This is a genomic window from Maricaulis sp. (genome assembly GCF_039978735.1).
Taxonomy (GTDB): Bacteria; Pseudomonadota; Alphaproteobacteria; order Caulobacterales; family Maricaulaceae; genus Maricaulis.
The window spans coordinates 1-56143 of the sequence record NZ_JBDWAS010000026.1 but is presented as its reverse complement, the minus strand read 5'-3'; the positions used below and the strand labels follow the sequence as shown (position 1 = coordinate 56143).

The following is a 56143-nucleotide window of genomic DNA, read 5'->3' as shown; positions in this document are numbered from 1 at the left end:
GATTTCCGGGTCCCGGCCCAGATTGCCCACCAGGATTACCTTGTTGACGCTTCCCGCCATCGCCCTTGCTCCGTCTTGTCGCGGCCGCCCTTTACGGACAGCCCATTTGTTCACATTATGTTCCGCGGGTCAACGCCACCCACGAGTCGCGCCGATTTGAAAGGAGGGGCTGGCGAGAGTCCAGAGAGGTCGGAAGCAAAGACGCAGCCGATCGTGAAGCCGGCCACCACGAATGACCGAAAAAAAGGTTTTGAAGGCGAAAGCAGCAGTGCCGGGCCAGCGGCGCACCCGGGGAGGATTGGCCACCCCGGCCGAGGCGACGGCCTCGCTTTCAAACTGGAGACGATGGTATGGGATTTTTTCCGCTTATCATCGCCCTGGACATGAAAAAGACCCGGACCACCTGGCAATTGCGGATCCGGGTCCTGTTCATAGTCTAAGGACAGGGGGTGGGCCGAGAGGCTCATCCCCGCTCCAGAAATATAACACGCTTTCGGTGGATCGCAACGAGGCTACGAGACCGAACCCGAAGGCAAGCATCCACCCCTTGCCAGACCGCCCCTCCTGCCTACGTACTGTCAGGAGGCTGCCGCGCCGAACTGGACGCCGCCTCGCGCGTTCTCTAATTGTTCAACGCTTCTGACTTCTCCGGGGACTTCGCTGAATGGCGCTCGACAAAATCCGCGTGCAGGGCGCACGCGAGCACAATCTGAAGAATGTTTCCGTCGAGCTGCCGCGTGACAGCCTGATCGTGTTCACGGGCCTGTCGGGCTCGGGCAAATCCTCACTCGCCTTCGACACGATCTATGCCGAGGGCCAGCGGCGCTATGTGGAAAGCCTGTCGGCCTATGCGCGCCAATTCCTGGAGCTGATGGCCAAGCCGGACATGGACTCGATCGAGGGTCTCTCCCCGGCGATCTCCATCGAGCAGAAGACAACCTCGAAGAACCCGCGCTCCACCGTCGGCACGGTCACCGAGATTTACGACTATATGCGCCTGTTGTGGGCGCGCGTGGGCGTGCCCTATTCGCCCGCCACCGGCCTGCCCATCGAGAGCCAGACGGTGAGCCAGATGGTCGACCGGCTGATGGCGCTGGACGATGGCAGCCGCCTCTACCTGCTGGCGCCCGTCGTGCGCGGCCGCAAGGGCGAATACCGCAAGGAATTCGCCGAATGGCTGAAGGCCGGCTTCCAGCGCGTGAAAGTGGATGGCGAGTTCTACACGCTCGAGGAGGTCCCCGCGCTCGACAAGAAGTTCAAGCACGATATCGACGTCGTGGTGGACCGCGTGGTGATCAAGGAAGGCCTTGAAAGCCGCCTCGCCGACAGTCTGGAAACCGCGCTGCGCCTGGCCGACGGTATCGCCGTGGCCGAGTCGGCCGACCGTACCGACGAGAAGGGCAAGGCCGAGCGCATGATCTTCTCGGAGAAGTTCGCCTGCCCGGTCTCCGGCTTTACCATCGAGGAAATCGAGCCGCGCCTCTTCTCCTTCAACAATCCGGTCGGCGCCTGCCCCAGCTGCGACGGTCTCGGCCAGTCGCTGAAATTCGACGAGAACCTCGTCGTGCCCGACGGTGACAAACCGCTTTCCGACGGCGCCATCGCGCCCTGGAGCCGGGCCACCTCGAAACTCTACCAGCAGACCCTGCAGGCGCTGGCCGGGCATTTCGGCGGCGACATGTTCCAGCCCTGGCGCGACCTGCCGGAGGAATTCCGCAAGGTCGTGCTGTGGGGCACGAAGGAGAAGGTGACCTTCGTCTATGAGGACGGGCTGAGAAAATTCGAGACGCAGAAACCCTTCGAAGGCGTGATCCCCAACCTGCAGCGGCGCTGGCGCGAGACCGACTCGAGCTGGGTGCGCGAGGATCTGGCCCGTTTCCAGTCCTCCCAGCCCTGCGAGACCTGCGGCGGCCGGCGTCTGAAGCCGGAAGCGCTGAGCGTGAAGATCGACGGCCAGGACATTTCCGACGCCTCGAAGCTCTCGATCCGCACGGCCGAGGAATGGTTCTCCACCGTCTATGAAACCCTGTCGCCCAAGGACAAGCAGATCGCCGAGCGCATTCTCAAGGAGATCCGCGAACGGCTGAAATTCCTGGTCGATGTGGGTCTGGACTATCTCACCCTCGACCGGGCCTCGGGCACGCTGTCGGGCGGGGAAAGCCAGCGCATCCGCCTGGCCAGCCAGATCGGCTCGGGCCTGACCGGCGTGCTCTACGTGCTCGACGAGCCGTCCATCGGCCTGCACCAGCGCGACAATACCCGCCTGCTGGAAAGCCTGCAGGGGCTGCGCGATCTGGGCAATACGGTCATCGTCGTCGAGCATGACGAGGAAGCCATCCTCACGGCCGACTATGTCGTCGATCTGGGCCCTGCGGCCGGCGTGCATGGCGGCGAGATCGTCGCCGAGGGCACGCCCAAGGAAGTGATGGCCAATCCGAAAAGCCTGACCGGCCAGTATCTTGCCGGCACGCGCCGCATCGAGGTGCCGGAAAAGCGCCGCAAGGTGGACAAGAAGCGCACGGTGAAAGTCGTCGGCGCCACGGGCAATAACCTCAAGGGCGTCGATGCCGAATTCCCGCTCGGCGTGATGACCTGCGTCACCGGCGTGTCCGGCGGCGGCAAGTCCACCCTGACCATCGAGACCTTCTACAAGGCGGCGGCCCGCAAGCTGCAGAAGGCCCAGCAGGTCCCCGCACCGCACGACCGCGTCGAGGGCCTCGACCGGCTGGACAAGGTGATCGATATCGACCAGTCGCCGATCGGCCGTACGCCGCGCTCGAACCCGGCGACCTATACCGGCGCCTTCACCCCGATCCGCGAATGGTTCGCGCAATTGCCCGAAGCCAAGACCCGCGGCTACAAGCCCGGCCGTTTCTCCTTCAATGTGAAGGGCGGACGCTGCGAGGCCTGCCAGGGCGATGGCGTGGTGAAGATCGAGATGCACTTCCTGCCCGACGTCTTCGTCCCCTGCGATGTGTGCCACGGCAAGCGCTTCAACCGCGAGACGCTGGAAGTGCAGTTCAAGGGCAAGTCCATCGCCGACGTGCTGGACATGACGGTCGAGGAAGGCGCGGACTTCTTCAAGGCCGTGCCGGCCGTGCGCGACAAGATGGAAACCCTCAAACGCGTCGGCCTGGGCTATGTGAAGATCGGCCAGCCGGCCACCCAGCTCTCCGGCGGCGAGGCCCAGCGGGTCAAGCTTTCCAAGGAGCTCTCCAAGCGCGCTACCGGCAAGACGCTCTACATTCTCGACGAGCCCACCACGGGCCTGCATTTCGAGGATGTCCGCAAACTGCTCGAAGTGCTGCACGAGCTCGTCGATGCCGGCAATTCCGTCGTTGTGATCGAGCATAATCTCGACGTCATCAAGACCGCCGACTGGCTGCTCGATCTGGGCCCGGAAGGCGGCGATGGCGGCGGCGAGATTGTCGCCCAGGGCACGCCGGAAGACGTCGCCAGCGTCGAGGCCAGCTGGACCGGCCGCTACCTAGCCCCGATGCTGGAACGCGACAAGGAATTGCGGGCGAAGGCGGGCTGATCGCCCGCCCCGCCTCACTCCTTTGCGTCGCGGGCGCGTTTGCGGCCGGTGATCATGGCGCGGACCAGGTTTTCGGCATGAGCCAGGCTTGAGGCGATCACGCCGAGCACGTGCAGGGCGATGAGGCCGAGGGTGAAGTAGACGAAGAATTTGTGCAGGCTTTCCAGCAGATCGCCACCGCCTTCATGCTCGCCGTCCTCATGGCCCTCACCCTCGTGATCGTCGTCATCGTCTTCGCGATACGCCGTGGCGGCCGGTGCCGCATGGACGAGCGGCTGCATGCCGGCGCCGTCCGTTGTCTCCACCGCCGGCGCGATCAGACCGGCCAGGGGGCCGCGCCCCTCTTCGACCGCATAGAGCGACATGCCGGTCAGCGTCGTGCCCGCCAGGCTGGCGATCAGCGCCAGGATCATCAGGCCGCCGGCGGGATTGTGGCCGAGATGGCGGCGCGCCTTGCCGCTCGCCATGCCGCGCAGATAGGCGAAGGCTGCGCCCGGTCCGCGCACGAAATCGGCGAAACGCGCATGCCGGCTGCCCACCACACCCCAGACGATCCGCCAGGCAATGATTGCAGCGACCGTATAGCCGGCCCACACATGCACCGTCTGGGCATCGTCGCCGGCGATATAGGCGGTGAAGAAGGCCGCCACCAGCAGCCAGTGGCCGATCCGGACCAGCGGGTCCCAGACCCGAACCTGCCCGGTCGCGCTTCCCTCCGCGTCTGCGGCCTGCGCCCTTGTGTCATGCTTGTCCATTGCCGGTCTCCGCGTCTTAACTGGACACCGATGTCGCGCGCCGCACCCGCGGCCGCCATACGTCATCCGACAGACGGGCCCCGCCAGGCCTTGCCCAGCAGGAGTATTCACCATGCAAGAGGATCACGGCGCGAACCGCCGCACGCATGGCGCGGCCGCGCTCTTTGCCCTCATCGCCGTGCTGATTGCCGGCGATCTGGTGACCGATCGCGGCGAAGGCGCGAGCCTGCTGCACCTGGCTGTGGAATCGCTGGTGCTCATTGCCGCGGCGGCCGGCGCGGCGATCCTGTGGCGGCGGGTCGGCAAGGCGCGTCTGGATCTCGCTGCGGCGCAGGCCGAGGCCGACCGCTGGCGCGCGGAGAACCGTGCACTCGTGCGCGGCCTGGGCGACGCCATCCTGCAGCAGTTCGAGCGCTGGCACCTGACCGCGGCGGAGTGCGAGATCGGCCTGTTCCTGCTCAAGGGTCTGAGCCTGAAGGAGATCGCCACCCTGCGCGCCACCAGCGAGCGGACCGTGCGCGAACAGGCGCGTGCGCTCTATCGCAAGGCGGGCCTGGAGGGACGCCATGCCCTGTCGGCCTTCTTTCTGGAGGACCTGCTGCCGGCCGCCGGGGCCGAAGATACGGCCTGACGCCGCGCTGTGCCGGTACGCCTAGTTGACGATCAGCCAGACCGCCCACAGGGCGCTGGCCGAGGCGACGGCGCCCAGCACCAGGACGAGACCGTCGCGCACGGTCAGGCCAGCGGCCATGATGATGATGCCGAGGGCGGGTATGACCACGCCGCCCGGCACGATCGACGCGGCGAACATGGCCAGCGACATCACCACGCACAGCGCGGCGAACCCCATCGTCCAGGGCCAGTCGAACAGGATGTGAAAGCGCGGCTCGATCACCTGGTCGACCCGGCGCAGCCAGGGCCGCACCCAGTCGACGCCGCGCCGGAAGGCGTCGGCGGAGATCTCGAACCGCCGGACGCGCTGCGGCAGCCAGAGGCGGCGGGAGTTGGCGAGAAAGTGCAGCGAGATCAGCAGGGTCAGCCCGGACATCGCCCAGGTGACGCCCGGCAGCATGCCGATGACGGGCATGATCGAGACCAGGGTCGGCAGAAGGAGGAGCGGCCCGAAGGAGCGCTTCTCCAGCGCGTCGAGGATTTCGCCCAGCGTGATGGAGGTGCCGTCGGCGGTGGCGGCGAGTTCGTTGAACAGGGCTTCCAGCTTCTGCGGGCCGTCCGCATCATCGCCTGCCGTCCTGCCGGAAGGACCGGACTGTTCGGTGTCTGTCATTCAGGCTCGCCTTGCATCCTGCTGCCGGGCCGCACGCGGCGGCCGGGATCAGGATGCCGCGACGTCGCGCATACGCAAGAGCGCATCGTCAGCCACCGGCTCGCGCTCCTGCAGCGCATCCCAGCGGGCGATGTAGGCGGAATAGCCGAGCCCGAGGATGTGTGCCGTCAGAGCCAGGACGGCCAGCGCCATCCAGCGCAGCATGCCGGCCGCATCCGGCGATCGCCAGAGCGTGGCGACGGCCTCGAGATCCATATCGCTCATCAGCCGGAACTGCCCGGTCAGACCGCTGCCACTGAAAGGCATGAACTCGCCAATAACCAGCACGACGAGATAGCCGAGCAGCGCCGTCCAGAAAACGCCGCGCGTGACCGACCAGGCCTCCAGGCCCCAGATGCGCCGGTCGCGGATTGCCAGCGCCGGCATGGCCGCCACCCTGACGCCGGCCCAGACAAGGGCGATGAATACGGGCGCGATGGCGATCGCGTGAGGAAACACAATATCCGCAACGAGACTGTCCACCAGGGCAAGTGCAGCGACGGGCAGAATGGCGGGGAGTATCGCAAGGAGAAGGATCAGGGACTGGAGCAGAACGGTCAGCAACAGCCGCCCCTCATCATCTCCCAGCCGGAAGGGAAACAGGCCCGCCTCGCCCCTGACCAGGAAACGAAGCCAAGCCGCACTGATTGACAGCTGAAGTGCCAGCGCCGTCAGCCCCAGACCGAGGCCGGTCACGGCCTGGCCGACGCTGAGCCCCGTCCCCGCATCGCCCAGGCCCAACTGCCAGTAAGCGGTAAACCCGGCCCAGGCTGCCAGGGTGGCCAGCACCAGCGATACAGCAAACAGAACCGCCGCCGAGGCGGGCTTCCGGCTGATCAGCAAGGGGCCGTAGAAGGCTGCAGTGAAGGGGCGGAATTTCGGTGGGGTCACGCCGTCATCTCCGGACATCCTGAGCGAGAATGATTCCAGAAAACAATCTATCAGCGCAACCCCTCGACCGCTAGCCCTCGCGGGGCGAGGCGCCCATCGGGTGATTTCCGTCGAGCACTGTGCGGTCGTCGGCACTGCCCTCTTCGCCGACACGCTGGGCGTTGTAGGCCGCCACGCCGTGCCACATGCCTTCCCAGACGATCTGCATGAAATAGCTGAGCACGAAGCCCAGCCCGAGCATGCCGATCGTGACGGGATTGGCGAAGACGTTGGAGATCGCATCGATCACCTGCTGCGGGTCGGCCTTGGCGCCCGACGCCTCGAGCGTGACGAACTCCATCAGCACCGGGAAGAGCGCGCCGAGGAAGGCCAGCTGGATGAAGCCGCCGATGATGGAGGACAGGATCAGCACCATCACCGCCACCGCGATATAGGAGACCAGCATGTGCCAGAAGACACCGCGCGTCGCCGTCCAGCTCTCGAAGAAGCGGAAGCGCGACTGGTGCACGGTCATCGCCGGGGCGCAGGCCATGCGCACCGCGATCACCAGCACGGCGATCAGCAGCGCCAGCACGATGAGCGCGACAATCAGGCCGCCGGCCGCGCCGGTGAAAACATTCGCGTCCTGGCCGCCGGCTGCCACACCGGCCCCGACGACGGAGATCGCAAAGACCGTCACGAAGCCGAAATAGACCACCACGCCCAGGATCCAGTAGAGGATGTTCACGCCCAGCAGGCGGAACTCGTCACCGCCCAGGCGGAAGGGCAGGCCCGGCTTGATCTCGCCGCGGGTGAGAAAGCGCAGCCAGGCGGCCTGGCTCATCAGCGCCAGCGCGATCCCTGCCAGCGCGATAAACGGCATGAAGCCCATGATCGGCATCAGCATGCCGAAGACGCGCCGCACGGCCTCCTCGTCGCTGAGCTGTCCGGCCTCGTCGAGTATGATGAGCTGGGAGAGATTGTCCCAGACAGGCGCGAGCAGGGCCACGCCCGCCGCAGCGAGAAGGCCGACCAGCACGGTCTGGCAGATCATGATCCACAGCGCGCCGCCGGGATTTTCGCCGAAGCGCTTGAAGAAATGGAAGATGGCATTGCCGATATCGAATGATCGTACGGTCATGAAGGCCCCCTGCTGGCCGCTTCCCTGTCCGCTGCCATCATGACGGATCGCAGGGAACAGGCCAGAGGGAAAACGCCCGCCATTGTCCCGGAGGCAACCTGCTAAGCGGCCGGCGTACGCGTGCGCTTCTGGTAGAGATAGGCGTAGAGCCCTGACATGACCGGATAGTTGAGCCCGGCGAACAGGCCGAGCCACAGCCCGTACTCGCGCACCCGGGCCAGGCCCGGCGTGCCGGACAGGTCCGCCGCGATCAGTGCCGAGACATCGATCAGGCGATGGCCCAGCACGGTGCTGAGAATCTCGTACAGTGCCAGCTCACCCAGGGTCAGCGGCAGGCCGGCCAACAGCAATGCAGCAGCAATACGCCAGCCATTCCTGTCGCTCAGCGGCCAGGCCTTCATCACCTGGATCCGGCCGGTAGCGATCGTCGCCGGCAGGGCCAGCACGAGGCGCGCCGACAGCCAGGTCACGATGGCCAGGCCGGCGACACCGGCCGCGATGACAACAACCCAGTCCGATGTGCCCATGTATTGCGTCGCGCCGGCGACATCGAAGCCGGACGCTTCCGGATCGATCCCGGCGCGTTCGAGCGCGCCCATGGTCACCGTGCCGAAAAGCGTGCCCCAGAACAGGAAGACCAGAATGAAGACGATCACGACGAGGAAACCGGTCAGCAGATAGACCGCGAACAGGCGCAATTCCTCGCGTCCCAGCTGCAGGCCCAGCCAGCCGGTCATTTCGCCCCGCACGGCGAGGCGCAGCGACGCCGCCGACAGCGCCACGCTCGCCACGACAGTGGCCAGCGACAGCAGTGACGCCACGAGACCCAGCGCCGACGGCTCGTTGCCCGCAGCCGTCGTCGGCATCAGGGCGAGTTGCGCCGCATAGGCCGCTGTGTAGGGGATCGCCGCAATCAGGATCTTGCGCCAGTGCACCAGGAAGAAGGCATAGGCGGCAAACACGCTGCGCAGGACGGGGACGGGAGACGGGGACGGCATGGACAGCTCGAAAGACCAGGTTGGCAGGACGACCGATCTAGCGCAGTTCGGCGCAAAAGGGCACCGGTGCCGCAACGTCTTGTACAGCGCCGCCGCACACGGCCCGCTCGACGTGAAGTTGCCTTAACCTCTTCGCCCATTTTGACATTGACGCGTCATACCGGCCGGATAACCTCCGGACGGGGACCGCGATTTTCCGATCGATCCAGGGGGAATTTCCATGACAGACGAGCCCATGCCCGCCAGCGGCAGCAACGTGCCCGATGAGAACGGGCCCGCCGAACCGGCGACACCTGCCAGCGAACCGCCCCGCAGCGGCGGTGAACGCCTGGTCTTTGCCCAGAGCGGTACGGTGGGCGGCATCCTGCCGATCGCCCTCCTGAACGCGCTGCTGAACATCGTCACCCTGACCCTGTGGCGCTTCTGGGGCCGCACGCGGGTGCGGCGCTATCTCTGGTCGACCACCACGATCAACGGCACGCCGATGGAATATACCGGCTCGGGCTGGGAGCTGTTCCGCTCCTTCATCGTGGTGATGGTGCTCGTCTTCCTGCCCATTTACGGCGTGTTCTTCGCGGCCCAGCTTCTGTTGCCGCCGGAAACCGTGATGCTGGTCTTCGGCCTCGCCTACATCCCCATCCTGATCTTCTTTTCCTGGCTGCTCGGTCTCGCCGTCTGGATTGCACGCCGCTACCGGCTGAGCCGCACCACCTGGCGCGGCATCCGCTTCGGCCAGGCCGGCTCGGCCAACACCTATGCCTGGGCCTCGGTGGGCTATGGACTGCTGAGCGGGATCACGCTGGGCTGGTACGCCCCGGCTGCCGAGATGCGCCTCACCCGCCGTCTGTGGCGCGAGACCTTCTATGGCGACCGCCAGTTCCAGATCCTGCAGGAAGACGAGGGTCTGGCCGGACCGCTCTACCCCACCTTCGCGCTCGCCTGGATCGCCGGCGTCGCCGGCTATGTGGGCTTCATCTGGGCCTATATGTATGTGCTGTTCGGCGGCTTCGAGAATATCGGCGACACGCCGCCCATTCCCGACGCCGTGATGATCGCCAAGATCTACGGCCTGGCGCTGGTCTATGCCCTGTTCGTCGGCCTGGCGAGCCTGCCCTATGCCGCCGCGCTGCTTCGGCGCAAGGCGCAGATCCTGGGGCTGGAAGGCCTGACCTTCCGCCTCGATGCCAGATCGCTCAGCCTGGGCTGGATCTATGTCACCAACTTCCTGATCATCGCGCTCACCCTGGGCTTTGGCCTGCCCGTCGCCCAGCTGCGCCTGTGGCGCTATATCTTCAAACGCCTGGAAGCCGAGGGCGAGATCGACATCGAGGCCGTGCGCCAGAATGCCGATCGCGGTCCCAAGGCCGGCGAAGGACTGGCGGACGCATTCGATATCGGCAATGTCATCTAGTACGCACACACCCGGCCGGCCGTCCCTGGCCGGCACCTATGCCGACGGCGAGAGCGCCCGGCTTCACGCCGTGACGGTAACGCTCGACGCAGACATCCTCGCCCTCGACGGCGAGGGTGTCGCCGTGCGCTGGCAGGTGCCGAGACTGCATCGCCTGCCCGACCGGCCGGACGGCGCCGCCGTCATCAGCGAAAAGGGATCCGATGCCCGGCTGTGGATCGCTCCGGGCGACCGGGATGTGCTGCGCACCTGGTTCCCGCGGCTCTTCGCACCGGGCCGGACCCGGCGCGGCACGCTGATCCTGGGCTCGGCACTCACCGGCATCGCCGTCGCCAGCCTGGCCTTCCTGTTTGTCGGCCTGCCACTTCTGTCGCGCCCCCTCGCCCACACCGTGCCGCTGGATGTGGAACGCCGCATGGGCGAGCAGACCAACCAGATGGTCACCTGGTTCACCGATGAGTGTGAAACCGGCGAAGAAGCCCGGGCCGCGCTCGACAGCCTGGGATCGCGGCTCTACGCCGTGTCCGACTCGCCCTTCGAATTTCGCCTGCGCATCGTCGATGCCGGCTTCCCCAATGCCTTTGCCCTGCCCGGCGGGCGCATCCTGGTCACCGACGAGCTGATCGACGAGATGGAAAGCCCGGACGAGCTGGCCGGTGTGCTGGCCCACGAGGCCGCCCATGTCGCCCAGCGCCACGTCATGGCGGCACAGCTTCGCGAGATGGGCTTCGGCGTGCTGCTGGAACTGCTGATCGGCGGCGGCTCCGGCGCCGGCCAGGAAATCGCCCGCACCGGCGCCACGCTGGAAAGCCTGCGCCACACGCGCGGCGCGGAAAGCGAAGCCGACGATTATGCACTGCAATACCTCGTCGCCGCCGACATGAACCCGCACGGCCTCGCCGATTTCTTCGAGCGCATGCAGACCGTGCTGGAAGGCGAAGCGGAGGCTGAAGCTGAGGATGCCGGAGCCGACGCCGATCTGCCGGCCGAGGACGCGTCAGAGCCTTCCGCCGAAACGGGTGACGCCCGCAATGATCGCTGGCTGAGCAGCGTGCTGCGCACCCATCCCGACACCCGCGCCCGCGCCGAACGGGCCCGCGCCGCCGCCGAGCAGATCGGCTGGTCCGGCGAGCCGGCGCTTGACGAAGCCGAATGGGCCGCCCTCCAGGCCGTCTGCTCCGACGGCCCCATCCCCGGCAACACCCCCTTGGAACGCGTCCGCGACCGGATCGGCGACGTGCTCAAACCGGAGAAGGATGGCGAGGATGCGGGGGAGTGATGCGGTGGTGGCTTCGGTTCGGGCCGATCAGCGCAGCATGAAGGTGAAGCTGACAATCACACCGTCCCACCGCGTTCAACGCACCAGCCGGAACTGGAAATGCGTTGTGTGCCCCTCGCTTCGAACCGGCTGCCCATCCTCGATTGCCGGCTCGTAGCGCCACTGCGCGATTGCTTCCAGGGCGGCCTCGTCGAACACACCCGCGGGAAAGCCCGAGAGGATCTCGACATTGTCGACCCGCCCGGCTTCATCCACGTCGAACGACATGAAAACCATGCCCTGGACAAAGGCCCTGGCGGCGCCCGCCGGATAACGCGGGAACGCGTCTGCCACCACTTCCAGATCCAGAGTTGCAGGATCTGCAAACTGCAGCAATTCAACCCGTTCGACATAGTGAGCCTGGAAGAGAGGGTCTGCGTCCAGGCGGGCCCGGACTGCCGGGTCCAGCTCATCGAAACCGCCGCCCATCTCTCTCGCAGACAGGACCAGCCTCTCCATGCCGCCGATGCCTGAGAACATGAGTTCGGCCATCCGGGCGTGATAACCGCCCTCCACCGGATCGCGTACCTGAACCCCGCTCCCGGGGACCTCCCGGAACAGGGTATTCGAGACCGCGGCAAGCAAATGGGCCATCGCATAGTCGGGACCGGGCTGCCGGTCCTGTTCTGCGAAAACAGTAAGCGCATGTGCCGTGTAAGCGTCCGCTTCGCCCCAGTCGCCGGCGGCGGCGGCGAGCCGCGCCGACAACACGTGAAGCTCTCCCCGGAAGCCGAGGGCAGTGACATCTTCGGGCCCGGCATCCTGCAGGGCATCCTGAGCGCGCCCGGCATGGCGTCTGGCCTCGCGGCCACGCCCGGACTGATAAGCGGCCCGCGCCGTGTTGAATTCGCGCCAGGCCTGGTCGGCCGGCGCAATGCCGGCCCGTTCGCCCAGCCGCGCCGCATCCCGCCAGATTTCATAAGCCCGTTCGAAATTACCCAGCGCCGCTGCCGCAGCTCCGAAATTTTCCGCCAGCAGGCCCAGCGTCTCGCGATCGATACGCTCCGCTTCGCCTGCCTCGAACGCCCGCCGTGCCGCATCATAGGCCGCAGCGCCGTCACCGGCCTCGACCGCGCGCTCGTATTCGACATAGGGCCCTGTCACAGACGATGGCAGGTCCTGCGCGCTTGCCGTCGCGGCGAGAACAAGCGCTGCTGCAGTCGCGATAGAGTATAGATAACCAGTTGACTTCATTACTCTACCTTTCCTTCGACAGGAATGCTGCGACAGCCTTTAGGCGAACCGGCTAGCTCAACATGAAGGTGAAGCAGACGGACACGCCCTCTCGGCGGACCGGCACCCCCTCTTGTGTCGCGGGCGTGTAGGTCCAGTCTTCCATGGCACTCAGAACTGCCTCGTCAAAAAGCCCGCCCGGAATGGAGGCCCGGATCTGCGGATCCGCGACGCGACCGTTTTCATCGACTGCGAACTCGACGATGACGACGCCTTCCATCCCGTCTTCCTCGGCGCTCCTGGGATAACGCGGTTCGGCCCGCTCGATCGGCTCTGCGTCAACCCGGCCTGGCGGCAGATCCGGTTCTTCATCGTCAACTTCAGGCATGTATCGCGACTGATGAAGCGGATCCCGCTCAAGATGGTCGTCGACCTGCGATGCGCGATGCCCCGCACGGCCAGCCGCCAGAGCGCGAAGCGCGCTTGCATTGTAGACAAGCGTTTCAAGCTCCTCGGTGTCGGTGTCCTGGTCTCGCGCAATATCTCTCGCCATGTGGAAATGATAGGCCGCCTCGACATTGTCGCTGCGGACCAGCCTGGAAATGCCGGCAATGTAGTGCGCATTGGCCAATGTCGCGTCCGGAACTTCACCGCTCGCGACTCGCAGCGCAATCAGCGCCTGTGCCGGTTCAAGGGCCCGGCGGGCCTGCCCCGTGCTCAGCGCCATGCGCGCATTGAGCGCATAGGCCTCTTCGGCGAACAGCAGAGCGTCTCCCTCTATCCGCTCGAGATCTGCCAGCGCCTCGACAGTTTCGCGCGAACACCGGTGCGCGTCGCGCGTATCCTCGGCCAGAAACGCATTGACGGCCGCGTTGTGCCAGCGCCAGGCCCGTTCTGTCGGGGACAGCCGCGCACGATCGCCCAGCCGCGCGGCCTCGCGCCAGGCATCGCGCGCCTGTTCGAAATCCCTGTTGGCAGCCGCCATCGAGCCGAAGTTTTCCGCCAGCAGCCCCAGAGTCTCGCGATCAATTCGTTCCGCTTGGCCCGCCTCGAACGCCCGCCGGGCCGCGTCATAGGCCGCAGCCCCGTCGCCTGCCTCAACCGCGCGCTCGTATTCAACGTAAGGCCCGGTCACCGAGGCCGGCAGATCCTGTGCATCTGCCGTCGCCGCGAACACCAGCGCGGCCGCGGCCGACAGAAACGTCCGAGAGCGCCTCTCACTCTCATTCCAGCCCGCAAAAACCGCCATCGAACTCCCCTTCTTTCAACGTGTCCTATCAGCCCAGCCAGAATGAGAACGACACCACGTAATTCTCTCTGCGCACCGGCTCGCCGTCCTGCATGGCCGGCTCAAAGCGCCAGTCGTCCAGCACGCGTAGAGCCGCGTCGCCAAATGCACCGGCCGGCAGATCTTCGATCACACGCGGATCGACGATATTTCCATTCTCGTCGATATCGAATGCGACGGCCGAAAATCCCCGCTGTCCGCGCTCCACGGCACGCACAGGGTAGCGCGGTTCGTGCCGCTCAAGTACTGACGCATCGGTAAAACCGGGCGGCTGCTGAGGCTCTGACGGGTTGCCCTGCCCAGCGTACCGCGCAAGGTAATACGGGTCCGACCCGATGCGTTCGATCGCAGCCTCCCGTTGGTTCTCCGAGCTGAACCACCCATTTTGGCCCAATGCACTCATCATCCAGTCGCGTCGCTCGCCATCCGGTATTTCCGACAGCATGAATTGCGCCATCATATGGTGGTAAACCGCTTCAACCGGCTCACGCGCCACCTGCCTCGACAGGCCGGCGATATAATGAGCGAGTGCAAAATCCGCATCCGGCATTCGCCGGCCTTCGTAAAACGCCTGCAGCGCAATGTCTGCCTTCTCCCGGGCCTCCTCCCACCGGCCCCTTTCCGCGGACAACCGGGCGGCCAGGGCGGCCACCCCCCCGAAAAAGACGGGAGACGCTCCGTCGGCCTCGCGGGCTCGCTCCAGATTGCGGAGCGCGTTGTAAGCGAACCTTGCCGCGTCCCGTATCTGCCCCCCATGATAAGCTGCCTGGGCCGCATTGAATTCTCGCCAGGCCTGATCGACCGGGGCAATTCCGGCCTGATCGCCCAGCCTCGCTGCCTGCCTCCAAATCTGGAACGCCCGCTCGAAATCGTCCTGCTCTGCGGCCGACTCCCCATAGTTTTCCGCCAGCAGGCCCAGCGTCTCGCGATCGATGCCTTCCGTCTCGCCGGCCTCGAGGGCCCGGCGCGCCGCGTCCAGCGCAGCGGCTCCGTCACCGTCCTCCAGCGCACGCTGATACTCCAGATAAGGCGTGGTGACCGTGGACGGCAGGTCCTGTGCACTCGCACCTTCGGCGACCGACCACAGACAGGCAGCGGCCGCCAGCACCGCAAGTTTCAATTGCATCGCGTATCCCTTCGCTTCTGACGAGTTAGGCGCGAGACGAGGGCGACGTCAACCGCCCAGCTACCCCGCCCCATTGACTTCGTGCGATGTGCACTCGATATGCCGCGCATGACCGATCAAGCGATGAAACCCGTACACGTCGTCGGCGGCGGCATGGCCGGCTCCGAAGCCACCTGGCAGCTCGTCCGCCAGGGCGTCCCCGTCATCCTGCACGAAATGCGCGGCGTGAAGGAAACCGACGCCCACAAGACCGACGGGCTGGCCGAACTGGTCTGTTCCAACTCCTTCCGCTCGGACGATCACCGCACCAATGCGGTCGGTCTGCTGCACGAGGAGATGCGGCGTCTCGGCTCGATCATCATGGAAGAGGGCGACAATAACCGCCTGCCCGCCGGCGGTGCACTGGCGGTCGATCGCGATGCCTTCTCCCAGGCCGTTACCAAACGCCTGAGCGAGCATCCGCTCGTCACCATCGAGCGCGGCGAGATTGCCGGCCTGCCGCCGGAAGACTGGGACAGTGTGATCATCGCCACCGGCCCCCTCACCTCGGACAGCCTGTCCAAGGCGATCCTGGACGAGACCGGCGAAGGCGAGCTCGCCTTCTTCGACGCCATCGCCCCGGTGATCCACCGCGAGAGCATCAGCCTGGAGAAGGCCTGGTTCCAGTCGCGCTACGACAAGGGCGAGACGGAAGCGGAGAAGAAAGCCTATCTCAACTGCCCGATGGACAAGGAGCAGTACGAGGCCTTCATCGACGCGCTGCTGGCCGCGCCGAAGACCGAGTTCAAGGAATGGGAAGCCGACACGCCCTATTTCGACGGCTGCCTGCCGATCGAGGTGATGGCCGAACGCGGCCGCGAGACGCTGCGCCACGGGCCGATGAAACCGGTCGGGCTGACCAATCCGCACAATCCCACCGTGAAGCCCTGGGCCATCGTCCAGCTGCGCCAGGACAACGCCCTGGGCACGCTGTTCAACATGGTCGGCTTCCAGACCAAGATGAAATACGGCGCCCAGACCGACATCTTCCGCATGATCCCCGGTCTGGAAGAGGCCCAGTTCGCGCGCCTCGGCGGTATCCACCGCAACACTTTCCTGAACTCGCCGAAACTGCTCGACAGCCAGCTGCGTCTGAAGTCACAGCCGCGCCTGCGCTTCGCCGGCCAGCTGATCGGGGTGGAAGGGTATGTGGAGAGTGCCGCTATGGGGCTGCTGGCGGGGCGTTATGCTGCCGCTATGCGACACGGACGTCAGCTCGATGCACCGCCTGCGACCACCGCGCTGGGCGCGCTCATCGCGCATGTCACCGGCGGCCACCTGGACGGCGGAAAGGGCTCCTTCCAACCGATGAATGTCAATTTCGGCCTCTTCCCGCCGATCGCCCAGCCGACCCACGACGCCGACGGAAACCGCATCAAGGGCAAGGCCAAGACCCCCGCCCGCAAGATGGCCCTCAGCGCCCGCGCCCTGGACGATCTCGCCGGCTGGATCCGCGACAGCGAAGCGGGATAATGGCACATCGGTAAGTTGTGTTCACCAGCGAGCCGCTTTTAAATACCCCTAAGCATTGGGGGTAAACATGTCGCGTTTTCGTATACTTGCCGTTCTGGCCATGATCGGCGTTCTCGTGTCGTGCCTGTCGCCAGCACAAGCGCGGCAGCCCGGCATCGAGGCCTTCGTGCAAGCACCGAACCTGCGGCACGCCCGGCTGTCACCCGACGGGACCCGGCTGGCTTTCACTACGGAGCAGGACGGCGTTTCGGTTCTGATCGTTCGCGACCTGGCCAGCGGCGAGATCCAGGGCAGCCGTATCGACGATCTGCGCACGCACGGCCTGCGCTGGGCGAATGACCGGATACTCCTTCTCACAGCGAGCGAAGTGACCGATATCTGGGGGGTGGAGGGCCGGGTCGATTATCGCGCCCTGCTGGCCTTCGACACAGCTGGCGGCATGTCCTATCGCCAGCTGCTGCGCCGCTCGAACCGGCTCGGTCTCAATCTCAACCTCGCCGGCATTGCGGGTATCGATACGCAGACGGGACGCCTGATGATCCCCGCCTTCGATGACGACAGGCGGCTCAACCTGCTTTCCGTGGACCCCGCAGAAGGGACAGCCCGGACTGCAGCCCGCGGCAGTCGTGACACGCGGGACTGGGTCGTGGATGCGAGCGGCCAGCCGGCTGCGCGCATCGACTATTCCAACAACCGGAACCGCCAGACCCTGCGCATCCCCGGCGAAGGCGGTGGCTGGGCCGCGATCGATCAGGACGAGCGTGAGCGCCCGTCCTATTCCCTGCGCGGCTTCCTGCCCGACGGCCGCCTTGCCGTGTCGACACGGCCGATTCCCGGCCAGAACGCACCGGACCGGCGGAGCGGCCTGTTCGTCCTGTCGCTGGAGACCGGGGAGCTGGGCGAGACCCTGTTCGAACATGCACAGTATGATTATTCGCGCACCGTCATGGACCCCTACACCAATCTGGTTGTCGGTGTCGCCTGGACCGAGGATTTCGAGCAAACCACCTGGTTCGACCCCGATCTCGCAGCCCGGCAAGACATCGTCGATGCGTCCCTGCCCGGTCAGAATGCCCGGATGCAGAGCTGGGACCGCAACCGGACCCGCTTCGTTGTTGTTGCGGAGACCAGCGACATGCCGCCGGTCTATTATCTCTACGACGTCCAGGCACAATCCATCGACCTGCTCGGCGCCGCCTATCCCGACATCACACTGGATGTCCTGCAGCCACGCCAGCATATCCGCTACGAGGCCCGGGACGGCGTATCCATCGAGGCCTATCTCACACAGCCGGCGGGCGAAGGCCCCTTCCCGACTGTCGTTCTGCCACATGGCGGCCCGGCCTCAAGAGATAGCGGCGGGTATGACGATTTCGCCCATTATCTCGCTTCGCGCGGCTACGCCGTGGTCCAGCCGAACTTCCGGGGCTCCTCCGGTTATGGCTATCGGTGGCTGGAGGCCGGCTATGGCGAATGGGGAACCGGCGTCATGCAGCACGATCTCAGCGATGCCGTGGATCGTCTCGTCAACGCCGGCATTACCGCCCCGGACCGGGTCTGCATCGTCGGCGCGAGCTATGGCGGCTATGCCGCGCTGGCGGGCCTCGCCTTCACACCCGACCTGTATGCCTGCGGCATCTCCGTTGCCGGTGTCAGCGACCTGCCGGACATGATGGGCTATGTGCGCGAACGTTACGGACCGTCACACTGGATTCTCGACAGCTGGGAACGCCGCCTGTCCGGCAGCGACGAGGCCCAGACACAAGCCGCGCTGCGGGCCGTCTCGCCAGCGGCTCATGCCGAGCGGATAAGCGCGCCGGTTCTGCTGATCCACGGTCGCAATGACACCGTGGTTCCGATCGACCAGAGCCGGATCATGGAACGCGCGCTGCGGCGGGAAAATCACGACGTCCAGCTGATCACGCTCGATGACGGCGACCACTGGCTGACGAGCACAGAGATGCGCCGCCGCGTTCTGAGCGAGATAGAAACCTTCCTCGCCGAGCACATCGGCGAGTAGAGACAGCGCGCCGCCGGACCTGCCCTACCAGGGCAGGTCCTGGCCGGAGACGTGGAAGAAGCGGCCGGACATCGCCGGGTTGCCATAGGCGCGGGCGATCAGGTCCAGCTGGCCTTCCACGCTTTCCTGCACGGTAAGCTGGCCGTTCGGACCGCCCATATCGGTACGCACCCAGCCCGGATGCAGGATCAGGACGACAATGCCCCGATCGGCGAGGTCGAGGCTCAGGGACTTGCCGATCACGTTCAGTGCCGCCTTGGAACCGCGATAGCCATAGCCGCCACCGGAGCCGTTGTCGGCAATCGAGCCCATGCGCGAGGATTGCAGCGCGACGACCTTCATCTGCGAAGCGGCCACCTTGTCGGCGAACGCCTCGACGAGGGCCAGCGGTGCGATCGCATTGACCCGGAATTCCAGCGCCATCGCCTCGCCGCCCGCACTGCCGAAGCTGCGCGTTTCCGGCGACATCATGCCGGCATTGGCGAAGAGGAGGTCAATCGGGCCGTCGATCTCGGCGGCCAACCGCTTGGGCGATTCGAAGTCCGTTGCGTCATAGGCGACCACGTCCAGCTTGCCCTCGCCCTGCGGCAGGGCCTTCAGCTCGCTTGCAGCGTCCGGATCGCGCACCGCTGCCGTGACATGCCAGCCCCGCTCCAGCAATTGCCGGGCGTGCTCGAGGCCGAGACCGCGATTGGCACCGGTGATGAGGGCGTGAAACATGTCGTCTTCTCCGTTGTTCTCGATTCAGCGCGACCGTGATGGGCCATCCCGTGCGCCGCTTCAACTCTAGTGCTGCAGCCGGAAATGTCACCGTCCCGTCAGGGACAGCCAGGTCAGGCGCAATTGCCGCGGCAAAAGCGGCCGCTCCGGCGCGATCAGGTAGGGATTGTCCGGCAAGGCATCCAGATAGCCGCGCGCAAGGACCGCATAGCCCGTGGCCGGCAGCGCCGCCGCGGGCAAGGGTCCGGCGGCCTTGAGATCGGCCAGGGCCTGTTCGGCAGCGCGGCGCACCGGGACCACGGCGTGCTTCACCTTCTCCTCGCCCAGGCCCTGCGCCAGCATGGCCGGCGTCGCGCCCGCGTCCGACAGATCGTCACCGCCCACAGGTGCGCGTCCGATCTTCGCACGAACCGGAAAGGCCCGCAGCAACCCGGTCAGCCCCCAGGCGCGCCCGGCAGCCCGCAGGGTTTCGGGCGCAAGCTCCGCCTCGCACAGACGCAGCGCGAGGCCCATCAGCCGGCCGGCGGTCGCGTCGACATAGTCGAGCAGCACGTCCAGCGACGCATAGGGCCGCGCAGAGATATCGTCGAAACGGGCATCGATCAGCCCCTGCAGATCCTCAAGGGAAATCGTGCCGGTCAGCCCGGTCAGCCCCTCGGTGACGGCGTGGCGGCGAACCCTGGGTGTCTCGGCATACAGGTCGGCGACCGCGTCGTGCCACCATGTCAGCTTCATCTCGCCGATCATGCCTTCCGACGTCGCTTCGGCAATCCGCCCGATCTCCTGATTGAAGGCATAGAGGGCAAAAAGACGTGCGCGCACCTCTGCCGGTGCGAACAGCGCCGCAAGACGCCGGTCCGGGTCCGAAGCCTGCAGCATTTTGTCGAAATCAGTGTCCTGCATGCGACTTACCGGTAGACAGAGCCGCCGGCCACACCATATGTCCGGTCATAGAAAGACGGCCGAAAAGGCCACATAATGTCCCACCACTGGTCCAACGAGAGGTTCTCATGGCTTTCACCCTGCCCGATCTGCCCTACGCAAAAGATGCGCTGGCTCCCCATATCTCGTCTGAGACGCTGGATTTCCACCATGGCAAACACCACAACGCCTATGTGAACAATCTGAACGGCCTCGTCGAGGGGACCGACATGGCCTCGAAGTCGCTCGAGGACATTATCCAGGACACGGCCGGCAAGGCCGACAAGGCCGGCATCTTCAACAATGCCGCCCAGATCTGGAACCACACCTTCTACTGGCAGTCCATGCGCCCCAATGGCGGCGGCGCTCCGACGGGAAAGCTGGCCGAGATGATCGATCGCGATTTCGGCTCCTTCGACGCTTTCAAGGACGCCTTTGCCAAGGCAGGCGCGACGCAGTTCGGCTCCGGCTGGGCCTGGCTGGTGCTGGCTGACGGCAAGCTGGATGTGCGCAAGACGCTGAATGCGGAAACGCCGCTCACCGAAGCCGGCGTCACGCCGCTGCTGACGATGGATGTGTGGGAGCACGCCTATTATCTGGACTTCCAGAACCGCCGTCCGGACTACATCTCCACCTTCCTCGATCACCTGGTGAACTGGGAGTTCGCGGCCGAGAACCTCGCCGCCGCCTGATCCGCCATTTCCAGGCGAATTCGGGGTCGCCAACCCGGCGGCCCCGCCCTAACCTCCCCCTCGGTCGATAATCATCATCCCGAGGGGAGTTTTTAATGGCGTTCCGCACTGCTACCGCCGCGCTGGCCCTTGCCGCCTGCGGCTTCACCGCCCATGCCCAATCAGTCGAAGCGGTATCCGATCCGCGTGCGCTCGGCTTCGATCCTGTCGCCTTTGAAGCGCTGGATGCACGGCTTGAGACACTGTCGGCCGAGCAGGCGCGGCCGGGCTATGCCGCGATCATCGCGCGCGGCGACCGTATCGCCCATATCAGCGAAGCCGGCTTCATCAATATCGAGACCGGTGCCCCCTTCACGATCGACAGCCCGGTCCGCATCGCCTCGATGAGCAAGCCGGTGACGGCTGTCGCCACGATGATGCTGGTCGAGGACGGCCTGGTGGGGCTGGACGATCCGGTCAGCGATTACATTCCGGCTTTCGCCGATATCGAGGTCGCCGTCAGCCTGATGGCGGACGAGGCCGGCGAGATCCAGACGCGTCCGCCGGAGACCGTGATGACGGTCCGTCACCTTCTCACGCACACGTCCGGCCTGGGCTATATCTTCGATAACCGGACCGATCTGGGCCGGCTCTACATCGAGAACTCGCTCTATTCCGGCGAGGGCAATCTGGAAGCCCGTATGGAACAGCTGGCCGCCCTGCCGCTCTACAATGATCCGGGCGACACCTGGCAATATTCCTACGCCAATGACGTGCTCGGCCGCGTGGTCGAAGTCGCCTCGGGCATGCCGCTCGAGGACTTCATGGAGACCGAGATCTTCGAACCGCTGGGCATGCATGCGACCGGTTTCTTCTTCGACGACGTCAATTTTGACGAAGCCGACATGTCTCCGCTCTACGTCCATGCCGAGGACGGCAGCCTGGTCGAGTATGCCGAAGCCTTCATGCCGGATTGGGCCTCCGGCGGCGGCGGCCTCGTCTCGACGGCCAGCGATTACATCCGCTTTGCGATGATGCTGGCGAATGACGGTGCCCTGGGCGATGTGCGGATCCTGGAGCCTGAAACACTGGCCCTCATGGCGAGCCCCCAGGTCACGGCTGAACAGCTGGGAGACAGCTGGCAGGGGCGCAGCTATGGCTTTGGTGTCGATGTGGTCCTGCCGCCGGCCGATGGTGCCGATCCGGCCGGCATTCCCGGCGATTTCAGCTGGGGCGGGATGTTCGACACCGACTTCTTCATCAGTCCTGCGACCGATGTCAGCGCCGTGATCATGACGCAGATCCAGCCTGGCCCTTATCGCGCAGAGCCGCGCACCAGCGCCGTCTTCCGCCCGATGGTCTATGCGAGCTTCGCCTTCGACTGACAACTGCAGGACCTGCGACGGAGATACCGGGGCAGCGGCGTTGAACAGGCGAGACGGACGCCCCTCGCTGTTCCCCTGTCCGCCTCGCTTACATGTCCCCCCTGACATGTCACAGGGCCCGCCAATGGCGGGCCCTGTTTGCATTCGGGATACTGCGGAGGCGACGCGCTACTGGTCGGAGCTCTCACCGCTGTCGCGTTGCACCTGCGTGAACAGCAGAAGCGGCGACGCCACGAAGATCGAGGAATAGGTACCGATCACGATGCCCCAGATCATCGCAAAGGCGAAGCCTTCCAGCGATGCTCCGCCGATCAGGTAGAGCGAGATCAGCGCGACCAGCGTCGTCGCCGAGGTCAGGATGGTGCGCGACAGCGTGTCGTTGATCGACAGGTTGAGCACTTCCGGAAGCGGCATCTTCTTGTACTTGCGAAGATTTTCCCGGATCCGGTCATACACGACGACGGTGTCGTTCATCGAGTAACCGACAATGGTCAGGATCGCCGCCACGGTGGCGAGGTCGAAGGTCATCTGGGTGACCGAGAACATGCCGACCGTCGCAATGACGTCGTGGATCAGGGCGACGATGGCGCCGACCGAATACTGCCATTCGAAGCGGAACCAGATGTAGATCAGCATCAGGAACAGCGCGACGCCGATCGCGGTGAAACCGGTCACCACCAGCTCGCCGGACACGGCACCGCCGATAACGGTCGTTCCGCGCAGCTGCGCATCCGGGAAGTTCTCGGCGATAGCCGCTTCCAGCGTTTCGCGTGCGGCCTGGTTGGCGCGTTCCGCTTCCGCCCCCTCGCCCGGCTGCAGCGGCAGGGCAATCAGGATCGTGTGGCGGGCCTCCAGCGAATTGCCGGCCTCCTGGATACGCGGTTCACCGAGCTCCAGCGCCGACACAACAGTCCGCACATCCTCGATCGAGGTTTCCGGTGCCGTTTCCACCTCGGTCTGGATACCGCCGCGGAAATCGATACCGAAATTGATACCGACATTGGCGAACTCGAACAGCGAGAACAGCAGCACCAGGGCCGACAGGCCGAGTGCAAAGAAACGCATCCGGATGAAGGGGACATTGCCGGTGACCGGCAGGTATTTGACGAGAGCAAGTGACATCTCAGCCTCCCTTACAGCGGCAGCGACTTGGGCTTGAACGCCCGAAGCCAGAGAACCGCCAGCAGGCGGGAGAACACGAAGGCGGTGAAGACCGAGGTCAGGATGCCGACACCGAGCGTCACGGCGAAGCCGCGCACCGGACCGGCACCAAGCATGAACAGCACGGCCGCCGCGATGAAGGTGGTGATGTTGGCGTCGAGGATCGCCGCCAGGGCCCGCTCATAGCCGGCCTGGATGGCATTGGCCGGTGTCCGCCCGTGCCGGCTCTCCTCGCGTATGCGCTCGAAGATCAGCACGTTGGCATCCACCGCCATACCGATGGTCAGGATGATGCCCGCGATACCCGGCAAGGTGAGCGTCATGCCCAGCCCGGACAGACCGCCCAGGATCAGCACCACATTGACCAGCAGGGCCAGCGTCGAGAAGACGCCGAAAATGCCGTAGGCGGCCAGCATGAAGACGATCACCGCCGCAAAGCCGATGACGATCGCCAGCGTGCCGCTTTCGATCTGGTCACGGCCGAGGCTGGCACTCACCGTGCGCTGCTCCACGGGCGTGAGCGTGGCCGGCAGGGCACCGGCATTGAGCAGGATGACCAGCTGCGATGCCGTCTCGTAGGTATAGCCGCCGCCGATGACACCGGAACCGCCGAGGATCGGTTCATTGATCCGCGGCGCCGTGATGATCTCGTTATCCAGCACGATCGCGAACTGGCGGCCGCGATTGTTTCGGGTGACATCGCCGAAGATCAGCGCGCCCTGGGTGTCCAACCGGAACCCGACCACCGGACCGACATAGCTGGGGTGCTGCGTCACATTCGACTGGGTGAGGTTCTCACCCGTCAGCAATTGCCGCGTCTCGACCGCGAGATACTGCACCGGCTGGGTATTGGCGACCGGATAGATCGTCCGTCCCGGCGGCGTGCGCGCCTGGCCATTCGGCCCGGGATTGATCGTCGTGTCGACCAGGTGGAAGCTCAACGCGGCCTGCGTCGCCACCAGATCGATGATTTCCTGCGGGTCGTCCGCGCCGGGCACCTGAACCATGACGCGGTCGGCGCCGGCACGGGCGATCGTCGGATCCGTCGTGCCCAGACCGTCGAGACGGCGGCGGATCACCGTGATCGACTGGCTCAGCGTGCGCTGGCGGATCGCGGTGAACTGCTCGTCCGTCACGGAAATGCGGATCGCGCTTGGATCCTCGCCATCGCGCTGCATGTCGTACATCTGCGCCAGGCCGGGCTGGCCGAGCTCGGTGGTCACCGGTCCGTTGAGCTCGCGCAGACGCTCGAATGCCTCGTCGCGCTGCTCCTCGCGGATCATCAGCACAACGACTTCCTCGCCCACCACAGCCACAGAGCGCGGCAGGAGCGGCGGATCGTTGCGCAGCGTCTGGCGGACATCGGCGGCCAGGCTTTCCAGCTGGGCCGTGCGCACCTCGTTCATGTCGACTTCGAAGACGATGTAGGAACCGCCCTGAAGGTCGAGACCGAGATTGATGGTGCTGCTGGGGATGTAGCGCCAGATCCCGCGCGGTTCGCGACTGCCGTCCGCCTCGTTGATCTGGTAGCGCACCGTTTCAGGCACCAGGTTCGGCAGGGTGTAAAGCGCCCCGGCCAGGACCACGAGAAAAATGGTAAGGAGTTTCCAGCGCCCGAAATGCAGCATGGCAGCGCGGCCTTTTCAGCTAGACGGTCTGAAGATCAGTCGGACTTGGCGTCGTTGGCCGGCTTCGGCTCGGGACGTCCGCGCACCGTGGCGATCGTCTGGCGAACCACGCGCACTTTCACGCCCTCGGACAGCTCGATCGTGACTTCCTCGTCAGCGACCTTGGCGATCTTGCCGATCAGGCCGCCCTGGGTGATGACCTCGTCACCACGCTTGAGACCTTCCACCATTTCCCGGTGTTCCTTGGCGCGCTTTTGCTGCGGGCGGATGAGAAGGAAATAGAACACCAAGCCCATGAGGATGAGCATGGGGATCGGAGAGGCGAGAAAGGCTTCCATGATAACGCAAAGACCCCGGATTGCTGGGCGATGGGGACCGGCTTGGCCACCCGCGCCAGGAAAAGATTAGCGCGGGACTATATCGGTGCAGGGCTGTGTTGCAACAAGGCCTGACTGTAACCGGCCTGTCCGGCGGTCATCGCAGGTAGTTCATCGGGTCCACGGGATTGACGCCATTGCGGATCTCGAAATGCACCTGCGGCCTGTCGACCGAGCCCGTCGAGCCCGCCTCGGCGATCACCTGCCCCTGACTGACCTGGTCGCCCTCGCTGACCAGCAGTCGGGAATTGTGGGCGTAGGCTGTGACAAAACCGCCCGTATGACGCACCAGCACGAGTTGGCCATATCCGGCCAGTTCACTGCCCGCATAGACGACCTGACCTGCCGCGGCAGCACGGACGCTTTCGCCGGCACGCGCCGCGATATTGATACCGTCATTGCGGCCGCCATCGGGCTTGTTGCCGAAGCTGGAAAGAACCGATCCGCGCACAGGCCAGTCGAAACGCGGCGAGCCGGAGGTGGCCGGCGGACGGCGCTGCTCGGGCGGCGGCGAAGACGCGGTCGAGCGGGAACTGGCAGACGGATCGCGGCTGGCCAGATTGACCACTGTCGCGCCCTGGGGCAGCCGGATCTGCTGACCGACTTCCAGATTATAGGGTGCCGATATGCCGTTGTGGGCGGCCAGCTGCTGGAACGGAATGCCGTAGCGCAGGCCGATCCGGTAGAGATTCTCGCCGCGCTGCACGACATGCATCAGCGGCCGCGGCATCGACAGGACCTGCCCGACATTCAGCGTGTAGGGCCGGTAGAGACTGTTGGCCGCCGCCAGCTCTTCCATCGGAACGCTGCACATAACGGCAATCTCGGACAGGGTGTCACCACGCTGCACCGTGTAAGCGCTGCCGCAATCGCGCGGCGTCACCCGTGCCGGCGGCGTGGGGCGCGTGTTGGCACTGGTAGGATAGCGGTTCTCGACGCGTGCCGGTTCGCGCGGCGTTGTCGCGCAGGCGGCAAGCCCCGCGCACAGGGCCGCAATCAGGCAAGTCATTGTCGAAAGACGCATCGCGAGAATCCAGCTCCTGAAGCGAACCGCGCCATCAATCCATGACAACGCTTAACCGCCAGTTATCCAAGGCTTCGGTTCAACCCCTGACGGCAACTATTATGGACGCCCCATCGCGAGCGTCCAGACTTGCCGGAAAATGGGGCGGAAAATGGGGCAAAAAACGGGTACGACTGTGATCGGCACGTCACGGGTCAGAGCGCCCTCGCCTCGCCCTTCACCAGCGGCACGAAGCGCACATCCATCAGGTCCGTTTCGACGATATTGTCGCCCTCGCGCACATAGCGCACCAGCACCTGCTTGATGTCACGATCGACCGGCGCCACGGCGATACCGCCATCCTTGAGCTGTTCGAGAATCGCGTCCGGACGCTGCGGCGCGGATGCCGTCAGGATGATGCGATCGAACGGCGCCTGCTCCGGCCAACCCTGTGTGCCGTCGCCGATCCGGGTAACGATATTGGTCAACCGCAGCGCCTCAAACCGGGCCTCGGCCTCGCGCGACAGCGTGCGATAGCGCTCGACCGTGTAGACCCGCCGCGCCAGCCGGGCGAGCACGGCGGCCTGATAGCCCGACCCCGTGCCGATCTCCAGCACCTTGCAGCGATCGTCCAGCTTCAGCGCCTGGGTCATCAGGGCGACGATCAGCGGCTGGGAGATGGTCTGGCCGCAATCGATCGGCAGCGCCCGGTCGTCATAGGCCTGATCGCCGAACCGGTCGGGCACGAAGAGATGACGCGGCGTGCGCTCGAGCGCACCCATCACCTTCGCGTCGGTCACACCACCGCCGCGCAGGCTCATGACCAGCTGGATCATGCGCGGATCGGGCAGGTTCATCGGATCGTCCCTTCGATGCCGTGCGGTTGTGCGCAAGCGGCTCAGCTCTTTGGCGGAACCCCGCCGAGCATCCGCTTCAGATTGCCCAGAGTTTCGCCGTGCGTGAGGTCCATGTGAAGGGGGGTGACGGAAATCTTGCCGTCATAGACCGCCTTCAGGTCCACGCCTTCAGGCGGATTGGACAGGATGCCCTTGAAGGCGAGCCAGTAGTAATCCATGCCGCGCGGGTCTGTGCGGTGTTCGGCGTGCAGGATGTGCTGGTCGCGGCGGCCCTGGCGGGTCACCTCGACCTCGGTCACATCCTCCGGCTTGCGGTCCGGGAAGTTGATATTGATCAGCACGTCCTCGGGCCATTTCAGATCGAACAGACGGCGCAGGATCGGCGCGCCGTAAAGCTCGGCCGTCTCCCACTCGATCGGATCGCCCTTCTTGAAGCCATAGGCCTGCGACAGCGCGACCGAGGGGATGCCCAGCTGCATGCCCTGCATCGCGCCGGCGACCGTGCCGGAAAAGGTCACGTCCTCGGCGATGTTCTGGCCCCGATTGACGCCGGACAGGACGAGGTCCGGCTTCTTGTCCGGGATGATGTCCTGAACGCCCATCAGCACGCAGTCGGTCGGCGTACCGGAAACGGAGAAACGCCGCTCATCGTACTGGCGCACACGCAGCGGCGAATGCAGGGTCAGCGAACGCCCGGCGCCTGACTGTTCCTCGGCCGGCGCGACAATCCAGACATCGTCCGACAGGTCCCGCGCGATCTTCTCCAGCACTTTGAGCCCGTGGGCCCGGATGCCGTCATCATTGGTGAGCAGAATGCGCGGATTGTCAGGGATCATGGGCTGGGCGTCCTTCGGCTTTCTTTCGGTCGCTTCTAGGGGGTTCCCGGCAAGGCGGCAATCAATGCATCAGTTCCGCGATCACATTCCCGCCAGACGGAACGTTTCACGAACGCATATTTCGTGATATCACAATTGGAGATATTCAGGAGTCGATCATGGGCCAGCCCCGCGAACATTTTTCCGCCGATTTGGACGCCGCCCAGCTTGCCGAGCTGAAAGCGCTCGCCGAAGCGGAAGGGCGCGAGCTCCGGGTGCTGGTCGATGAGGCGATTGCCGCGCTGCTGGCCCAGAAGCGCGCGCCGGAAGCTCAGCCCGGCGTTGCGGAGCTGCTGGACCAGTCGATACTGAAATACGACAAGCTCTACCGGAAGCTTGCCGAGTGACCCGCACCTATCTGACGAAGCAGAGTGTCCTGTTCATTCACAGGCGTCAGATCGAGATATTTGGCGGCAGCGACGGCCTCCGGGACGAAGCGGGGCTTGAGTCGGCGCTGATGCGCCCACAGACGGGCTACTACGTCGACTTGATCGCGGAAGCCGCCGCGCTTTGGGAAAGTCTTTCGCAAAATCATCCCTTTATCGACGGGAACAAGCGAACGGCTTTCTCATCCGTCAACATCTTCCTCGGTCTGAATGGTCTGGAGATCACGGTTTCCGTCGAAGCGGCTATCGACTTCATCCTCGGCCTCTACGAAGCCGGCGAGCTCCGCTTCGAGAAGCTGGAGCCCTGGCTACGGGCGCATACCGCAACGCGTTAAGTCATGGGGACGTGTACCTGCGGTACGCGTCCCCGGAAGACTTCTTATCCCCTTTCCTCCCCAACGTGAGTTGGGGAGGTGGATCGCCGCGTGAGCGGCGAGACGGAGGAGCCGCTGGAGCGAAGCGCAGGCGGAATGTCCAAATCAGGCTCGGCCGCGCCCCGTTCAACCCGACGCGCCGCATCGGCCCACTTCCCCACGTGCTGCGGGGAAGAAAACGATCAGCCGATCCGCTCCACACCGCCCATATACGGGCGCAGCACGTCCGGCACGGTGATCGAACCGTCGGCGTTCTGGTAATTCTCCATCACCGCCAGCAGGGCGCGGCCCGTCGCCACGCCGGAGCCGTTCAGCGTGTGCAGGAAGAGCGGACGTTTTTCGCCCTCCTTGCGGAAGCGGGCATTCATCCGCCGGGCCTGGAAGTCGCCGCAGTTCGAGCAGGACGAGATTTCGCGATAGCTCTTCTGGCTCGGCACCCAGACTTCCAGGTCATAGGTGCGCTTGGCCGAGAAACCCATATCGCCCGAACACAGCAGCATCACGCGGTAGGGCAGGCCCAGCAGCTGCAGCACCTTTTCCGCACAGCCGGTCATGCGCTCCAGCTCGCCGGCGCTTTCGTCGGGCGTCGTGATCGCCACCATTTCCACCTTGTGGAACTGGTGCATGCGGATCATGCCGCGCGTGTCGCGGCCGGCCGAACCGGCCTCGGCCCTGAAGCACGGCGTATGCGCCGTCATGCGCATCGGCAGCGCACTTTCCGGATGGATCGCCTCACGCGCCAGATTGGTCAGCGGCACTTCAGCCGTCGGGATCAGCCAGCGATGGTCGGTCGTGCGGAAGAGATCGTCGGCGAATTTGGGCAGTTGCCCGGTGCCGAACATCGCCTCGTCACGCACCATGTAGGGCGGCGAGACTTCCAGATAGCCATGCTCGGACGTATGCAGGTCGAGCATGAATTGTGCGAGTGCACGCTCGAGACGCGCCAACGGCCCTTTCAGTGCCACGAAGCGCGCGCCCGACAGGGCGGCCGCGCCTTCGAAATCCATCTGGCCGAGCCCCTCGCCCAGATCGACGTGATCCTTCGGCTCGAAATCGAATTCGCGCGGATCGCCCCAGCGGCGCTGTTCGACATTGCCCGCCTCGTCTTCGCCGGCCGGCACGCCCTCTTCGGGCAGATTGGGCAGCGCGGCGAGGTGCTGGCTCAGCGTCTCGTCGAAATGGCGCGCCTGCTGACCGGCCTCTTCCAGCACGGTCTTCAGGCGATCGACTTCGCTGCGCAGACGGTTGAACTCGTCCTCATCGCCCGAGGCCTTTGCCTTGCCGATCTGCTTGGACAGCGCATTGCGCTCCGTCTCGGCTTCCTGCTGCTTGGTCAGGGCTTCGCGGCGCTGCGTGTCGAGGGCGATCAGCTGGGAGGATTGCGGTTCCAGGCCGCGCAGGGCGAGGCCCTGGTCAAAAGCTTCGGGATTGTCGCGAACGAGCTTGATATCGTGCATGGCTGGAACCGTTGTCTGGAACAGGTGGAAACGCGGCTATAGCCGCGCCCGGGCGCGGCGTAAACCGGATCAGGAGGCAGAGGAGCCTTCGTCCTCGCCGCGCTCTTTCGGTTCCATCAGGTGCATGGCCCCGATCGATACGAAATAGAGCAGCAGGAGCGCCCCGCCGAGCATGATCTGGCTGATCGGATCGGGCGGGGTCGCAAAGGCGGCGAACAGGGCGATACCGACCACCGCAAAGCGCCAGCCCTTCAACAGGGTCTGCGCACGCAGGATGCCCGCCTTGGCCAGCAGCATCAGGAAGACCGGCATCTGGAAGGATATCCCGAACACCAGCATCAGCGTGGTGATCAGGTTCATGTAGTCGGACACGTTCAGCAGCAGCTCGATCCGTGTGCCTGCGAGCTCCGGCACCTGTTCCTGGCCCAGCGAGAAGCGCATCACCATGGGCAGGACGAAATAATAGACAAAGGCCACGCCGAGGCCGAACAGGATCGGGGAAAGCGCCAGGAAGGGCGCGAAGGCGCCGCGCTCATTCTTGTAGAGCCCCGGCGCGACGAAGCTGTAGACCTGCCAGGCGATGACCGGGAAGATGACAATGATCGCGCCGACCAGCGACAGCTTCAGGCGCACGAAGAAGAATTCCAGCGGCGCGAAGAAATTGGCCGTCAGGTTCAGCTCCTCCACCGGCACACCCCGCACGGCCGCCGCGGCGTCGCGATAGGGGATGAGCAGCAGCTGGTAGAGCTGGCTGGAGAAGATGAAACAGGTGATGAAGCCGACCGTCAGGCAGGCAATGATGATGATCAGCCGCGAGCGCAGTTCGATCAGGTGGTCGATCAGCGGTGCCCGGCTCGCCTCGACTTCATCGTCCTCGACATGACCCATGGCGGCTAACCGTCACCCCGTTCCGGCAGGCTGGCCGGCTTGTCCGGCTGCGCAGCGGCAATCTTCTGCCGGCGCACCTCGTCATCACCGAAGCGGGCTTCATAGGCGACCTTGTCGACCTCGCCGCGGACTTCCTCGACCGGGTTGGACTTTTTCAGGGCCTCGATTTCCTTGCGCAGCTCGGCGAGCTCGGTCTCGCGACCGATTTCCTCGAAGGAGTTCTGGAAGTCCTTCGCCATGGCGCGCATCTGGGCCATCATCTGACCGACCTTGCGCATCATGACAGGCAGCTGCTGCGGCCCGACGACAACAAGCGCCAGGACCAGAACCACCATCAGTTCCGGCATGCCGATGCCGGGGCTCATCGCCTAGCTCCCGGTCTTTTCGTCGTCGCGGGTTTCGCTGCCGAGCGCGGACGCCTCGTTCGAGGCCGACTGGCTGTCGTCCTCATCCTTGAGGCCCTTGCGGAAACTCGTGATACCCTTGGCGAAATCACCCATTACGGAAGCGATCTTGCCGCGCCCGCCAAACAGCAGAACGGCGAGCAGGACGACCAGCAGGATTTGCCACATACCCGGAGCCATATGCCCCTCCGACTTGAAGAACTCGTTCTGATCTACTGCGTTTGCTGCGCTGCGTCCAATCCCGGCCTCAGGCGGCGCCGTCCGGATCGTCGTCACTTTCCATGAAGTCGACATGGAAGGCGTGAATTTCCTCGTCGTCCAGCGGGTCCTCGATCAATTCGGGTTGTTCGACGCGTGACGGATCGGGCACGGTGAAATCGGGCGGAAGGCGCGCATCGAGCAGGCCGGCGGCCTTGAGGTCGGCCATGCCGGGCAGATCACCGATCGTCGACAGCGAGAAATATTCGAGAAACTGTGACGTCGTGCCGTAGGTAATCGGACGGCCCGGCGTGCGGCGGCGGCCGCGCGGCCGGATCCAGCGCAGCTCAAACAGGAGGTCCAGCGTGCCCTTGGAGACCGCCACACCGCGGATCTCCTCGATCTCGGCCCGCGTCACCGGCTGGTGATAGGCGATGATCGACAGGGTCTCCAGCGCCGCCTGGGACAGCTTGCGCGGTTCCTGGCGGACTTCTGTGAGCACGTCGGCAAGGTCCGGCGCCGTTTCGAAACGCCAGCGCCCGCCGACTTCCGTCAGACGCACACCGCGTTCCTCATACTCGGCGGCCAGCGTTGCCAGCAGCACCTGGACATTCGCCTCGAGCGGCAGGCGCCCGATCAGGGTCTCTTCGTCCAGCGGCTCGTTGGCGGCGAACAGAAGGGCTTCGAGAATGCGCAGATTCTGGCGCTCGGTATTCACGGCCAGATGCACGCCCAGCGCCTTGGAGGCCTCGTCATCCGCCAGCACGGACGGACCCTGCCGGTCCGCGCGCTCGCGCAGCGCCGCGATCGCATCGGAAATCGCGTCGCTCGTCTTGCCGTCTTCGTCGTCAGTCATGCTCTGCGTTGTCCCCGGCCGCCCGAACGTAGAGCGGGGCATAGGCCTCGCGCTGACGCAATCGTGCATGGCCTTCCTTGGTGATTTCAAGGGCGGCCAGCATCGAGCTGGCCCGCACGGAGCGCAGAGGCGGTGGATTGGCGCCCAATTCCCCCATATCCGGCAACAGGGTATCCAGATCGCGCCAGTCGCGGATTTCCGGCATCAGCTTGTCCAGCCGCTGGCGGGCCGCATCGAGCTGGTAGACCCGTGGCGATGGCGGCCGGTAGGAGGAGCGCGCCTGCCGGATCCGGCGGCGCGAATAGGCAGAGAGGAGGTCGTGCAGGTCGGCCTCGTAGATCACCGAGCGGGTCGAGCGGACACCGTCAGGCTGGCCCCCGGGATGCACATCCGTGTGCAAAAGCGGCTGGGCGAACAGGGCCTCGCCAGCGGCGCGCATGGCTTCCAGGCGCCGCAGACGGAAGGCCAGCGCCGCGGCCATCACCTCGGCCGGCGCCTCGTCCTCATCCTTCTTCGGCTTGGGCAGCAGCATTTTCGATTTCAGGAAGGCCAGCCAGGCCGCCATCACCAGATAGTCGGCGGCCAGGTCGAGCCGGCGGCGGCGTGCCGCTTCCATGAATTGTAGATATTGTTCGGCCAGTTCCAGGATCGAGATCCGGGCCAGATCGACCTTGCGCTTGCGGGCCAGGGCCAGGAGCAGGTGGAGCGGACCTTCGAAACCGTCCAGATCGACGATCAGGGCATCGGCTTCCGCCTCTTCGGCGGCTTCAAACCGGACGTCCTCCTCGAACTCCTCGATCAAGTTTCGCTCCGACACGTGAGCCGCCCCGCTAGCCTGTGACAGGTTCAAGCAAGGCATTCAGCCGCGATTCGGCGTCCTGCGGGTCGAATTCTTCGATCGTCCCGCGCACCGCGGCAGCGGCATCGGCCCGTTCCAGGCGTTTGCCGTCCAGCCTTGCGGCCCCTTCAGCGACAGCCTTCATCTCCGACATGTCGCCATTGCAATGGAGCAGCATATCACATCCGGCCTTCAAGGACCGCTCGCCACGCTCGCGGAATGTCCCCTCCAGCGCCTTCATGGACAGATCGTCGGTCATCAGGAGACCGTCAAAACCGATCTCGCCGCGGATCACCTTTTCCACGACATCCCGCGACTGGGTCGCCGGGGCGCTGTCATCGATATCGGCGTAGACGATGTGGGCCGTCATCGCCATCGGCGCATCGTTCAGGGCCTTGAAGGGCGCAAAATCGGTCTCCGACAGCAGGCCGTGCTCTTCCGGCACGACGGGCAATTCCAGATGACTGTCAGCCTTCGCCCGGCCGTGACCGGGAATGTGCTTGACGATCGGAGCGACACCGCCGGCCATCAGCCCTTCCATGGCGGCGCGTCCGAGATGGGCGATGGGCTCCGGCGTGGTCCCGAAGGCGCGATCGCCGATAATCGCGTCGGCGCCCTTGATCCGCAGATCGGCGACAGGGGCGCAGTCGACATCGATCCCGACCGCACGCAGCTCGTGCGCGAGCAGGCGATGATTGAGCCGTGTTGCCTCGATCGCCGCTTCCTCGTCCTTCAGATAGAGATCGGCAAAACGCTGGGCGGCCGGTGCAGCCCGCCAGGTCGGTGGCTTGAGACGCGCCACGCGCCCGCCTTCCTGGTCGATCAGGATCGGGACATCCCGGCCGACGCAATCGCGCAGCTCCAGCGTCAGCCGGGAGAGCTGGCGCACGCCTTCGACATTGCGGGCAAACAGGATGAAGCCCCAGGGATCGGCATCGCGAAAGAAGGCTTTTTCTTCCGGATCGAGCGTCAGGCCGGCCAGGCCATAGATCGCCGAGGACACGCCGCTCATCGGCGCGCCACCAGGCAATCCTGGCCGCGGCCCTGCAGGGTCGAGCAGAAGCCGACCGCGTCATCGCGCGTCTCGAAGGCCGCGATGCGCAGGCGGTGATAGGTGCCGCGATTGGGAATCTCGACCTGCGCCACATCCGGTGCCAGGCCGGAGGCAATGTCGGAGAAGCGCGTGCGGAAGGCGACCCAGGCCGCTTCGGCGTCGGCTTCGCTGCGGAAGGCGGCAATCTGGACCACCCAGTCGCCATTGCGGTTCACCGCAGGGGCCGTCTGAGCCGGTGCGGGGTCTGGGCGGGTTTCCGCCGGAGCGGGTTCGGGTTCCGGATCGCGCGGAGCAGGCTCGGGCTCCGGCTCGCTCTGCGCCGGTGTTGTTTCCTGCGTCTCGGCCGGACGCTCAGGCGCCTGGCGCGGCGTAACGTCCTCGCCGGTCTCGTCGGCATCGACCGTCTCGACCCGCAGGGCCGGACGGCTGTCCTCGATCGGCTCTTCCGGCGCCGGGCGCAGGGAGACCGGACCGTCACCCTCATCGCTGTCGCCGGTCAGGCGATCATAGACTTCCAGATCCGTATCGGGCGTCTCCTCGCCGCCCGGATCGGCCGGGCGCTCGCGATAGGGTTCCTCATTGGGAACAAGACGCGGTGCGCCATCACGGCCGCTCTCGCGCAGGCCCTGATTATAGGCGCTCCAGACGACACCGAGAAACAGGATGAAAACCGCCAGCGCCGCCGTCAGCAGCAACGGGCCGCGGCGCGCGTCTTCCTCGCGCGCATCGAAAGTGGAGAACTCGTCCGCCGGCGGGGCATAGGCGCCGATGCGGCTGTCATCATCCTTGTCGGTCATCGTGCTCTGGCGTCTCACAGCTCCTGCGGCAAGCGAATCGCTTCCCGCGCGAAAAACGATAGCACCGGATGGCGCCGCAATTCATGCGCCGGTGCAGCCCGGTGCGGCCACATCCGGCAGCCTGGCTCAGAAATATCCCTGAACCGTGAACAGGCGGCGGTGTTCCTCAACGGCGAACCGGTCGGTCATGCCGGCGATGTAGTCGCAGACATGACGCGCCGACTCGGCCGTACCGGCGCCCTGCATCCCCGCCTGAACATCGGTCGGCAGCACGCCGGGATCGTTGAGATACAAGTCGAACAGATCGCGCATCACGCGTCCGGCCTGGCTCATCATCCGGTTCACCTTGTAATGCCGGTACATGTGGGCAAAGAGATGGCGGCGCAGCGCGGCCAGGTGCAGCACCATCTCCTCGGAGAAGGCGACGACCGGCTGATCGAGCCGGCGCAGATCCTCGGCCGTCTCCGGCCGGGCCGCATCCAGCCGCCGGCGCGTTTCCTCCAGCACATCCCCCACCATCACGCCAATGAGATCGCGCACCGCTTCGTGGATGACAATCGTGCGCGGCTGGCCGGGCCAGCGCTTCTCGACGCGGCGGAAAATCTCGCCGACCAGCGGCAGTTCCAGCAGGGGCTCCAGCTGCAGAAGGCCCGAGCGCAGACCGTCATCGATATCGTGATTATTGTAGGCGATATCGTCGGACAAGGCCGCGATCTGGGCTTCCAAGCCGGCATGCGTGTCGAGTTCCAGCTCGCGCCAGCCGTCATAATCGGTGAAGGCCCAGGCCAGGTCGTCCTCGCCCGAGGCCTCGGTGAGTAGCGGCCCGTTATGCTTGACCACACCTTCCAGGGTTTCCCAGGTCAGGTTCAGCCCCTCGAACTGCGGATAGCGCACCTCCAGCTTGGTCACCACGCGCAGGGTCTGGGCGTTGTGGTCGAACCCGCCATAATCCTTCATGCGCTGGGCCAGCACGCGCTCGCCCTCATGACCGAAAGGCGGATGGCCCAGATCGTGCGCCAGGGCCAGCGCCTCGGCGAGATCCTCGTCGGCGCCCAGCGTGCGCGCCAGGGTGCGGGCGATCTGGGAGACTTCCAGGGAGTGGGTCAGACGGGTGCGATACTGGTCGCCCTCATGGGCCACGAAGACCTGGGTCTTTTCCTTCAGGCGGCGGAAAGCGGCCGAGTGAATGATGCGGTCGCGATCGCGCTGGAAGGCGTTGCGCATGGCGCTGTCGGGCTGGTCGAACCGGCGGCCGCGGGATCGCGACGGGTGGCAGGCAAAGGAGGCTCGGCTTCGGTCGGTCGCCGCAATCGTCATATCGGGGCCTTTCATCGGCGCACTTGGCGGTCCATATACGGTATGACGTTGCGAAACTGAATGCCCCAACGGGTTTTGCCATGACAGCCAATGTGACCCTCTCGGCCTCCGCGGCCAAACAGATCAACACCATCCTCGCCGGCCAGACGGCGGGAACGCTGCTGCGCGTGGGCGTGGAAGGCGGCGGCTGCTCGGGATTTTCCTACACATTCGCCCTCGATGCCGATGTCCGCGAGGACGATCAGCTGATCGAACGTGACGGCGCGAAAGTCGTGATCGACGAAGCCTCCCTGCCCTTCCTGGAGGGTTCGGAGATCGATTATGTCGACGAGCTGATCGGCGCCGCCTTCAAGATCCACAACCCGAACGCCACCGCCGCCTGCGGCTGCGGGACGAGCTTTTCGATCTGATTGCGGCGCCTGCCGCCAATCTCACCCCCAGCCCATACAGCACCGTCATCCCCCGGCTTGTCCGGGGGACCTCCGCTACCCTGATGGCGGCGCATGCAAGTGGGTGACTTTCCTCGAACCGGCGAGCTGAGGTCCCCCGGATCCCTGCTGACGCAGGGACCGTGGGATGACGGGTGTTTTACTGCCAACAGCAGGATCAGCCCGGCTTCGGCGCCACATCCGGCAGCGGGAAGAGGCCCGGCAGGCGTTCCGCCAGCGCCCTGTCGCCCTCCACCTCGATCACGCGATCAGCCTCCAGTGCGGCCAGCGGTACACCGCCATATATCAGGCCGGCCAGCGCTTCGCCGGAACCGGTGAGAACAAGATCGGGCGTTGCACTCTCCCCCGGATTTATCGTCAGCTCACCCTCCGCGATGCGGCAGGTCAGCCGGGTCACGCCGATCCGGAAATCGATCGTGGCGGCGAGATCTCCGGCCTGGTCGGCGCTGAACATGGTGCGCAGCGACAGCATGAAGGACGCGGCGCTGAAGCATGTTCCGGTATTCCAGGGTGAGCGCGCCGCCCAGCGGCCAAGCACTTCGAAGATCGGGCCGCTCTCAGCCCCCCACTCCGTCAGTTCATACACCCTCACCGCAGCAGGCGGCGGCAGTTCGCGGCGTTGGACCACGCCTGCGCCTTCCAGACCTTCCAGCCTCTGCGTGAGAATGTTGGCACTGATACCGGGCAAGGCAGTGCGAATATCCGTGAAGCGCTTCGGCCCGGTGTGCAGCTCGCGCACGACCAGCAGCGCCCAGCGTTCCCCCAGAATCTCCATGGCATGCGCGGCTGCACAGGCATCGTCATACCGCTTCGGAGGCCCTCGGAATTCCGAGTTAGTTATTTTTTGTGACTTCATAGTTGCTTTTTATAATTCAGTTCGGCAGGATCGCCAAGACCAACACCGGAGGAACCCCTATGCCGCAGATGATTTTCGTCAACCTGCCCGTCACCGATCTTGAGCGGTCGATTGCCTTTTACCAAGCCGTCGGCGCCGTGAAGGACGAGCGCTTCTGCGACGACAGTGCCGCCATGATGAACTTCTCGGACACGATCAGCGTGATGCTGCTGACGCACGAACGCTTCAGCCAGTTCACCGACCGCAAGATCGTGGATGCCCACACGTCGGCGCAGGTGCTCAACTGCCTGTCGCGCGAGAGCCGCAACCATGTCGACGAGACCGCCGGGAAGGCGGGCGAGGCAGGTGGCCGGGTCGATCCCTGCCCGCCGCAGGAATACGGCTTCATGTACGGGCGCAGCTTTGCCGATCCCGACGGGCACATCTGGGAGCTGGCCTGGATGGACGTCGAGGCCGCCATGAAAGCCGGCCAGGAAATGGCCGACGCCTGACAATCCTTTCAATCAACCCTGGAGAAATACATTCATGACTTATATCAGCGGCATGGTCGCCCCTGTCCCGACCGCCAACCGGCAAGCATTTCTGGATCACGCCCGCCAGGCGGCCGAGCACTTCAAGAAGCACGGCGCCCTGAGCATCATGGAGGGCTGGGGCGATGACGTGCCGGACGGAGAAACCACGTCCTTCCCCATGGCCGTGAAACTGAAGGACGACGAGACCGTCGTGTTTTCCTGGATCGTCTGGCCCTCGAAAGAGGCCGCCGACACGGCCTTCCAGGCCATGATGGAAGACCCGGCCTTCAGTCCGGAGACCAATCCCATGCCGTTCGACGGCCGCCGCATGATCTTCGGCGGCTTCGTGCCGGTATTCGAGGCCTGATACCGATCCCGGCGCGCGACCGGCTTCCGGTTCGCGCGCCGGACCTCTAGTCTCGGGACAAACAGATATCAGGTTGGTCCCCATGACGCTTTCCGTTTCCGATGCGCTCAGACAGCGCATCTCCACGCGCGCTTTTCTCGACACCCCGGTCAGCGAGGATCAGGTCCGCAGCCTCCTGGAACTGGCCAGCCGCGCCCCGTCCGGCGGCAATCTCCAGCCCTGGCAGGTCCATGTCGTCGCCGGCGAGGCCCGCCAGCGTGTCATCGACGCGGTGAAGGCCAGCCAGGCCGAGCACTTCAAGGGCGAGCCGGAGCTGGAATACCGCGTCTACCCCAAACCTCTGGAGGAACCCTGGTATTCGCGCCGTTTTGCCTGTGGTGAGGCGATGTATGCCTCGATCGGCATCGACCGCGAGGACAAGACCGGGCGGCTGATTCAGTTCGCCCGCAATTTCGAGTTTTTCGGCGCGCCGGTCGGCCTCTTCGTCTCGCTGCACAATTCCATGCAGCCCGGCCAGTGGTCCGATTGCGGCATGTTCATCCAGTCCTTCGTGCTCGCTGCCGAAGAGGCCGGTCTTGCCACCTGTTGCCAGGAATTCTGGGCGGCCTTCCCGAAAGCCGTCAAAGGCGCGGTGGGCATCGGCGACGACTACACCCTGTTCTGCGGCATCGCCCTGGGCCATGCCGACCCGGACGCGCCGATCAACACGACGCGCACGGCACGGGCGGGCGTCGACGAGTTCGCACGGTTCGAGGGTTTCTAGACCCGGCAGTCGAACTGGCCGCCGCAAAAGGCTGCGAGCACGGCAAACCAGCCCAGAAGGCCGACCAGCGCGACCGCTTGATCCACCGGCGATGTCAGGATCCGCAGTCCTCCCCGCTTTCCTCTCCGGCGAAACGGCTTAAGCTGCCCGCACACCGTCAAGAAGGGCCGATATTGCCATGACCCTGACCGTTGCTTCCTGGAACGTCAATTCGATCAAGGCGCGCCTGCCGAACGTGCTGGACTGGCTCAGGGAGGCCGCGCCCGACGTGGTCTGCCTCCAGGAGATCAAGACGGTCGACGAGGGCTTCCCGCGCGAGGAGATCGAGGCGCTCGGCTATAATGTCGAAACCCATGGCCAGAAGACCTATAACGGCGTCGCGATCCTGTCGAAATTCCCGATAGAGGAAGCACTGCCCCGCCTGCCCGGCGATGACGATGACGACCAGGCGCGCTATCTGGAAGCGGTGATTTCCGCCGAGAGCGGCCCGGTGCGTGTCGCCTCCATCTACCTGCCCAACGGCAATCCGGCGCCCGGTCCGAAATACGACTACAAGCTGGCCTGGATGGAGCGCCTGCGCCGCCATGCGCAAAAGCTGCTCGCCTTCGAAGAACCGCTGATCCTGGCGGGCGATTACAACTGTATCCCGCGCGACAGCGATTGCTGGGATCCGGCCGTCTGGGCCGACGACGCCCTCGCCCTGCCGGACACGCGCGCCGCCTTCCGCGCCCTGAAATGGCTCGGCTTCACCGAAGCCTTCGAACAGGTCGACGGGCGCGGCCACCAATACACATTCTACGATTACCAGGCGGGCCGCTGGCAGAAGGGTCACGGCATCCGGATCGACCATCTCCTGTGCTCGCCGCAGGCCGCCGACCGGCTGGAAGGCGTGGAAATCCACACCAAGACGCGCGGCAAGGAAAAGGCCTCCGACCACATCCCGATCGTCGGCAGTTTCGCGCTGTAGGCCCGTCCCTCAGTCCACGCCGACCCCGGCACCTGCCTCCATCGCACCGATCACAGTGGCATCCGTATGACCGTGCTGGCGGAACACCTCCAGCACGGCATCGACGCTGTCCGGAGCACAGGAGACCAGCAGCCCGCCGCTGGTCTGCGGGTCGCACAGCAGGGCGCGCTCCACCTCGCCAAGACGGGGCGCGAGCGTCACACTGTCTGCTACAGCAGTCCAGTTGCGTCCGGATGCTCCGGTCTTGATCCCCTCGCCCGCCAGCTTGCGGGCCGCGTCAAACACCGGCACGCGATCCCACTCCACGACCGCCCGAAGGCCGCTGCCCTGGGCCATCTCCGTCAGATGCCCCAGCAGGCCGAACCCGGTGACATCCGTAGCGGCATGGACACCGGGCATGCCGGACAGCGCTGCGCCTGGCGTATTGAGCCGCGTGGTCGAGGCAATCATCTGGGCATAGGCGTCATCGCCCAGCTGGCCGCGCTTCAAAGCCGCCGAATAGATGCCGATCCCAAGGGGCTTTCCGAGGATGAGGACATCGCCGGCCTTCGCTCTTGCATTCGCCAGCAGGCGGTCAGGATGCACAAGGCCCAGCGCCACGAGACCGTAGATCGGTTCGGCCGCATCGATGGAATGACCGCCGGCGACCGGCGCGCCCGCAGCCTCGGCGACCGAGCGGCCGCCCTCCAGGATCAGGCGCACGGTCTCGCGCGGCAGCGCATTCACAGGCATGCCGACAATGGCGAGGCAGAAGATCGGCGTCGCGCCCATGGCATAGACGTCCGACAGCGCATTGGTCGCGGCGATACGGCCGAAGTCGAACGGGTCGTCGACGATCGGGGTGAAGAAGTCGGTCGTCGCCACGAGGGCGGTCTCGTCATTGATCCGCCAGACCGCGGCATCGTCGCGCGTGGCGGCGTCGACCAGCAAATCCTTCGGCATGGGAAACCCCGACGGAGCGCCCAGAATATCCGTCAGGACGGCCGGATCGAGCTTGCAGCCGCAGCCGCCGCCATGCGCCAGCGATGTCAGCCGCACTGCCTGTGTGTCATCCGTCATCCCGTACCGCTCCGTTTTCGCTAGTCTGGACCCCGAACAGGGGATCGACGCCACATGCCGCGCCTTGCCTACACAGATGACCTATCGGCGGAGGAATTGGAACGCTTCGATGTCATCATCGATGTGCGCTCCCCGTCCGAGTTTGCCGAAGACCACCTGCCCGGCGCCATCAACCTGCCGGTCCTGGACGATGCCGAGCGCGCCCGCGTCGGCACGCACTACACCCAGGTCTCCGCCTTCGAGGCACGGCGCATGGGGGCCGCGCTGGTCTCGCGCAATATCGCCCGGCACCTGGAGACGGCGCTGGCAGACAGGCCCAGAGACTTCAAACCGCTGATCTATTGCTGGCGCGGCGGGATGCGGTCGCAATCCATGGGACTGGTGCTCGCTTCGGTGGGCTGGAAGGCGACGCTGATCGAGGGCGGTTATCGCACCTGGCGGCGCAAGGTCGTCGCGGCGCTGGAGACCGGCAATGCCCCGCACGTCGTGTTGATCGACGGCCAGACGGGGACCGGCAAGACCGCCCTGCTGCACGCGCTCGCTGCCCGGGGCGAACAGGTGATCGATCTGGAAGGCCTGGCCCATCATCGCGGCTCGATCTTCGGCGATTTCGCCGGCACGCCCCAGCCCGGTCAGAAGGCCTTCGAAACCGCCCTGCACGACCAGCTGCGCCGGATGGACCCGTCGCGCCCGGTCTTCGTGGAGGCCGAGTCACGCCAGGTCGGGCACCGCCGCGTTCCGCCGCGCCTGTGGGACGCCATGCAGGCCGCGCCGCGCATCACGGTCACCGTTCCGGTCGACGAACGCGCCCGCTATCTCGTCGAGGCCTATCCCGACCTTCTGGCGGATGCGGACAAGCTGGAGGCGGCCTTCGAAGGCCTCAAACCCTTCCACGCCAAGACCCGCATCGCCGAATGGCGGGCGCTCGCAGACGCCGGCGACTGGCACGCGCTCGCCCGGGCGCTGATCACGCAGCACTACGACCCCGCCTATAACCGTGCCCGCAAGCGCGGGACACAACGCGGCGGCGGTCATACCCTCGAGATCCCGCGTCTGGATGAAGACGGGATCGCCGCAGCGGCCCGGCGGATCGTCTCGATGGCCGCCGGAATGCCGCGGCCTATTCAGGCTGGATGAGCGCGTTGAGGACTGCGGCTTGTCCGTTGAGCACCTGGCCCCACGTATAATCGCCCCAGCTCCAGCCCGTATTGATATCGAAACCGACCTGCCGCGAGGCTCCGTCTGCCAGCTGGACGGACAGGTATTGCCCCGCACTGATCTGGGCATGAGCCTGCGTCCGCGCGGTCGAGAGCGACATGACAGAGCCAGCCGCCTCCCGCGCCGTCGAGAACTGCAGCACGATCTGGGAAACGGGCGCTGCGCCATTCGACTGCAGCCCGTAGAGCGGCGCCGCGAAGACCGGTGTGAAATCCGTATTGCCGTCGACGCACCGCGAGAGCCCCGCGGTAAAGGGGGTTTTCGACGTGTTCTCCACCGTCATCTTGTCGGCAGGCCCCGCCTCCTTGACCGGCCCGCTTCCTCCCGCGCCGACCTGCCAGGTCTGGCCCAGATCGATCGCCGTACTGTTGCCGACCGATATCGTCTTTCCCGCCGCGATTGCCGACGTCGAGGTATAGGCCTCGACATCGGTCGCGAGCGCCAGCGAGATCGTCTGCGTCAGCACCCGTTCGACATGCCAGATCGTCGGCAGGGCGGCCGCATTGTCGATCTTCACGGCGCAGCTTGCATAAAGCGCGTAGCCGCCATTCGTCAGCGCCGTCTGGGTCGCGCTGTCCAGTGTAATGACAACAGGTCCGGGGGCAGAAGCGGCCATCGCGTGCTTTCCTCCTGGCGCAAGGGCAGGCGGGACCGTTGCGGCGGGGGGAGCCGCAACGGTCCGCGCAAGGGCGCTACCCGAGAAGGGTGCGGGCGCCGCTGCGATAGCTCGCACCGTCCTCGATCAGGATCGGCACGACATTCTGATTGGCCGGGATCGCCTGGCCCCAGCCATAGCCACCCCACGACCAGCCCTTGTTGATATCGAAGGACACGGCGCGCTGGGTCGCCGAGGTCAGGTCGACCAGAATGCTCTGGCTGTAGGCGCGTTCGATCACCGTGCCGGTATTCACCTGCTTGGTGGCGAAGGTCAGCATCACCTTCTCGATCGGCACCATCGCATCCAGCCCGTTGCCGTAGAGCGGGAAGGCACACAGCGGCTCCGCCGTCCCGTTGACGACTTCGGAAATGCCGCAGGTGAACGGGTTCGAGGTCTGGTTCATCACCGCGATATTGCCCGGCGTGCCCTGCTGGATGGTACCGGTGCCCTGGGGCGAGTCGACCACCAGCTGCTGGCCCAGCGTCGCCGGATAGGAGTTGAGGCCGGTGATCTGCCCGCCCGGAATGATCTGGGACTGCGAGGTATAGGCCTCGAACTGGATCTGCCAGTTCACGTCCGTGGTCAGGCCGTAGGAGGTCGACTTGAACCAGACCAGCGGCATGCCGCCGCCGACCGTCGTCTGCACCGCCTTGAAGCCGTAGAGCGAGTAATTCCCGCTGGCCAGGGCCGTCACCGTGGCCTGGTCCATCGTGATCTGGACGCCGTAATCGGTCGCCGCCAGCGCCTCGGCAGACGCCGCCAGGGGATGCCGGTCAGCGTCGAGCCCTTCGACAACGGTGACGCTGGTGGTCTTGAAGCCCAGCTCGGTCGCCGCCTTTTCCAGCTTGTTCACCTTCATCGTCTCCGGCCCTTTCGCCGTGACCTTCTTCGAGCTTTCCTCGCTATAGGAGTAGTTCTCGGGGTTGTAGTCCGACGGTGAACCGGTGTCCTTGCCGGCCTGGACGATGATCTCGCGCACCCGCCCGGCATTCAGCGTTCCGGTATCGCGTTCAAAATAATAGGTCGCCATCTTGGTCTCCTTGGTCCGTGAAGAAGGGGCGTCCCGACAGCGCTTCTCGCCTGATAGCGGCCACCCCTACGCAGCCCTCGGCATGCCCGCGAAGGTTAGAAACACCTTCATGACCCAACCTTTGCGTGCGTCACGGATTATTTTGAAGAACGCACAATCCGGCGGTACTGGCGCGGAGAGCACCCATAGGTCCGGCGGAAAGCCGTCGCGAAATTCGCTGGCTCGCCATAGCCCACATCGAAGGCAATGACCTGGATGGAAAGATCGGTGTGCCGCAATAGCTCGGCTGCGCGCGCCAGACGCTGGCCGCGTAACCACTGGAAGGTCGTGCAGCCCAGAACCTGGTTGAACGCGCGTGTGAGCAAGTTGCGATTTGTGCCGAGCGCATGCGCCAGCTCTCCGAGCGTGAGGGGTGCCTGGATATCGGCCAGCAGCCGGTCGCAGGCCCGGTCGACCAGATCCTGCATCCGCTGCGGCGGCAGTCCGGAACCCGTCTCTCCGCGCAAGTCTTCAGCGGGTTGCTCCGCCAGGCCCGACCGCTTGTGAACGGCTGGGCTTCGGTGGCAGGCCGCCAGCCGGCGCTTGATCTCCGGCGCGATGAAGGGGTAGCTGATATAGTCCGCAAAACCGGCGCTGAAGAGGCCGGCCTTGCCGTGATCGGCATCGGCAAACACGGCAAGCAAGGGCACCTGACGGGACAGGCAATACCGGGACAGCGTGAGAAAGTTCGCCGACCGGTCGGTCAGCCCCGACCGGAAACGCGTGATCACCGTGTGGATTTTTTTTCGCGCAGCAGGACATGAGCGGCGGCCCAGCCCGCGTTCAGAACCGGCCCGGCCGGAACGGCGTCAATGCGGGCACGCAATTCCTTCGCCCAGCCGGCATCCAGGGCCACCAGCAAGATGAAATCATCCCCCTCCCCGCGGTCGCGGCACGCAGACTCCTGCGGGACAGTCATGAGCCCCCTCCCTGTTGCGCGGGGGCAGGCTAGACTATTTTAGGTTGTTTTGAAATATTTCTGTTACCTGGGCGTTATTTCCGGCAATACTGATCTCAGGATTGAGACCCGGAGGTGTCTTCCACCAGGCTCGTCTCGCCTGCGCTGGCTGGGCGGACCAGGAGGTCGATCAGGCCGAGCACCTGGGTCAGTTCACCCACCAGGGCCTGTACGCGCGACTGGTCGGCGAGCGGTTTGCTCATCGAGCCGATCTCGAACAGATTGCCCGTCTCGGCCGCGATCAACAGCTCGCCCTCGCCGCTGTGCGCGTCGAACATGGCGCGCACGCGCTTGCCGCGCAGGTCTTCTTCCAGCTTCAACAGGCGTTCCATGAAGGACGGGGTGAGCATGTAGCGCGCCAGCACTTGATCGTCGCCATAGACCTCGAAAATCCGCTCGAACTTGGGATCGACCAGACCGATCCGCTTGAGGTCGTGCCCGCCCATCGACCGGCCCAGCGCGGCGAGGCCGTTGAACCAGCCATTGTCACGGGTGATCACGGTCACGCCTTCCACCTTGCGCGGGAAGGTGATGCGGATAATCACGCCGCGAAAGACAGTGACGTAGTAAGTGCGCTTGTTGGACCGGCGGCGCTGCTCCAGATGCGCTTCGTAGAGTTCAAAATCGCATCCCTGCCGTTCACCGGAGAAATAATCCTCGAAGTGGCGGCGGTTATAGGATGGCAGCAGGTCGTAATCGCGCAGGGTCTGGAACCGCGCCGGCTCGGCCGGCTTTTCCATGTAGGACAGGTCCAGCGCCTCGGCGACGGCGGTATTGAGCCTTGTCTTCACCTGCTTGGCCAGACGGGCCACACGCTGATTGCCGACAACGCCGCCGATCACCGTGCTGACGAACAGGCCGAAGAAGAAGAACACCCCATCGCCGGCCCACAGATACAGCAACCCACCGACCGCAAAGCCGGCGGCAAACCCGCCGGCCAGGCAGTAGAGCCGGTGACGCAATGCCTTCTTGCGCTCGATCTCCAGCTCGTCGAGCCAGGGTTTGAGCGTATTCGTCCACAGATCGTCCCAGCGCTGGTCCATCAGGCCTCCTGCAGGCGCTCCAGCGCCTCGGCCAGCTTGGCTTTCTGCGTGGAATAGTCCGCCAGTTTCTCACGCTGTTCGGCGACAACATCGGCCGGCGCGTTGGCGACGAATTTCTCGTTGCCCAGCTTCTTCTCCAGCCGGCCGATCTCGCCGTCCAGCTTGGTCACCTCCCTGGAGAGGCGCTCGCGCTCGGCCGCGAAATCGATGACGCCTTCCAGCGGCAGGGCCAGCGTCGCCTCGCCCAGCACGGTCTGGGCCGAAGCCGGCGGCACGCTGTCGGAGACACCGATATCGGCCAGGCGCGCCATGCGCTTGATCAGCGCTTCATGGCGTTCCAGCCGGGCCTGCGTTTCGGCGCTGGCCCCGACGGCGATCAGCGGCACCTGGGCGCCGGCCGGCACATTCATCTCGGCCCGCAGGCGGCGGATATCGGTGATGAGATCGATCAGCCAGCCCATTTCGGCCGTGGCGGCCGCATCGTCGAGCCCCTCAAGGACCGGCCAGTCGGCGACGATCAGCTGGGTGTCGCGCGTGCCCGTCTCCTGCCACAACGCCTCGGTGACGAAGGGCATGAAGGGGTGAAGCATTTTCAGCGCCTGGTCGAGCACATAGGCGGTCGTCGCCCGGGTCTCGGCCTTGGCCGCCTCGTCATCGCCGTTGAACAGCGGCTTGGCGAATTCCAGGTGCCAGTCGCAGAACACATTCCAGACGAATTTATAGGCCGCAGCCGCCGCCTCGTTGAAGCGGTAGCCGTCGAGCCCGGCATTGATCGCCTCGACCGCCCGGGCAGCCTCGGACAGGATCCATTTATTGACCGTCTGCTCGACCGATTTCGGATCGAAACCGGCCACCGGGCGGCACTCGTTCATTTCGCAGAAGCGCGCGGCATTCCACAGCTTGGTGCCGAAATTCCGGTAGCCCTCAACGCGTTCCTTGGACATGCGGATATCGCGGCCCTGCCCGGCCTGGGCGGCCAGCGAGAAACGCACGGCGTCGGCGCCGTATTCGTCGATCAGCTCCAGCGGGTCGATCACATTGCCCTTGGACTTGGACATCTTCTGGCCCTTCTCGTCGCGGACGAGGGCGTGGATGTAGACGTCCTTGAAGGGCACCTGGGACTGGCCGTTTTCATCCTTCATGAAGTGCAGGCCCTGCATCATCATGCGGGCGACCCAGAAGAAGATGATGTCGAAGGCGGTGACCAGGACCGAGGTCGGATAGAAGCGTTCCAGCTCTTTCGTATCTTCCGGCCAGCCCAGCGTGGAGAAGGGCCAGAGCGCAGAGGAGAACCAGGTGTCGAGCACGTCCTCGTCGCGGACGATACAGATCGCATCGTCGGAGTCCTTGTCGAAATACTCGCGCTGTGCCTCTTCGCGCGAGCTGAATATCTTCAGCTCATAGCCTTCACGCATCAGCGGGTAATAGTGCTCCCGGATCTTCTCGAGCGCGTCTTCCTCGCTTTGTGCAACGAAGACTTCCTCCCAGCGCCCTTCCGGCGTGGCGAGCCAGTCCAGTTCACCATCGACCTCGATGCGCTTGGGCCCGTACCAGGCCGGAATGCGGTGCCCCCACCACAGCTGGCGCGACACGCACCAGGGCTGGATGTTGCGCATCCATTCGAAATAGGTCTTTTCCCAGTTCTTCGGATGGAAGGTCGTGCGCCCGTCCTCGACGGCGGCGATCGCCTCCTTCGCCAGCACATCCGCCTTCACGAACCACTGGTCGGTCAGCATCGGCTCGATCACGACATGGGAGCGGTCGCCGAAGGGCTGCTGGATCTTCTTGTTCTCGACCAGCGGGATGTCATTGCCCTCGTCATCCTTCACGGTGACGGCCAGACCTTCCGCGGTGATCGCCTCGACCACCCGCTTGCGGGCCTCGAACCGGTCGAGACCGCGATATTCCTCCGGCACGAGATTGATCGCATCGACTTCGGCCTCGCCCGGCACATCGCCGCCCCTGGCGATGGCCATCGCCCGGGCCGCGCACTCGGCATAGGGTGCGCCGTCCGACCGCATCGCGGCCTGCATGTCCATCAGGCGGTAGAGCGGGATGTTGTTCCGCTTGGCGACTTCGTAGTCGTTGAAATCATGCGCGCCGGTGATCTTCACCGCACCCGAACCGAAGTCCGGATCGGGATATTCGTCGGTGATGATCGGGATCAGGCGGCGATGTTCCTTCGGCCCGACCGGAATCTCGCACAGCGCGCCGACGATGGATGCGTAGCGCTCATCGTCCGGATGCACGGCCACGGCGCCGTCGCCCAGCATGGTTTCCGGGCGCGTCGTGGCGATAGAGATATAGTCGCGCTCTTCTTCCAGCACGACATTCCCGTCCGCATCCTTCTCGACATAGGTATAGGTCTTGCCGTCGGCCAGCGGATATTTGAAATGCCACATATGGCCGTCGACTTCGACATTCTCCACTTCGAGGTCGGAGATGGCGGTCTCGAACTTGGGATCCCAGTTCACCAGCCGCTTGCCGCGATAGATCAGGTCCTGCTCGTAGAGCTCGACGAACACTTTCAGCACGGCTTCGGACAGGCCGTCATCCAGGGTGAAGCGCTCGCGCGACCAGTCACAGGACGCGCCCAGGCGCCGGATCTGCTGCTGGATCTGGCCGCCGCTCTCTTCCTTCCATTCCCACACGCGCTTGAGGAAGGCCTCGCGCCCCATCTCGCGGCGGGACACATTGCCCTCGGCCGCCAGCTGGCGCTCGACCACCATCTGCGTGGCGATGCCCGCATGATCGGTCCCCGGCTGCCACAGCACGGAGCAGCCCAGCATGCGCTTGTAACGCACCAGCACGTCCTGCAGCGTATCGTTCAGCGCGTGGCCGATATGCAGACGCCCGGTGACATTGGGTGGCGGGATCACGATCGAGAAAGGCTGCGCGTTCGGATCGTCCTTCGGCTGGAAGGCGCCGGACGATTCCCAGGCTTCGTAGATCGAGGCCTCGGCTTGGGCAGGGTTGAAAGTCTTTTCCATCGTGGATCCGCGTTTCTGACTGGCCTGCGCACAGGCGCCTTTGCACTGTTATGGCAATCTGGCCGGGAAAGTCAGCCCGCAAGCTGCTGATGGGAAGACTTTGTCGGTGCGGCTAACGCCGCACGCCCCTCATCCGGGCGTTGCCCACCTTCTCCCCAGTCGGGGAGAAGACGCTTTCGCAAACGTCTCGCTCCCCCTCTCCCCGACCGGGGAGAGGAATCAAAGGTGAGGGGCGGCCGCGAAAGCGGCCAAAGAAAAAGGCGCGCCCCGCAGGACGCGCCTTTCTCAAATCCGTATGCGACAAGAACCTAGCGGCGGCGGCGCGCGACGCGGTCGATTTCGGCCTGGACCTTCTCGTCGACGATGGACGGCAGGTTGGCGTCGAGCCATTCCTTCAGCATCGGACGCAGGAGCGCGCGGACCACGCCTTCCAGCGTGCGGCCTTCCTCGTCGGAGATGCGGATGTTTTCCGCCAGCGTGTGGAAGGAGCCCATCGCAGCCGTGGCGGCCGGTTCCGACATGATGCCGTCGGACACTTCATCTTCCAGCGCGTCGAAATCGATCTCGGGTTCCGGCTCCGGCTCGGGATCCGGTTCGGCAAAGGCTTCCGGTTCGTCTTCCTCTTCCCGGTCGACGATCATCAGATCATCGTCCATGGACAGGGGATCCGTGCCGCCTTCCGGCTCGTCGACCTTGTCGGTCAGCTCCAGCACATCGCCGGTATCGCCGGCCTCGTCGAACATGGCGTCGACATCGTCCTGGCTGTTCGGCTCGTCGGCCACCGGTTCCGGCGCCGCTTCAGCCTCGGCCGGAGCGTCGTCGTCATCCTCATTGATGATCCGGCGGATCGAGGAGAGGATTTCCTCCATCGACGGTTCGTTTTCGGCTTGCTCTGCCATTACGCCAGGTCCCTAAAGAAATTCGTTCAATTCTCTTCTAACGCGAATAAACCGGCCAGGACACTGCCTGTCCAGTCCATCGCTGCCGGAAAGAGCCTAATCCCAGGGCGTTAAGTCAAGGTTAGGAAAGCGTGACTGGCGCATATCCTGTTCTGCGGGATCGTAGACATCGACCGCCAGGCCGAGCTGTTCCGCGGAAACCAGACCCATCGCCTGCAGCAATTGATAGCCGGCGACGTAGGAATCCCGCTCCGCCGTCACGAGCGTGAGGCGCGAGTTCAGCAATTCCTGTTCTGCGTCAAGCACATCGAGCGTGGTCCGGATGCCGACATAGGCCTCCTGCTCCACCCCGTCGAGGGCGATCTCATTGGCACGGACGGCCTGTTGCGAGCTCTCGATCACGGCCAGCGAGGTGACGTAATTGCTCCAGGCATTGGTCACGCCCTCGGTCACCTGGCGGCGCGCCTGGCGCACCTGGTGACGGGCCTGTTCTTCCTGGGCGACGGCCGCGCGCACACGCGAACGATTCAACCCGCCGGTGAAAATCGGGATGGAAACCCGGCCGGTCACCGAGGTCGAATCACGCTCGTCACCGGAAAAGCTCGAATCGCGGGCCGCCGACGCGCTGGCGCTCAGCGTCACTTCCGGACGCAGGTTGGAGCGGGCGATGCGGATCGCGTGGCGGGCCGATTCCTCGCTGAACTGGGCCGCCAGCAATTGCGGGCTCGACTGGTAGGCGAACTCGGCCGCGTCGGCGAGGCTGTCGGGCATGCCCGGCAGCGCCGGCGGTTCTTCCAGCGTAGCCGGCGGCTGGCCCGTGACGCGCTCATAGGCGGCACGGCTGACAGCGAGCTGCGACTGGGCGGCGGACAGTTCGGCCTGGGCGCCGGACAGGCGTGCCTCGGCCTGGGCCACGTCGGTGCGGGTGATCTCGCCGACCTCGAACCGGTCACGCGCGGCCTGCAGGTGCTGGGCGAGCACTTCGGCATTATTGCGGCGGATTTCCACCACGCGGGAATCGCGGCGCACATTCATGAAGGCGGTGACAGCATCCACCAGCACGGTCTGCTCGACCGAGCGCAGCGATTCGCGGCCGGCCATGATCTGGGCCGTCGCCTGGTCGATCGCACCGCTCACCTGGCCGCCGCCATAAATCAGCTGGCTGGCCGTGATGGAGTAATTCTTCGGGGTCGCGTCGCTGGTGCTGTTCGACTGCACCTGGTCATCGCCGATCACGAAAGTGCTCTGGGACTCGACATGCTGGCGCGAGATGGACGCGTCGGCGGAGACGGTCGGCAGCCGCCCGGCCATCGCCTGCACACGCCCCTCGTCGATCGCCCGAAGGGAAGCCCGTTCGGCCTGCAGCGTCGGATTGGAATTATACGCCATGATCAGGGTGTCTTCGAGCGACTGGCCCCAGGCCGGTGCGGCCATTGCAATCAGGGAGACACTCCCTGCCAGTACAGCCCCGAAAATCCCCTTCGGTCCCTGTGTCGAACGCGTCATCTACGCACCCCTTGTCGCGCGGACCGGCCCAGCCCGTCCCTCGTGGAAAACCTTATACCGCCGGCAGGCCGGATGGCCAGCGACGCAATGTCGCCTGCATATAGGAAGCCCGTCCAGCAAAGTGAACGATGTTTGCCAAACTTTTAGCCCCTCGTCATGCACAAGTCATCAGCTGTTGACTTCACAGGCAGGGAAATCCGGCCATGCAGAAATGCAGCGACGGAATCCGGTCAGTGCGGAATCAGAAGGTGAAACCGGGCTCGGCTTCGAAACCGGGCAGCACGGTGGCGTTGGCGTCGAACACGATACGCTCGCCAATGCCCGCTTCGGACTTGGTGAAAATCGTCGCCTTGCCCACCGGGCCCTTGCGCACGATCACGGCCAGGCGGCCGCTATTGGCCAGCTGGTCGAACCAGGCATCCGGCACGATATCGACCGAACCATTGACGAAGATCACGTCGTAAGGCCCCTGCCCCGGCACGCCTTTCTTCGGGTCGCCCTCGATCACCACGGCATTGTCGGCGCCGATGTCCGACAGCAGGCCGGCAGAACGGGACAGGCCGTCCTCGTCATTCTCCACGCCCACCACCGTTTCAGCCATGCGCGCCAGGATGGCGGTGGAATAGCCGCGGCCGCCGGCGATATCGAGCACCAGCTCGGTCGGTTCGATCCGGGCAGCGTGGATCAGTTTGGCCAGGTCGCGCGGCCGCATCATCGTACGGTTCTCGCTGGTCGCCACCTGGGCATCGGCATAGGCGGCAGCCCGCCGCGCGCGCGGCACGAAGAGATGACGCGGCGTGTCCAGGAAGGCCGCGATCAGGCGACGGTCGGTAACGTCGGCCGGGCGGATCTGGCTGTCCACCATGTGCTTGCGCGCCTGTTCGAATTCGCTCACGGGCATCTCCCTGGATGAACTGCCGTCCCATCGGCCTGCGGCCAGTCATGTGTGCGCTGATATATCCTGCCCTGCGAGGGATCGGCAACCGCCCTGCTGCGCGAGAGGCCATTCGCCGCATCCGCGCCGTCGCGGCGCGCAACGCAGATCGCTGTGAACTGGTCCATTGCCCCGCCCGCACACTCCGGTTATAGCTCCCGGCTCGCAAGTGCGGCACCGTGGCGGAGTGGCTACGCAGAGGACTGCAAATCCTTGTACCCCGGTTCGATTCCGGGCGGTGCCTCCACCCTTCGCCCTGCGGGCTTCGGGTGGCAAGCCACCCGCAGCGCGCACCCGGGCGAAGAGGTGCCCTCCGAAGCCTTGGCGTAGGAGGGCTGCCCGCGACACGCCCCTCAATACGCCACCCGCTCCCCCTTGTGATCGAAGAAACCGCCGCTGTCGGCCGGTGTCAGCGCGTCGATCACGGCGAGTATCTCCTCTGCCGCCACATCCGGTGATCGCACGGCGAGGCCGGACCGGGCGAAGGGCTGTGACAACGGCGTGTCCACCGTGCCCGGATGCAGTGCCACACAGATCGCCTCGCGACGCTTGCGGCCCAGCTCGATGGCAGCGCCGCGCACCAGCTGGTTCAGCGCGGCCTTGGACGCGCGATAGGCGTGCCAGCCGCCCAGCCGGTTATCGCCGATCGAGCCGACCCGCGCGGACAGGGTGACGAACACGCTGCGGCCCTCGCGCAGCAGGAGCGGCAGGACATGCTTCATCAGGAGGGCCGGTCCGGTGGCATTGATCGCAAACGCCTTCGCCATGTGATCCGGATCGATCCCGGCCAGCGCCCGTTCGGGCCGGAACCGCTCATCGTGCAGAAAGCCCGTCGCATCGATGACCAGGCGCAGCGCGGCGCCCTCCTCCGCCAGCCACTCCGCCGCCCGCGCAATCGAGGCTTCGTCGCACACATCCACCGCCGGATCCGAGCGGCGCGACAGCCGCACCACGCGCTCGTGGACGCCCCTTGCCTCCAGCGCATCGGCCAGCGCCCGGCCGATCCCGCCTGTCGCTCCGATGATCAGCGCCGTCTGCGTCATGGCTGCACCTTTCGCCTCCTTTAACTGGTCCTTCTCCCCGTCTCCTACGTATCCCCCGTGAAAGCGGATCGGATTGACGATGAAAGACCTTGTCCTTGTTCTGGGCGACCAGCTGAGCCCCGGCCTGCCCAGCCTGCGCCAACTACAGCCTGGCGATGCCGACATCCTGATGGCCGAGGTCTCAGCCGAGACGGAGTACGTCTGGCATCACCGCAAGAAGATCGCCTTCATCTTCTCCGCCATGCGCCATTTCGCCGGTGAGCTGCGCGAAGCCGGGCGGCAAGTGATCTACCGCGCCTTCGACGAGACCCCGCCCTGCCCCGATCTGGCGAGCGCCGTCACCGATGCGCTAGCGGCGGGCGACTACAAGCGCCTCATCCTGACCGAGCCCGGCGAATGGCGGCTGCGCGAGGAGATGGCGGGCTGGGAAGAGCGCTTCGGCGTGCCGGTCGTCATCCTGGAAGACGACCGCTTCATCTGCTCCCGCGACGATTTCAACCGCTGGGCCGACGGGCGCAAACAGCTGCGCATGGAGTATTTCTATCGCGAGATGCGCCAGCGCACCGGCCTTCTGATGGAGGGTGGCAAGCCGGCCGGCGGGCGCTGGAATTTCGACAGCGAGAACCGCAAGCCCGCCAGCGGCGACCTCTTCATGCCGCGCCCCCTCGGCACCGAGCCCGACGCGATCACCCGCGACGTGCTGGACCTGGTGGAGGCCCGCTTCCCGGACGGGTTCGGCGATCTGCGGCCCTTCCGCTTCGCGGTGACCCGGGCCGATGCCGAAAAGGCGCTCGATCATTTCATCGCCAAGGCCCTGAGGGATTTCGGCGACTACCAGGACGCCATGCTGAAAGGCGAGGCCTTCCTCTATCACTCCGTCCTGTCGGCCTACATCAATATCGGCCTGCTCGATCCGCTCGAGGTGTGCCGCCGCGCCGAAACCGCCTGGCGGGAAGGCAAGGCTCCGCTCAACGCCGTCGAGGGCTTCATCCGCCAGATCATCGGCTGGCGTGAATATGCGCGCGGCATCTACTGGCGCGAGGGGCCGGATTATGTGCGCCACAATGAACTCGAGGCCACCCGCCCCCTGCCGGACTTCTACTGGAGCGGCGAGACGGACATGGCCTGCCTGGCCGCCGCCATCGGCCAGACCCGGCGCGAGGCCTATGCCCACCACATCCAGCGCCTGATGGTCACCGGCACCTTCGCCCTGATCGCGGGCATCGACCCGCACGCGCTGCACGAATGGTATCTGGCCGTCTATATCGACGCCTTCGAATGGGTGGAGGCCCCCAACACGATCGGCATGTCGCAATTCGCCGATGGCGGTCTTCTGGGCTCAAAACCCTATGCTGCCAGCGGCGCCTATATCGACCGCATGTCGGATTATTGCGCCGGATGCCGCTACGACGTGAAGGACAAGACAGGCCCGAAATCCTGCCCCTTCAACTCCCTCTACTGGGACTTCCTCGACCGCAATGCCGGCCGCCTGCGCGGCAATCCGCGCCTCGGCCCGGTCTACAGAAACTGGGACCGGATGGACGAGACAAAGCGCCAGGCCTATCGCGACCGGGCCAGGGCGGTGCTGAACGCACTCTAGGGTCGATCGCCGTGACCTCCCCCCTCTACCCGGCCCCACCGGGGAGAGGGCGTGCTGAAGCGGCAATCATCACCCAAAGCATCCAAACACCCCCCGCTTTTCCCGGCTGCAAGCCCGGCGACGGCCGGGCGAAGTGACGGGATCTACGGGAAGCTCATCGCTTGGAATGATCTTCGGTCGATCCCGGATCTGCAGCCCGCTTCCGCGGGCCTCCGTCCGGGAAAAATGTGGAGGTTGGAAGGAAGGCCACCAACGCTCCACCAAGTACCGTCACCCTGACGAAAGTCAGGGCCCAGTTCACAGGGCCGGGTGGTCGCGAATGCGCACTTATCCCGCATATCGCCACAGATCAGACCGAGCCCAGTTAGCCGAAATCTCCCTTTACGATCTGGGTCCTGACTTTCGTCAGGATGACGGTGGGTGGGATGAAGTCGGGAAACTTATCCCCGTCCTCTCAATTGCCCTTACCATCGCAGACGGTTTCCGGGATGGGAGGCATGAGCTCAGTCCCTTGTGCCCGGGAGCGTGCGGAGCTCGTCCGCGCCTGGTGGGTGACAGCATCAGGCTCCGGCGTGGCCATCTGCGGGGACACCGGCAAAAAGCTCGACCGG

The 56143-nt window shown here is 65.2% G+C and carries 55 protein-coding genes and 1 tRNA gene (1 of these 56 cut by a window edge); 18 read left to right on the top strand and 38 right to left on the bottom strand.

Annotation, left to right across the window (positions count from 1 at the left end; translation table 11 throughout):
* A protein-coding gene (ssb, locus tag ABJO18_RS07505; RefSeq protein ID WP_348506971.1) for a single-stranded DNA-binding protein crosses the window boundary here: on the bottom strand, positions 1-60 show its 5' end (the start). Its footprint begins 444 nt before the window's first position; only the first 60 of its 504 coding nucleotides appear in the window; the start codon lies at positions 58-60; its stop codon lies beyond the left edge, outside the window.
* 604 nt (positions 61-664) lie between these two features.
* On the opposite strand from ssb, the gene uvrA reads away from it, so the two are divergent.
* Positions 665-3538, top strand: a complete 2874-nt coding sequence (uvrA, locus tag ABJO18_RS07500; protein WP_348506970.1) for an excinuclease ABC subunit UvrA — start codon at positions 665-667, stop codon at positions 3536-3538.
* A 14-nt stretch (positions 3539-3552) separates the two neighbouring features.
* On the opposite strand, the gene ABJO18_RS07495 is transcribed toward uvrA, so the two are convergent.
* Positions 3553-4293, bottom strand: coding sequence for a cytochrome b/b6 domain-containing protein (locus tag ABJO18_RS07495; RefSeq protein ID WP_348506969.1), 741 nt, complete (start codon positions 4291-4293; stop codon positions 3553-3555).
* A 112-nt stretch (positions 4294-4405) separates the two neighbouring features.
* On the opposite strand from ABJO18_RS07495, the gene ABJO18_RS07490 reads away from it, so the two are divergent.
* Positions 4406-4924, top strand: coding sequence for a LuxR family transcriptional regulator (locus ABJO18_RS07490; protein ID WP_348506968.1), 519 nt, complete (start codon positions 4406-4408; stop codon positions 4922-4924).
* 21 nt (positions 4925-4945) lie between these two features.
* Here the strand turns inward: ABJO18_RS07490 and ABJO18_RS07485 are convergent, their stop codons facing one another.
* The 4 genes from ABJO18_RS07485 to ABJO18_RS07470 all read right to left on the bottom strand — a co-directional run bounded on the left by ABJO18_RS07485 (position 4946) and on the right by ABJO18_RS07470 (position 8626).
* A complete protein-coding gene (locus ABJO18_RS07485) occupies positions 4946-5578 on the bottom strand; it encodes an exopolysaccharide biosynthesis protein (protein WP_348506967.1) in 633 nt (210 codons plus the stop codon).
* Positions 5579-5626: 48 nt separating this feature from the next.
* The gene (locus tag ABJO18_RS07480) at positions 5627-6508 is read right to left on the bottom strand and encodes a hypothetical protein (RefSeq protein WP_348506966.1); all 882 of its coding nucleotides are present in this window, start codon (positions 6506-6508) and stop codon (positions 5627-5629) included.
* 70 nt (positions 6509-6578) lie between these two features.
* Positions 6579-7628, bottom strand: coding sequence for a hypothetical protein (locus tag ABJO18_RS07475; RefSeq protein ID WP_348506965.1), 1050 nt, complete (start codon positions 7626-7628; stop codon positions 6579-6581).
* Positions 7629-7729: 101 nt separating this feature from the next.
* Positions 7730-8626, bottom strand: coding sequence for a hypothetical protein (locus ABJO18_RS07470; protein ID WP_348506964.1), 897 nt, complete (start codon positions 8624-8626; stop codon positions 7730-7732).
* A 220-nt stretch (positions 8627-8846) separates the two neighbouring features.
* On the opposite strand from ABJO18_RS07470, the gene ABJO18_RS07465 reads away from it, so the two are divergent.
* Positions 8847-10037: a YjgN family protein gene (locus ABJO18_RS07465; protein ID WP_348506963.1), complete on the top strand. Its 1191-nt coding sequence runs from the start codon at positions 8847-8849 to the stop codon at positions 10035-10037.
* A complete protein-coding gene (locus ABJO18_RS07460; RefSeq protein ID WP_348506962.1) occupies positions 10027-11316 on the top strand; it encodes a M48 family metallopeptidase in 1290 nt (429 codons plus the stop codon). Before ABJO18_RS07465 ends, ABJO18_RS07460 begins: the two co-directional genes overlap by 11 nt.
* 75 nt (positions 11317-11391) lie before the next feature.
* On the opposite strand, the gene ABJO18_RS07455 is transcribed toward ABJO18_RS07460, so the two are convergent.
* The 3 genes from ABJO18_RS07455 to ABJO18_RS07445 are packed head-to-tail and all read right to left on the bottom strand — an operon-like array spanning position 11392 to position 14942.
* A complete protein-coding gene (locus ABJO18_RS07455; protein ID WP_348506961.1) occupies positions 11392-12549 on the bottom strand; it encodes an energy transducer TonB in 1158 nt (385 codons plus the stop codon).
* A gap of 52 nt (positions 12550-12601) precedes the next feature.
* On the bottom strand, positions 12602-13777 hold the full coding sequence (locus ABJO18_RS07450) for an energy transducer TonB (protein WP_348506960.1): 1176 nt from the start codon (positions 13775-13777) through the stop codon (positions 12602-12604).
* 28 nt (positions 13778-13805) lie between these two features.
* Complete coding sequence (locus ABJO18_RS07445; protein ID WP_348506959.1) at positions 13806-14942, bottom strand: energy transducer TonB; 1137 nt, start codon at positions 14940-14942, stop codon at positions 13806-13808.
* A gap of 99 nt (positions 14943-15041) precedes the next feature.
* Here ABJO18_RS07445 and trmFO point away from each other — a divergent pair, with 99 nt between their 5' ends.
* Together trmFO and ABJO18_RS07435 are read left to right on the top strand one after the other, a co-directional pair.
* Positions 15042-16454, top strand: a complete 1413-nt coding sequence (trmFO, locus tag ABJO18_RS07440; protein WP_348506958.1) for a methylenetetrahydrofolate--tRNA-(uracil(54)-C(5))-methyltransferase (FADH(2)-oxidizing) TrmFO — start codon at positions 15042-15044, stop codon at positions 16452-16454.
* 67 nt (positions 16455-16521) lie between these two features.
* Positions 16522-18474 carry a S9 family peptidase gene (locus ABJO18_RS07435; protein WP_348506957.1) on the top strand — a complete coding sequence of 651 codons (1953 nt, stop codon included), beginning with the start codon at positions 16522-16524 and terminating at the stop codon, positions 18472-18474.
* 24 nt (positions 18475-18498) lie between these two features.
* Here ABJO18_RS07435 and ABJO18_RS07430 read toward each other — a convergent pair whose 3' ends face one another.
* Together ABJO18_RS07430 and ABJO18_RS07425 are read right to left on the bottom strand one after the other, a co-directional pair.
* Positions 18499-19194 carry an SDR family oxidoreductase gene (locus tag ABJO18_RS07430; protein ID WP_348506956.1) on the bottom strand — a complete coding sequence of 232 codons (696 nt, stop codon included), beginning with the start codon at positions 19192-19194 and terminating at the stop codon, positions 18499-18501.
* Between the two features lie 87 nt (positions 19195-19281).
* Positions 19282-20097 (bottom strand): squalene/phytoene synthase family protein, encoded by an 816-nt coding sequence (locus tag ABJO18_RS07425; protein ID WP_348506955.1) that lies wholly within the window; start codon positions 20095-20097, stop codon positions 19282-19284.
* A 107-nt stretch (positions 20098-20204) separates the two neighbouring features.
* Between ABJO18_RS07425 and ABJO18_RS07420 the strand changes: the two genes are divergently transcribed.
* Both ABJO18_RS07420 and ABJO18_RS07415 read left to right on the top strand, forming a co-directional pair.
* Positions 20205-20807 (top strand): superoxide dismutase, encoded by a 603-nt coding sequence (locus tag ABJO18_RS07420; protein WP_348506954.1) that lies wholly within the window; start codon positions 20205-20207, stop codon positions 20805-20807.
* Positions 20808-20902: 95 nt separating this feature from the next.
* Entirely contained in the window at positions 20903-22171 is a 1269-nt protein-coding gene (locus ABJO18_RS07415) for a serine hydrolase domain-containing protein (RefSeq protein WP_348506953.1), read from the top strand.
* Between the two features lie 168 nt (positions 22172-22339).
* On the opposite strand, the gene secF is transcribed toward ABJO18_RS07415, so the two are convergent.
* The 6 genes from secF to surE form a co-directional block, all read right to left on the bottom strand.
* Complete coding sequence (gene secF / locus ABJO18_RS07410; protein ID WP_291887542.1) at positions 22340-23293, bottom strand: protein translocase subunit SecF; 954 nt, start codon at positions 23291-23293, stop codon at positions 22340-22342.
* An 11-nt stretch (positions 23294-23304) separates the two neighbouring features.
* The gene (gene secD / locus ABJO18_RS07405) at positions 23305-24960 is read right to left on the bottom strand and encodes a protein translocase subunit SecD (protein WP_348506952.1); all 1656 of its coding nucleotides are present in this window, start codon (positions 24958-24960) and stop codon (positions 23305-23307) included.
* 35 nt (positions 24961-24995) lie between these two features.
* Positions 24996-25298 (bottom strand): preprotein translocase subunit YajC, encoded by a 303-nt coding sequence (gene yajC, locus ABJO18_RS07400; RefSeq protein WP_271185200.1) that lies wholly within the window; start codon positions 25296-25298, stop codon positions 24996-24998.
* Positions 25299-25434: 136 nt separating this feature from the next.
* Complete coding sequence (locus ABJO18_RS07395; RefSeq protein ID WP_348506951.1) at positions 25435-26361, bottom strand: M23 family metallopeptidase; 927 nt, start codon at positions 26359-26361, stop codon at positions 25435-25437.
* Positions 26362-26555: 194 nt separating this feature from the next.
* Positions 26556-27197, bottom strand: coding sequence for a protein-L-isoaspartate(D-aspartate) O-methyltransferase (locus ABJO18_RS07390; RefSeq protein WP_271185198.1), 642 nt, complete (start codon positions 27195-27197; stop codon positions 26556-26558).
* 41 nt (positions 27198-27238) lie between these two features.
* On the bottom strand, positions 27239-28033 hold the full coding sequence (gene surE, locus ABJO18_RS07385; protein WP_348506950.1) for a 5'/3'-nucleotidase SurE: 795 nt from the start codon (positions 28031-28033) through the stop codon (positions 27239-27241).
* A gap of 158 nt (positions 28034-28191) precedes the next feature.
* Here surE and ABJO18_RS07380 point away from each other — a divergent pair, with 158 nt between their 5' ends.
* Positions 28192-28419 carry a hypothetical protein gene (locus tag ABJO18_RS07380; protein WP_348506949.1) on the top strand — a complete coding sequence of 76 codons (228 nt, stop codon included), beginning with the start codon at positions 28192-28194 and terminating at the stop codon, positions 28417-28419.
* Complete coding sequence (locus ABJO18_RS07375) at positions 28416-28793, top strand: type II toxin-antitoxin system death-on-curing family toxin (protein WP_348506948.1); 378 nt, start codon at positions 28416-28418, stop codon at positions 28791-28793. Before ABJO18_RS07380 ends, ABJO18_RS07375 begins: the two co-directional genes overlap by 4 nt.
* A 221-nt stretch (positions 28794-29014) precedes the next feature.
* Here ABJO18_RS07375 and serS read toward each other — a convergent pair whose 3' ends face one another.
* The 9 genes from serS to ABJO18_RS07330 form a co-directional block, all read right to left on the bottom strand.
* Entirely contained in the window at positions 29015-30289 is a 1275-nt protein-coding gene (gene serS, locus ABJO18_RS07370; protein WP_348506947.1) for a serine--tRNA ligase, read from the bottom strand.
* Between the two features lie 69 nt (positions 30290-30358).
* Entirely contained in the window at positions 30359-31177 is an 819-nt protein-coding gene (tatC, locus tag ABJO18_RS07365; RefSeq protein WP_348506946.1) for a twin-arginine translocase subunit TatC, read from the bottom strand.
* 5 nt (positions 31178-31182) lie between these two features.
* Positions 31183-31542: a Sec-independent protein translocase protein TatB gene (tatB, locus tag ABJO18_RS07360; RefSeq protein WP_348506945.1), complete on the bottom strand. Its 360-nt coding sequence runs from the start codon at positions 31540-31542 to the stop codon at positions 31183-31185.
* Between the two features lie 3 nt (positions 31543-31545).
* Positions 31546-31761 carry a twin-arginine translocase TatA/TatE family subunit gene (locus ABJO18_RS07355; protein ID WP_271185192.1) on the bottom strand — a complete coding sequence of 72 codons (216 nt, stop codon included), beginning with the start codon at positions 31759-31761 and terminating at the stop codon, positions 31546-31548.
* 67 nt (positions 31762-31828) lie between these two features.
* Positions 31829-32635 carry an SMC-Scp complex subunit ScpB gene (gene scpB, locus ABJO18_RS07350; protein ID WP_348506944.1) on the bottom strand — a complete coding sequence of 269 codons (807 nt, stop codon included), beginning with the start codon at positions 32633-32635 and terminating at the stop codon, positions 31829-31831.
* On the bottom strand, positions 32628-33452 hold the full coding sequence (locus tag ABJO18_RS07345) for a ScpA family protein (protein ID WP_348506943.1): 825 nt from the start codon (positions 33450-33452) through the stop codon (positions 32628-32630). The genes scpB and ABJO18_RS07345 overlap by 8 nt, the downstream gene beginning before the upstream one ends.
* Before the next feature lie 13 nt (positions 33453-33465).
* Positions 33466-34485, bottom strand: a complete 1020-nt coding sequence (gene nagZ / locus ABJO18_RS07340; protein WP_348506942.1) for a beta-N-acetylhexosaminidase — start codon at positions 34483-34485, stop codon at positions 33466-33468.
* Positions 34482-35324, bottom strand: coding sequence for an SPOR domain-containing protein (locus ABJO18_RS07335; RefSeq protein WP_348506941.1), 843 nt, complete (start codon positions 35322-35324; stop codon positions 34482-34484). The genes nagZ and ABJO18_RS07335 overlap by 4 nt, the downstream gene beginning before the upstream one ends.
* Positions 35325-35450: 126 nt before the next feature.
* Positions 35451-36656, bottom strand: coding sequence for a deoxyguanosinetriphosphate triphosphohydrolase (locus tag ABJO18_RS07330; protein WP_348506940.1), 1206 nt, complete (start codon positions 36654-36656; stop codon positions 35451-35453).
* A 65-nt stretch (positions 36657-36721) separates the two neighbouring features.
* Between ABJO18_RS07330 and erpA the strand changes: the two genes are divergently transcribed.
* A complete protein-coding gene (erpA, locus tag ABJO18_RS07325) occupies positions 36722-37051 on the top strand; it encodes an iron-sulfur cluster insertion protein ErpA (RefSeq protein ID WP_291887581.1) in 330 nt (109 codons plus the stop codon).
* 196 nt (positions 37052-37247) lie between these two features.
* On the opposite strand, the gene ABJO18_RS07320 is transcribed toward erpA, so the two are convergent.
* Positions 37248-37865 carry a winged helix-turn-helix transcriptional regulator gene (locus ABJO18_RS07320; protein WP_348506939.1) on the bottom strand — a complete coding sequence of 206 codons (618 nt, stop codon included), beginning with the start codon at positions 37863-37865 and terminating at the stop codon, positions 37248-37250.
* 140 nt (positions 37866-38005) lie between these two features.
* Between ABJO18_RS07320 and ABJO18_RS07315 the strand changes: the two genes are divergently transcribed.
* The 4 genes from ABJO18_RS07315 to ABJO18_RS07300 all read left to right on the top strand — a co-directional run bounded on the left by ABJO18_RS07315 (position 38006) and on the right by ABJO18_RS07300 (position 40555).
* The gene (locus ABJO18_RS07315; RefSeq protein WP_348506938.1) at positions 38006-38437 is read left to right on the top strand and encodes a VOC family protein; all 432 of its coding nucleotides are present in this window, start codon (positions 38006-38008) and stop codon (positions 38435-38437) included.
* 34 nt (positions 38438-38471) lie between these two features.
* On the top strand, positions 38472-38825 hold the full coding sequence (locus ABJO18_RS07310) for a DUF1428 domain-containing protein (RefSeq protein ID WP_348506937.1): 354 nt from the start codon (positions 38472-38474) through the stop codon (positions 38823-38825).
* 82 nt (positions 38826-38907) lie between these two features.
* Positions 38908-39588 carry a nitroreductase gene (locus tag ABJO18_RS07305; RefSeq protein WP_348506936.1) on the top strand — a complete coding sequence of 227 codons (681 nt, stop codon included), beginning with the start codon at positions 38908-38910 and terminating at the stop codon, positions 39586-39588.
* Between the two features lie 178 nt (positions 39589-39766).
* Positions 39767-40555 (top strand): exodeoxyribonuclease III, encoded by a 789-nt coding sequence (locus tag ABJO18_RS07300; protein ID WP_348506935.1) that lies wholly within the window; start codon positions 39767-39769, stop codon positions 40553-40555.
* Between the two features lie 9 nt (positions 40556-40564).
* Here ABJO18_RS07300 and selD read toward each other — a convergent pair whose 3' ends face one another.
* Positions 40565-41614 carry a selenide, water dikinase SelD gene (selD, locus tag ABJO18_RS07295; RefSeq protein WP_348506934.1) on the bottom strand — a complete coding sequence of 350 codons (1050 nt, stop codon included), beginning with the start codon at positions 41612-41614 and terminating at the stop codon, positions 40565-40567.
* 54 nt (positions 41615-41668) lie between these two features.
* Here selD and mnmH point away from each other — a divergent pair, with 54 nt between their 5' ends.
* Positions 41669-42751 (top strand): tRNA 2-selenouridine(34) synthase MnmH, encoded by a 1083-nt coding sequence (gene mnmH / locus ABJO18_RS07290; RefSeq protein ID WP_348515818.1) that lies wholly within the window; start codon positions 41669-41671, stop codon positions 42749-42751.
* Here the strand turns inward: mnmH and ABJO18_RS07285 are convergent.
* From ABJO18_RS07285 to ABJO18_RS07245, 9 genes are all read right to left on the bottom strand, one after another.
* Positions 42735-43448 carry a hypothetical protein gene (locus tag ABJO18_RS07285; RefSeq protein WP_348507990.1) on the bottom strand — a complete coding sequence of 238 codons (714 nt, stop codon included), beginning with the start codon at positions 43446-43448 and terminating at the stop codon, positions 42735-42737. The two genes, mnmH and ABJO18_RS07285, sit on opposite strands and share 17 nt — an antisense overlap.
* A 76-nt stretch (positions 43449-43524) precedes the next feature.
* The gene (locus tag ABJO18_RS07280; protein WP_348507989.1) at positions 43525-44520 is read right to left on the bottom strand and encodes a hypothetical protein; all 996 of its coding nucleotides are present in this window, start codon (positions 44518-44520) and stop codon (positions 43525-43527) included.
* 137 nt (positions 44521-44657) lie between these two features.
* The gene (locus tag ABJO18_RS07275; RefSeq protein WP_348515817.1) at positions 44658-45194 is read right to left on the bottom strand and encodes an AraC family transcriptional regulator; all 537 of its coding nucleotides are present in this window, start codon (positions 45192-45194) and stop codon (positions 44658-44660) included.
* Between the two features lie 92 nt (positions 45195-45286).
* Positions 45287-45478, bottom strand: a complete 192-nt coding sequence (locus ABJO18_RS07270; protein WP_348507987.1) for a hypothetical protein — start codon at positions 45476-45478, stop codon at positions 45287-45289.
* A gap of 95 nt (positions 45479-45573) precedes the next feature.
* Positions 45574-46560, bottom strand: a complete 987-nt coding sequence (locus ABJO18_RS07265; RefSeq protein WP_348507986.1) for a DUF3137 domain-containing protein — start codon at positions 46558-46560, stop codon at positions 45574-45576.
* Complete coding sequence (locus ABJO18_RS07260; protein ID WP_348507985.1) at positions 46560-49550, bottom strand: valine--tRNA ligase; 2991 nt, start codon at positions 49548-49550, stop codon at positions 46560-46562. Before ABJO18_RS07260 ends, ABJO18_RS07265 begins: the two co-directional genes overlap by 1 nt.
* Positions 49551-49858: 308 nt before the next feature.
* A complete protein-coding gene (locus ABJO18_RS07255; RefSeq protein WP_348507984.1) occupies positions 49859-50449 on the bottom strand; it encodes a DUF2497 domain-containing protein in 591 nt (196 codons plus the stop codon).
* 96 nt (positions 50450-50545) lie between these two features.
* A complete protein-coding gene (locus ABJO18_RS07250) occupies positions 50546-51955 on the bottom strand; it encodes a TolC family outer membrane protein (RefSeq protein ID WP_348507983.1) in 1410 nt (469 codons plus the stop codon).
* A 241-nt stretch (positions 51956-52196) separates the two neighbouring features.
* On the bottom strand, positions 52197-52856 hold the full coding sequence (locus ABJO18_RS07245) for a protein-L-isoaspartate O-methyltransferase (protein ID WP_348507982.1): 660 nt from the start codon (positions 52854-52856) through the stop codon (positions 52197-52199).
* Positions 52857-53062: 206 nt separating this feature from the next.
* Here ABJO18_RS07245 and ABJO18_RS07240 point away from each other — a divergent pair.
* A tRNA-Cys gene (locus ABJO18_RS07240) sits at positions 53063-53136 on the top strand.
* A gap of 106 nt (positions 53137-53242) precedes the next feature.
* Here the strand turns inward: ABJO18_RS07240 and ABJO18_RS07235 are convergent.
* On the bottom strand, positions 53243-53932 hold the full coding sequence (locus tag ABJO18_RS07235) for an SDR family NAD(P)-dependent oxidoreductase (RefSeq protein WP_348507981.1): 690 nt from the start codon (positions 53930-53932) through the stop codon (positions 53243-53245).
* Between the two features lie 79 nt (positions 53933-54011).
* On the opposite strand from ABJO18_RS07235, the gene ABJO18_RS07230 reads away from it, so the two are divergent.
* Positions 54012-55532 (top strand): cryptochrome/photolyase family protein, encoded by a 1521-nt coding sequence (locus ABJO18_RS07230; RefSeq protein ID WP_348507980.1) that lies wholly within the window; start codon positions 54012-54014, stop codon positions 55530-55532.
* The last annotated feature ends 611 nt before the right edge of the window (positions 55533-56143 follow it).

Bases quoted from the DNA above. Each gene is read 5' to 3' on its own strand.
- ABJO18_RS07420 (WP_348506954.1), top strand. From the start codon at position 20,205: ATGGCTTTCACCCTGCCCGATCTGCCCTACGCAAAAGATGCGCTGGCT.
- ABJO18_RS07245 (WP_348507982.1), bottom strand. From the start codon at position 52,856: ATGCCCGTGAGCGAATTCGAACAGGCGCGCAAGCACATGGTGGACAGC.
- ABJO18_RS07315 (WP_348506938.1), top strand. From the start codon at position 38,006: ATGCCGCAGATGATTTTCGTCAACCTGCCCGTCACCGATCTTGAGCGG.
- ABJO18_RS07395 (WP_348506951.1), bottom strand. From the start codon at position 26,361: ATGCGTCTTTCGACAATGACTTGCCTGATTGCGGCCCTGTGCGCGGGG.
- ABJO18_RS07390 (WP_271185198.1), bottom strand. From the start codon at position 27,197: ATGAACCTGCCCGATCCGCGCATGATCCAGCTGGTCATGAGCCTGCGC.
- serS (WP_348506947.1), bottom strand. From the start codon at position 30,289: ATGCACGATATCAAGCTCGTTCGCGACAATCCCGAAGCTTTTGACCAG.
- ABJO18_RS07485 (WP_348506967.1), bottom strand. From the start codon at position 5,578: ATGACAGACACCGAACAGTCCGGTCCTTCCGGCAGGACGGCAGGCGAT.
- ABJO18_RS07450 (WP_348506960.1), bottom strand. From the start codon at position 13,777: ATGGCGGTTTTTGCGGGCTGGAATGAGAGTGAGAGGCGCTCTCGGACG.
- ABJO18_RS07260 (WP_348507985.1), bottom strand. From the start codon at position 49,550: ATGGAAAAGACTTTCAACCCTGCCCAAGCCGAGGCCTCGATCTACGAA.
- ABJO18_RS07415 (WP_348506953.1), top strand. From the start codon at position 20,903: ATGGCGTTCCGCACTGCTACCGCCGCGCTGGCCCTTGCCGCCTGCGGC.
- ABJO18_RS07300 (WP_348506935.1), top strand. From the start codon at position 39,767: ATGACCCTGACCGTTGCTTCCTGGAACGTCAATTCGATCAAGGCGCGC.
- ABJO18_RS07305 (WP_348506936.1), top strand. From the start codon at position 38,908: ATGACGCTTTCCGTTTCCGATGCGCTCAGACAGCGCATCTCCACGCGC.
- ABJO18_RS07470 (WP_348506964.1), bottom strand. From the start codon at position 8,626: ATGCCGTCCCCGTCTCCCGTCCCCGTCCTGCGCAGCGTGTTTGCCGCC.
- ABJO18_RS07460 (WP_348506962.1), top strand. From the start codon at position 10,027: ATGTCATCTAGTACGCACACACCCGGCCGGCCGTCCCTGGCCGGCACC.
- tatC (WP_348506946.1), bottom strand. From the start codon at position 31,177: ATGGGTCATGTCGAGGACGATGAAGTCGAGGCGAGCCGGGCACCGCTG.
- ABJO18_RS07430 (WP_348506956.1), bottom strand. From the start codon at position 19,194: ATGTTTCACGCCCTCATCACCGGTGCCAATCGCGGTCTCGGCCTCGAG.
- ABJO18_RS07250 (WP_348507983.1), bottom strand. From the start codon at position 51,955: ATGACGCGTTCGACACAGGGACCGAAGGGGATTTTCGGGGCTGTACTG.
- uvrA (WP_348506970.1), top strand. From the start codon at position 665: ATGGCGCTCGACAAAATCCGCGTGCAGGGCGCACGCGAGCACAATCTG.
- selD (WP_348506934.1), bottom strand. From the start codon at position 41,614: ATGACGGATGACACACAGGCAGTGCGGCTGACATCGCTGGCGCATGGC.
- tatB (WP_348506945.1), bottom strand. From the start codon at position 31,542: ATGAGCCCCGGCATCGGCATGCCGGAACTGATGGTGGTTCTGGTCCTG.
- ABJO18_RS07280 (WP_348507989.1), bottom strand. From the start codon at position 44,520: ATGGCGACCTATTATTTTGAACGCGATACCGGAACGCTGAATGCCGGG.
- ABJO18_RS07330 (WP_348506940.1), bottom strand. From the start codon at position 36,656: ATGAAAGGCCCCGATATGACGATTGCGGCGACCGACCGAAGCCGAGCC.
- erpA (WP_291887581.1), top strand. From the start codon at position 36,722: ATGACAGCCAATGTGACCCTCTCGGCCTCCGCGGCCAAACAGATCAAC.
- ABJO18_RS07475 (WP_348506965.1), bottom strand. From the start codon at position 7,628: ATGACCGTACGATCATTCGATATCGGCAATGCCATCTTCCATTTCTTC.
- ABJO18_RS07495 (WP_348506969.1), bottom strand. From the start codon at position 4,293: ATGGACAAGCATGACACAAGGGCGCAGGCCGCAGACGCGGAGGGAAGC.
- secF (WP_291887542.1), bottom strand. From the start codon at position 23,293: ATGTCACTTGCTCTCGTCAAATACCTGCCGGTCACCGGCAATGTCCCC.
- surE (WP_348506950.1), bottom strand. From the start codon at position 28,033: ATGATCCCTGACAATCCGCGCATTCTGCTCACCAATGATGACGGCATC.
- ABJO18_RS07320 (WP_348506939.1), bottom strand. From the start codon at position 37,865: ATGGAGATTCTGGGGGAACGCTGGGCGCTGCTGGTCGTGCGCGAGCTG.
- ABJO18_RS07285 (WP_348507990.1), bottom strand. From the start codon at position 43,448: ATGGCCGCTTCTGCCCCCGGACCTGTTGTCATTACACTGGACAGCGCG.
- ABJO18_RS07380 (WP_348506949.1), top strand. From the start codon at position 28,192: ATGGGCCAGCCCCGCGAACATTTTTCCGCCGATTTGGACGCCGCCCAG.
- ABJO18_RS07270 (WP_348507987.1), bottom strand. From the start codon at position 45,478: ATGACTGTCCCGCAGGAGTCTGCGTGCCGCGACCGCGGGGAGGGGGAT.
- mnmH (WP_348515818.1), top strand. From the start codon at position 41,669: ATGCCGCGCCTTGCCTACACAGATGACCTATCGGCGGAGGAATTGGAA.
- ABJO18_RS07490 (WP_348506968.1), top strand. From the start codon at position 4,406: ATGCAAGAGGATCACGGCGCGAACCGCCGCACGCATGGCGCGGCCGCG.
- ABJO18_RS07265 (WP_348507986.1), bottom strand. From the start codon at position 46,560: ATGGACCAGCGCTGGGACGATCTGTGGACGAATACGCTCAAACCCTGG.
- ABJO18_RS07425 (WP_348506955.1), bottom strand. From the start codon at position 20,097: ATGCAGGACACTGATTTCGACAAAATGCTGCAGGCTTCGGACCCGGAC.
- nagZ (WP_348506942.1), bottom strand. From the start codon at position 34,485: ATGAGCGGCGTGTCCTCGGCGATCTATGGCCTGGCCGGCCTGACGCTC.
- yajC (WP_271185200.1), bottom strand. From the start codon at position 25,298: ATGGAAGCCTTTCTCGCCTCTCCGATCCCCATGCTCATCCTCATGGGC.
- ABJO18_RS07310 (WP_348506937.1), top strand. From the start codon at position 38,472: ATGACTTATATCAGCGGCATGGTCGCCCCTGTCCCGACCGCCAACCGG.
- ABJO18_RS07455 (WP_348506961.1), bottom strand. From the start codon at position 12,549: ATGAAGTCAACTGGTTATCTATACTCTATCGCGACTGCAGCAGCGCTT.
- ABJO18_RS07435 (WP_348506957.1), top strand. From the start codon at position 16,522: ATGTCGCGTTTTCGTATACTTGCCGTTCTGGCCATGATCGGCGTTCTC.
- ABJO18_RS07445 (WP_348506959.1), bottom strand. From the start codon at position 14,942: ATGCAATTGAAACTTGCGGTGCTGGCGGCCGCTGCCTGTCTGTGGTCG.
- ABJO18_RS07335 (WP_348506941.1), bottom strand. From the start codon at position 35,324: ATGACCGACAAGGATGATGACAGCCGCATCGGCGCCTATGCCCCGCCG.
- secD (WP_348506952.1), bottom strand. From the start codon at position 24,960: ATGCTGCATTTCGGGCGCTGGAAACTCCTTACCATTTTTCTCGTGGTC.
- scpB (WP_348506944.1), bottom strand. From the start codon at position 32,635: ATGACTGACGACGAAGACGGCAAGACGAGCGACGCGATTTCCGATGCG.
- trmFO (WP_348506958.1), top strand. From the start codon at position 15,042: ATGCCGCGCATGACCGATCAAGCGATGAAACCCGTACACGTCGTCGGC.
- ABJO18_RS07465 (WP_348506963.1), top strand. From the start codon at position 8,847: ATGACAGACGAGCCCATGCCCGCCAGCGGCAGCAACGTGCCCGATGAG.
- ABJO18_RS07255 (WP_348507984.1), bottom strand. From the start codon at position 50,449: ATGGCAGAGCAAGCCGAAAACGAACCGTCGATGGAGGAAATCCTCTCC.
- ABJO18_RS07355 (WP_271185192.1), bottom strand. From the start codon at position 31,761: ATGGCTCCGGGTATGTGGCAAATCCTGCTGGTCGTCCTGCTCGCCGTT.
- ABJO18_RS07235 (WP_348507981.1), bottom strand. From the start codon at position 53,932: ATGACGCAGACGGCGCTGATCATCGGAGCGACAGGCGGGATCGGCCGG.
- ABJO18_RS07230 (WP_348507980.1), top strand. From the start codon at position 54,012: ATGAAAGACCTTGTCCTTGTTCTGGGCGACCAGCTGAGCCCCGGCCTG.